We start from the raw sequence: 55,220 nt of genomic DNA, 5'->3' as shown, positions 1-55,220 counted from the left end.
CCGCCGTGCCGCCGCTCTGGCCAATATAAAATGGTTTCGTGCCCTGGCGTCGCGTGCCCTCCGGGAGGGCGGGCCACAGGCCGAACTCCGCGCGTCCAACGCACGGGCTGCAGCGCGCATCATCCTCCGTCAGGCGCGGCGGGAAGCCCTGGTCTCGCGCTTGGCGCGCGAAGCGCTCGACGGCCACATCTGAGCGGCACGGTTGAGTGGGGCGACCGGCGGTTTCCGTCGCCGCGCCACCTAGCGGTGCCGGACAGTCCCCGCCCAGTCTTCGGGCGGGGACGCATTCAGACGATCAGCGCTTGAACTTGCCGTCGTACTTGAACTCGGGCGCAGCCTTGAGCTGCTCCTTGGTGGCGCCGATGATCGCCTTCCACTTCTTGGCGTCGGCATCGTAGCCGAGGGCGATCGACGACGGCGAGACCGCGACGTAGTGCTCGCCCATCCCGAGGAAGCCGCCGACCGAGACGATGTAGCCGGTGAGCTTGTCGTGATCGATCACGAGGTCCTTGATCTCGCCGACCGTGCTGTTCTGCGCGTCGGTGATGTTGAGACCGATCAGGTTGTAGCTCAGGACCGCGTCCTGCGGGACCGACTCAAACTTCGGGGCGACGGTCTTGGGCGCCTCATTGGCGGCGAGGGCCGGGCCGGCCAAAGCTGCAACGGCGAGGGTGGCGAGGACGAAGCAGCGCATCGGTATCTCCAGAAGCCCAAATGGGTCGCTGGTAAGCCGCAGCGCCCGGTATCGTTCCGGCGCATCCCAGAAATGTTAATCTCGAAAACATGGAACGATCGGCGACCGTCGCCGATGCGCATGCGGCCTCGATAGCTCGGTTTCGCGCGGTGGCTGTGAACCGTACTGCTTGCAGACCAGGACAGATCGACCGCACGACGCGGCATCGTCCCTGGCCGGATGGGTTCGGCGATGGCACCCCGCTGCGAAGGGGCGAGCGGGAGGGACGGGTGACGGGACGGGCGGTTCAAATGACGGCGGCGCAGCACGGCGCTGCGGGCGCATGGATCGATGGCCTCATCGGCGTCTCCATCTTCAGCGCATCGCTGGTGGCGACACGCCTCGCGCTCACCGGCATGGATGCGCTGTTCCTCAGCGCCGCCCGGGCAGCCCTGGCCGGCCTCACCGGCGCGATGGCCCTCGCGGCCTTCCGGGAAAAGCGTCCCCGCGGGCGGGACATCCCCGCACTGATGATCGTGGCGGCCGGCGTGGTGGTGGGCTTCCCCGTGCTCACGGCCCTGGCTCTGCGGACCGTGAGCGCGGCGCACGGCACGGTTTTCGTCGGTCTGCTACCGCTCGCCACGGCCTTGTTCGGGGCCCTTCGCTCCGGTGAGCGGCCGTCTCCCACGTTCTGGCTGCTCTCGATCTGCGGGGCTCTGATCACCGTCGGCTTCGCCGCGCGCGGCCTCGAGAGTCCGCCCGGACTCGGCGATGCCCTGATGTTCGCTGCGGTCCTGGTCTGCGGCCTGGGTTATGCCGAGGGCGGCGTCCTGGCGCGACGACTCGGTGGCTGGCAGGTGATCGCCTGGGCCACGGTGCTGTCGCTGCCGGTGAGCCTGCCGTTGGCGCTGATCCTGAGCCCGAGCGCGTTCGCGTCCATCCCCATGCCGGCCTGGGCGGGGCTCGCCTACGTGTCGCTGTTCAGCATGCTGATCGGCTTCGTGTTCTGGTACCGGGCGCTCGCCCGGGGTGGGATCGCCGCGATCGGACAGCTTCAGCTGCTGCAGCCGTTCCTGGGGCTCGGCGTCGCCGCCCTCGTGTTGGGCGAGCGGATCGAACCTGCGATGATCGGTGCGGCGGCGGCGGTCGCGCTCTGCGTGGCCCTGGCCCGGCGGTTTACATGAGGCACGCCGCCGGAGGCATCAGCCAGACTTGGCCACCACCTCGATGTCGCGGTCGAGCCCGCTCTCGACCTTGAACTCGCGGGTATAGACCTGCCCGTCGTGACGGGCGATCAGCACGTAGTCGCCCTCCGCGAGCGTCACCTGCGGGAAGGCCCCGATGGCTTCCCGAATCGTGTCGCCGCCGGGCGTGAGCACCGAGAACGCGGTGCCGGCGAACGCTTCCGCACCCGGTGCCGCCACGAGCTTCAGGGTCACGGTCGCGGCCCGGTGGTTGAGGGTCGCTTCCGTCACCTTGCCGTTCTCCACGCGGAGGTCGGCGCGCTGGATCGCGTTCGACTCACCGTAGATCGACACCACATGGTAGGTGCCCTCCGGCAGCCGGAGCAACTCGCCGGTCTTGATGCCGCCGCGCACCAGCCGCCCCTCGGAATTGGTCCCGACCGGTACGAAGACCGAGAACGACACTTCGCCGGGGGGAATCTTCTGGTCGCCGACCGCGCCCGAGAGCTTCAGCGCGCCGGCCGCGACGCGCAGCGTCTCGGTGATCGGCTGGCCCGCCATCACGATCCGCTTGGACGCGCTGGCAAAGCCGTACGCCACGGTCGCCGTGTAGGTGCCGGGAGCCAGCACGAAGCGCGGCTCGGCCTCGGTCGAACGGGCGACGATCGAGGGCCGGACACCGTCGTTGGCTTCCTCGTAGATCCGCCACGCGAGCCCCTGGCGCAGCGGAATTCCGGGGCCCGACAGCAGCGCCGACAGGGAAAGGGGGGCGTCCGGCTCGGCGGAGGGGAGGGCGGGCGGCAGATTCGGCGTCGTGATCGACGGCGAGGGCAGGGGACCGCCAAGGCGATTCTGAAGCGGATCCTGCTGGGCGCGGGCGGGCACGAGCGCTGATCCCGTGACGAGAATCGCCAACGCCATCGCGGCCAGCCTCGTGCGCATCGATCGGATCCCTTGCCTCCGCCCGGCGGATGGCCCCCGCCTCTGCATCGGGACCATGGCGACGGCAAGGCCGCACTTCCCGGCGCGACCCGCGCATGCCACATCCCGTCGGCATCGCGAACCTGGGACGACGCGCATGACCGCCACCCTCGAACTCTTGAAGACCCGTCGCTCGGTGCCGCCGCTGCTGCTGGACGAGCCCGGACCCGATCGGGCCCAGCTCGAAACGATCCTGACGGCGGCGTCCCGCGTGCCGGACCACGGCAAGCTCGCACCCTGGCGCTTCATCGTCATCGCAGGGGCAGCGCGGGACCGGGTCGGCGAGACCATCGCGGCGACCTTCGCGGCGGACAATCCGGACGCGACGCCGGAACGCCTCGCGCAGGAGCGCGCCCGCCTGACGCATGCCCCCGTCGCGGTCGCGGTGGTGTCGCGGGCGGGTCCGCACGTGAAGATTCCCGAATGGGAGCAGGTGCTCTCCGTCGGCGCCGCCACCATGAACCTCGTGATCGCCGCGAACGCGGCCGGGTTCGCGACATCCTGGCTGACGGAATGGTTCGCCTACGACCGCCGCGTCCTGGATGCCCTGGGTCTGGCGCCCTCGGAGAAGCTGGCGGGTTTCGTCCATATCGGCCGCGCCCGCGAAGTCCCCTCCGACCGGCCGCGGCCGGCGCTCGACGAGATCGTGACGTATCTCTGAGGGGCCGGTCGGGCAGTCGGCCTGTCCGCTCTCAACCGTCATCGCGCGCGCAGCGAAGCGCGCTCGGGCCCCTCATCGTCGGGCATCGGCTCCGGAATCTGTCTAAGGGGGCGTCTTCCGCCCGCTCCGATGCGTTATGGACCAGTCTACGCCGCTGCCCGGGCCCCGCCGGTCAGCGCTTCGGAGGTCCCCCGTGCATTACGATCTCGACGTTCCCCGCGAGGCGCGCGCGCTTCCGCACAATCCGCTTAAGGCGATCGTGGCGCCGCGTCCGATCGGCTGGATCAGTTCCATGAGCCGCGACGGCAAACTGAACCTCGCGCCCTACTCGTTCTTCAACGCGGTGGCCGACAACATGGTCGCCTTCTCGTCCTCGGGCCGGAAGGACGCGATGACCTTCGCGGAGGAGGGCGCGGAGTTCGTGTGCAGCCTTGCTACCTGGGACCTGCGTGACGGGATGAACGATTCCTCGGCGCCGCTGCCACGCGGCGAGAGCGAGTTCGCCTTCGCCGGGCTCGCCACCGCGCCCTCGCAGAAGGTGCGTCCGCCGCGGGTCGCGGCCTCGCCGGCGGCCCTCGAATGCCGGTGGCTGCAGACCGTACCACTGACCCCGCTCGACGGCACCGAGGCCGAGAACTTTCTCGTCATCGGCCAGGTGGTTTCGATCTACGTCGACGAGGCTTATGTGAAGGACGGGATGGTCGATACCGGGGCGATGCACCCGATCATGCGTGGTGGATACTTCGATTATTTCCAAGTAACGCAGGACACGCGCTTCCAGATGCGCCGGCCGAAGGGCGCGGGCGAGTTCTCACCGTCCTGAAAACGGACCGGGTCTTCGTGATCCGATTGAGAACTTGTTTACCATGGCGAGCGCAGATTCCGGGGGTCTTCAGCCCCCGTGCGCGCCCGGATGTTCCTGTTCACCACGCCATCCAGCCCACCTGACAGCCCGCCGCCCCCGGCACGGGCGATGCCGGGCACGGCCGTCTCCGGACCGGTGGTCCAGGCGATCCGCGATGGCGCGATGGCGAGCGGCGTCGGGTTCGACTACCTGCTCGCGACGGCCCGGCGGGAATCCGCCCTCGATCCCGCCGCCAAGGCCGGGACCTCGTCGGCCACGGGGCTGTTCCAGTTCATCGAGCAGACGTGGCTCGGCGTCATGAAGAATGCCGGGCCGCGGCTCGGGCTTCAGGCCGAGGCCGACGCCATCACCCGGCAGGCGGACGGCAGCTACGCGGTGGCGGATGCCGGGCAGAGGCAGGCCATCCTCGACCTGCGCCGGGATCCGAAAGTCTCGGCGACGCTCGCCGGTGCCCTGACGCAGCAGAACGCCGATGCGCTTTCGGGAGCGCTCGGCCGCGAACCGACCGCGGGTGATCTCTACGTGGCGCATGTGCTCGGCGCCAAGGGCGCGGCCGCGCTGATTGCGACCGCGCGCGCCTTCCCCGCCCGCGCCGCCGCCCTCGACCTACCGGAAGCCGCTTCCGCCAACCGGGCCTTGTTCTACGATCGCACGGGCCGCGCGCGGAGCGCCGCAGAACTGTATGCCAGCCTCGCGGCGGCCGCCCAGGGCGCTGCCGCCCAAGGCACTGCGGCCACCGACCTCACGAGCCTGCGCCAGGGAGAGGCGGCGGTACCGCAGGCAGTCTCGGCCTATGCGAGCGCCGCGACGGCCTTCGGCGGCACCAGCGATCTGCGCAGCCTGTTCCAGACGGATCCGCGCGTGACCGCTTCAGATGCTGCCGCGCGGAACCTGCAGGCGCGCAGCCAGGCGCAGCCGGCTGCCTACGCTGCGCCGACCTACTTCCCGCGGACCGGTTCCGATCCGTTCACGGGGGCGCCGAAGCCGGATCCGGACGTGACCGGTGCGCTCGCCGCGCCCGCTGCGCCGCCGCCCGGCAGCGCACTGGCCAACCCGCCCCTGCCGCCGCGGCGCCCGGCTGAGCTCGCCGCGGCGGGTTCCACGGCCACCGTCAGGAACAGCCTGTTCGCACCCCGGAGGGGTCCATGATCATCCGCGAGTTCCTGACCCGGACGCAGAATGCCTCTGCGTCCCGACGCGCCGAGGCGGCCGCGGTCCTGGCGCGGGCCTATCTCTACGGCGACCTCGCCGCGGACGAGGCCTGGGAAGCCAAGACCGCCCTGCTGACCCTGCTGGACGATCCCTCGCCGGTGGTTCGGCGCGCCCTTGCGGAGACCTGTGCGGCCTCGGCGCGGACGCCGCGTCCGCTGGTGGTCGCGCTCTCCTGCGACGTGCCCGAGGTGGCGCGCTTGATCCTGGCGCGATCGCCGGTCCTGACGGACGCCGACCTCGTGGACGCGGCCGCCCTCGGCGACGAGACGACGCGCGCCGTGATCGCCGCCCGCCATCATCTCTCGCACGCGGTCTCCGGGGCGCTGGCCGAGATCGGCGAACTCGAGACCCTGGTCGCGCTCGTCCGCAACCCGACGGCCAAGATCACCGCGGGCCGGATGCTGCGCATGATCGAGCGCCGGGGTGCGGAGGCCGATCTGCGCGAGGCCCTGCTGGGCCGGGCCGACCTCCCGCCGGAGGTGCGCCACGCGCTCGGCCTCGCGGTGGCGCAGGCGCTCTCCGGCTTCGTGATCGACCGGGGCTGGCTCGGAGGTGAGCGCTGCGAGCGGCTGCGCCGCGAGGTCGGCGAGCGCGTCGCCCTCGAAGTCTGCGAAGACAGCGGCGCCGCCGGCATCGCCCGTTTGGTCACTCATCTGCGATCAAGCCACCAACTGACCGCCGGACTGATCCTGCGCGCCGTGCTGTCCGGGCGGACCGAGTTCGCCCTCGCCGCCCTCGCCGACCTGTCCGGCCAGGACCATGCCGGCGTGGCCCGGGCCATGCGCGATCCGCGGAGCTTCGCCGACCTGCACCGGCGGGCCGGTCTCCCCGACGCGCTGCTGCCGGCGATGCAGGCCGCCCTGTCCGCTTGGCAGGATGTCGCCCGGCACGCGATGCCCGTCCGCGGCACCGGCCTGTCGCAGCGGATCATCGCCTGCGCGATCGATGCCTGCGGCAGCCTGCCAGGTGCCGAGATGCAACCGGTCCTCGTGCTCCTCAATCGCTACGAGGCCGAGGCCGCCCGCGACGAGGCCCGGGAAGCCGCCCGTGCCATCGCGGCGGAGGCCGTCGCGCGGGAAACCACGCGCCGCGAGGCCGAGGCGCTGGACGCGACTTGGCGCGCCGCCCTGGAGGATCAGCGCCGGACCGCCTTCGCCGTGGCGTCCGAGGCCACGCCGATCATCGTTTCCGAAGCCGCGATTGCCAGCGTGGCGATCCCGTCGGCCGCAGAACCCAACAACCCAGTCGGGGCGATCCTGGACGCGCTGCCGGACCAGATCCTCGCGTGGTACCGCACCGAGGCGCCGGTTGCGGATCCGAAAGCCGAGGCGGCAACGGAAGCCGTGTTGAACGGCCTGGAAGACAGCCTGCTCGACCAGTTCCGCGCGAGCCGCATTTCCGTGCCGCCCGCATTCGTAGTGGGTGAGTCCGATAAGGCAGCCCGGATCGCTGCCTAACGGCGGTCTAAAGAGGGCGGCCCTTTTTCAGCCGGCGCTTCTCACTCGGCCGCCCGCCGCGCCTGCGCATCGGCCGCGTCCGCGAGGCCGTAGCGGGCGATGGTGTCCTCAAGGCGCAGCGCTGCGTTGATCAGCGCCATGTGCGAAAACCCCTGCGGCGTGTTCCCGCGCTGCGCGCCGGTCGCCGGATCGATCTCCTCGGCGAACAGCCCGAGATCGTTGCCCCGGGCGATCAGCCGCTCGAAAGCGGCTTTGGCCTCAGCGGTGCGGCCGTCGAGGGCGAGGCAGCCGACGCGCCAGAACGCGCAGGCCGTGAAGGTGCCCTCATCGCCTTCGAGCCCGTCCTCCATGCGATAGCGGTAGATCAGGTCGCCAGCGCCGAGTTCCCGCTCCACTGCGGCCAGGGTCGCACGCGTGCGCGGATCCCGCGGATCGAGGGCTCCGAACAGGACGACACGCAGCACCGCCGCGTCGAGGTGATGCGAATCGTAGGCGCCGACATAGGCCTGCTTCTCCTCGCTCCAGCCCCGGTCCAGATACTCAGCCCGGACCTCGGCGGCGATGCGCTCCCACTCAGCGATCTTCGCCTCCGGGATGCCCTTGATGTTCCGGGCAATCCGGGCCGCGTCGGTCAGCGCCACCCAGATCATCGCCTTGGTGTGGACCTGATGGCGCGGCCCCGTCCGCAACTCCCAGATCCCGCTGTCCGGATCGTGCCGGTGGCGGATCGCCCGCGCCGTCAGGTTGTCAAGCACCTCCGGCAGGCGGTCGTTGACCTTCTCGGGCGGGTCGTAGTCGACCGCTTCGAGGAAGATGCACAGGGCCCGCAGCAATTCGCCGTAGATGTCGTGCTGGTCCTGACCCTCGGCGAGATTGCCGATGACCACGGGCCGCACGCCGCTCCAACCGGCGAGATGACTGAGTTCCTCCTCGGGCGGCATGCCGTCGGCAATGCCGTACATCAGGCGCGTGTCGCGGCCGTAGGAGCCATCCCGCTCACGCAGGAAGCGGAGGAATTCGGAGGCCTCGCGCACGTAGCCAAGCATCACGAAAGCCGTCACCGTGAAGGAGGCATCGCGCATCCAGGTGAAGCGGTAGTCGTAGTTGCGGTTGCCCGGCACGGCCTCGGGCAGACCAGCGGTCGCGGCGGCCAGGATGCCGCCGGAGGGCGAATACGTCAGCAGCTTCAGGCAGAGGGCCGAGCGCATCACGGCCTCCCGATAGGCCCCGCGATAGGTGCTGCGGGCGCACCAGCGATGCCAGTACTCGACGGTGCTCTTCAGGCGGCGCTGCGCGCCTTCGAAGTCGTCGATCGAGGCATCCTGCTGGTCCTCTCCGTGGGTGAGGACCAGATACGCGGTCTCGCCAGCGGCCAGGGTGAACCGGATCTCGGCGCGTCCCTCGACCACCGCGGGCTGCGGATGCGCGTTGACCCGCAGGCGCCAGTCGCCGGCCTCGAACAGCACGGAGGCACCCTCGACGATGGGCGTGCAGGGGCGGCGCGCGTAATCGAAGGTCGGGCAAACCCGGAACAGTCCCGTGACGCTGCCCGTCTCGCAGGTGAGCATGCGGATCAGCCGGCTTTCGCCCTCGCCGTCCGGCCCTTCGTCGGGCTCGGGGCTCGGGGGATTGACCGGCATCACGTCGATCAGGCGCGCGCGCCCAGTTCGTGTCGTAAAAGTCGTCTCAAGGATGTTGGTGTCGGGCAGATAGCGCCGCTCCGTCCCATCGAGGCCGTCGAACGCCACGCTGCAGGCGCCGCCTTTCTCGTCGTCGAGGAGCTTCACGAACAGGGCGGGCGAATCGTGGCGCGGCCAACACAACCAGTCGATCGAGCCATCGCGGGCGATCAGCGCGCAGGAATGGGTGTCGCCGATGAGGGCGTAGTCGCTGATGGGCTTCGACACGAAGATGTCCGGCTGGCGGCTTCACCCGTCAAGCTGGGCGAACGCTGAACCGGGGAGGTAGCCGGGGTCCGCAGCGTTGGGAGTCCGGCTCGACGATTCGCCGCAGGACCGGGGCGCGATCGGGCTCAGGACGTCGGGGCTCATCCGAATATCGGGATCGGATTCTGAAGAGACGTCTCCGAAGCTTTGTCGGAAACGTTTCGGCCAGGCCAGAGAAACACGCGCTTACAAATTGGTTCCGCCACCCATCTTCGAATAATCGCTGGTTCGGGGCATGATGGGCCCATGATGCAGGCTGAACCGCACACAGACTCCGTCGCGATGACGGCACCGGCGACCCCCCATATCCTCGTTGTCGAGGACGATCGGGAGATTTCCAGCCTGATCGCACGCTACCTGCGCGGGAACGATTGCCGGGTCACGCTTGCCGGTGACGGGACCGACATGGACCGGGCGCTCGCGGAGTCACGCATTGATCTGATCGTGCTGGACCTGATGTTGCCGGGCGAGGACGGCTTGAGCCTGTGCCGCCGCTTGCGCGAATCCTCGCAGATCCCGATCCTGATCCTGACCGCGAAGTCGGAGGATGTGGACCGGATTCTCGGCCTGGAACTCGGCGCCGACGATTATCTCGCCAAGCCGTTCAATCCGCGCGAACTCCTCGCCCGCGTCCGCGCGATCCTGCGCCGGGTCGCCGCCGAGGCGCCCGATACGGACGATCGCCGACGTCTGCATTTCTCGGGCTGGACGCTCGACGTCTCCCTGCGGCAGGTGCTCTCGCCCGAGGGCGCCCGCATCGCGATCACGGGTGCGGAGTTCGACCTGCTGCTCGCCCTGTGCCTGCGGCCCGGACGGGTCCTGTCGCGTGACCAGCTGCTCGATCTGACGCAAGGGCGCGCCGCCGGCCCGTTCGAGCGCAGCATCGACGTGTTGATCTCGCGCATCCGCCAGAAAATCGAACGCGATACCCGTAACCCAGAATTCATCCGGACGATCCGTTCCGGGGGCTACCTGTTCACGCCGGAGGTCACGCGCTCATGAGCGTGCTGCGGCGGCTGCGCGCCCGACTGCGGCCGACGACCATCGCGGGCCAGATCGCGCTCCTCGTGGTGGCGGGAATCGCGGTGGCCCATATGGTTGCCACCACCGCGTTCCTGCTGCTGCACGAACCGCAGAACCCCGACGCGTTGCCCGGTGTCGCGGCAAGCCGCCTCGGCATGCTGTCGCGGCTGCTCGATTCCGTCGATCCGTCGGCCCGGCCGGCGCTCTTGGCCAGCGGGCGCAGCCTGCCGCTGATCCAGGTCGAAGCCTGGGACGGCAAGGCTCCGCCCGGAGCCGAGCCAGTCCGGGATCTTCCCGTCATCCGCCGGCTTCGGAACGGCGCCGGGCGCCCGGTGACGATCATCGACCTATCCGCCGACGATTCGGAGCAGGAGCGCTCCGCCAAACGCCTCCATATCGGAATCGTGACGGCCAATGGCGCGACACTTCAGGCGACGCTACCGAACGATCCGCTCCGCCCCCCCAGGCAGGGCGCCCTGATCTTCACCGTGGTGTTCCTCGCGCTGACGCTGGCGCTGCTCTGCGTCTGGGCGACCCGCGCGCTGACCGCACCGCTGAAGCGGCTCGCGGGCGCCGCGGAGGCGTTCGGAGCCCGGGACGACCACGTCGCCCTTCCGGAAGCGGGGCCACGCGAAGTGCTCGCGGTCTCGCGGGCGCTCGACCGGATGCGATCGCGCGTACGCCGCCTGATCGACGACCGCACGCAGATGCTTGCCGCGATCAGCCATGACCTGCGCACGCCGATCACCCGCCTGCGCCTGCGCGCGGAATTCATCGAAGACGACAACGCCCGGGCCGCCACCCTGCGCGATCTCGACCAGATGAACGGGCTCGTGGAGGCCGCCCTGTCCTTCGTGCGCGACGGTCAGGTCCGCGACGCGAGCAGTTTCACCCTCGTCGATCTCGCATCCGTGGTGCAGACGGTGTGCGACGACTTCTCGGATATCGGCGCGCCCGTGAGCGTCGGTCGCAGCCGCCACGTCCTCGTGCGCGGCCGACCCGAGGAATTACAGCGGGCGGTGACGAATCTCGTCGACAATGCCGTGAAATACGGCAGCCGGGCGGAGGTCCACATGGAGGCTTCGGAACATGGGGTCCGGGTCTGCGTGCGCGATGCCGGTCCCGGCATCCCGGAGGCGGAGCGCGAGGCGATGCTGCAGCCCTTCGTCCGCGGCGACCGGGCCCGCAATCTCAACGAGGCGCGCGGCTTTGGCCTTGGCCTGTCGATCGTGCAGGCCATCGTGGAGGCGCATGACGGCCGGCTGATCCTCGAAAACGGTCGCGCGGGCGGTCTCGCGGCCACGATCGAACTGCCGCTCGCGGCACAGGTTTTCGCCGGGCAGGCGGAGCGGAAGCCGGCGCCAGTCCCGGCCGAGGCGGCGTAGAGGTTTGCTGCTACGCCGGCTGCGCCGAATGCGGCGCGGGTCGCCGCCCCCGTGGAAGCGAACTCTGCGTGCGCAGGAAGCGAAGCGAGCGATCAGATCCGTCCGCGTGTGGCGCGGTGCCGGCGTGCTCGATCCTAAGAGTTTTTATCGCTCCCTCTAGCACCCTTCAGCACGGGCTTACCGGTGTCACATTTTGGGTCAGGCGGCACAGGTTCAGGGTCGAGCGCAGGCCCCCTCTCCGCACGGGAGAGGGGGCCTGTCGCGCATTTAACGGACCGCGATTCCGATTGCTTTCAGGCTGCCCGGATGTGGCCCAGGAACTGGGTGACCTGGGCACGCAGTTGCTCCGCCCGCGCCGCCAGCGTGTCCGACGCCCGTGCCACCGATGCGGCAGCGTGGCCGGCACCGTCGGCAACCCGGGCGACCTCGGCGATGTCGGTCGTCATCATGCCGGTTCCAGCCGAGGCCTGACTCATGCTGCGGACGATATCCTGGGTGGTGACGCCCTGCTGGTCCACGGCGGCGGCGATGCCGGTCGACACTTCGTTCATGGCCTCGATCTGCGATGCGACCCCGCGGATGGCCGAGACGGCATCTCCGGTGACGGTCTGGATCGCGGCGACCTGCCGGCCGATCTCGTCGGTGGCGCGGCTGGTTTGGGTGGCGAGTTCCTTGACCTCGGCGGCAACCACCGCGAAGCCGCGTCCCGCTTCACCGGCCCGGGCCGCCTCGATCGTGGCGTTGAGCGCCAGCAGATTGGTCTGACCGGCGATGGTCGAGACGATCCCGACGACATCGCCGATCCGTGTTGCCGCCGTGGCGAGATCGGTCATGGTCTGCTCGGCGCGCCGGGCCTCGCCGACGGCCGCGGCCGACAGGCCGGTCGCCTGCTCGACCTGACGGCCGATCTCCCGCACCGTGGCCCCGAGTTCCTCGGCCGCGGCCGCGACGGAATCCACATTGTCGGACGTCTGCCGCGCCGCAGCGGCGACGCTGGTCGAACGTTCGGAGGTGCCGGCAACCGCCACGCGCATGGCACCGGATGCATCCTGAAGCGCCGACACGGCCTCGGTCAGGTCACCGGCGATCCCGCCGACCGACTGTTCGAACCCGTCGGCAAGGTCCTGCAGCATGGCCCGCCGGTTCTGCTCCTCCCGCAGGCGCCCGGCCTCGCGGGTCTGCAATTGCTGTGCGGCATCCTCCAACGACATCTCGTGGATCGTCACGACAGCGCGGGCGATGTCGCCGATCTCGTCCCGCCGCTTGCTACCGGGCACATCGTCGAGCGCCTGACGGTCGGCGAGCGCCTTCAGCGCACGGGTCAGGGCACCGAGCGGCGCCACGATCGAACGGGCCAGCAGGAGCCCCAGTACGGCCGTCGCCGCTAGGATGCAGAGGCCGATCACGACCAGGGTGAACGAGAGGGCGCGAACCGCCGCGGTCGCTTCGGCCTCCGCCTGCTCCGCCACCACCGTCCAGGGGGCGCCCAGCACGGTGAGCGACGAAGCCGCCGCAAGATGAGATCCATCCGCGGCCGTATAAGCGAGGGTGCCGCCGGCCTTCACGCGATCGGCGGCGAGGCCGAGCTGCGCGAGGCTGCCGCCGGCCTTCAGCGCTGGGTTCAGCGGCGGATTGCTGCGCAGGAGGCCATCGGCGCCGGCCGCGAAGATCTGCCCCGTCTCGCCGAGCCCGTCGCGCTTGGCGAGCGTCTGGTCGAACAGAACCGGGGTAACACGCATGACGATGGCGCCGATCGGCTCCGCCGCCTGTGCGGTCCCCATGGCGACATTGGCGCGCTTGGTCATGGTGCGCCCGATGAAAGCGGCCGGAACACCGTCCACCGGGTAGGCGCCGAAATCCTCGAACAGGACCGTGCCCGGTTCGGCCGCCTTGAGCCGCGCGACGAGGCGCGCGAGGCCGGTTCCGGCCAGATCGGGATCCGCGATCGACTTGGCGAAATCGCCACCCTTCGTGGCCGTGTAGACGACCCGGCCGCCCTCATCGACGAAGATCAGATCCGCGTAACCCGGCTGAGCAACGAGCTTGCGCGCCACCTCCTGCACCTTGACGTGCCGACGTGCGTACATCGCGGGCATGCCGCTGCCGTCGAGCGCGACCCGTGCGTCGACCGTCTGCGGCGCCCGGAACGCCTCGACGAGCGCGGCGGTGTCCGGCTTCGCGAGATCGAGGGTTTCGATCAGGTCCGGGAAGTTGGACACGATCTGGGGATGGGCCGCGACAGCCAGCAGGTCCGCCTGCATCCGATCCGCCAGGAGTTCGATGCCGTCCCGGCGAGCTGCCGCCGCGAGTTGCAGACGCTCTTGGGCTGCACCAATCAGTCCTGACCGTGCCGTATACCAGCTGAAGCCCCCCATGACGGTCGCGCTGAGCAATGCCAAGCCGATGATCATCGCGGGAAGACGGACGCTGAGCCGAGATAACCACGTCATGTTCGTTAAAGATCTCATTTGGACACGATTCCCCCCGATATCGCATCAAATTTCTAATTTTCCGTGACGGAGATAACTCTTCGTGGTTTTCCGGCGGCATTACAGTTCCACAGCGGCGGGCCAGTACGGCGAAGGATAGTGCCGATCACATTTTTACTCGTGTGGAACACAAGGTCACCGATGAAATATTGAATGTGCCGCTTCGCGCGGCCCTAATACTGTTCTCGAACGCAGGCACACCCCGTTTTGGACCAGCCCCATGTCCGACCGCTTCGCCGTCGCACCCGCGATGCGTCATCGAAGAGCGGCCCGACGCCTGCTAGAGCGAAGGGGTGCAGAGACCTGAAGGAGATGGGATGACGAGCGAGGCCAGCTCCGGCGGGGACCGCATTGCGCTGATCGGCGCGCCGATCGAGGTTGGGACCAGCGAGGCTGGCGCACTGATGGGACCGGCGGCTCTACGCACTGCCGGCCTCGTCCGCGCCCTGTCCGATCTCGGCTGTTCGGTCACCGATCACGGCGATATCGCCCCCGACGGGCCGGCGGGAGGGCGTGGGCTCGCCGCCGTGGCCGCCTGGACGCGTGCCCTGTCGCGTGCGGTCGAGGACGCGCTCGATCAGGGCGCGGTGCCCCTGACAGCCGGTGGCGACCACAGCCTCTCCCTCGGATCGATCGACGGCGTCATGCGCCACTGCGCCCGAAGGGGCCGCCCGCTCTTCGTGCTTTGGCTCGATGCCCATGCCGACTTCAACACGCCGGAGACCTCACCCTCCGGCAACGTCCACGGTATGCCGCTCGCGGCTTTATGCGGCGAGGCGGGCTTCCCGCTCCTGTTCACCGAACCGGCCCCGCCCGCGCTCAGCCCCAGCAACGTCCACCTGTTCGGCCTGCGGTCCATCGATGCCGGCGAGCGAGCCCTGGTCACGGCCCGGCGCGTTGGGGTCACCGACATGCGCACGATCGACGAGTTCGGCGTCGTCGCGCCCTTGCGAAAAATCCTCGCGCAGGTCGCAGAACAGGGCGCGCACCTCCACGTCAGCTTCGATATCGATTTCCTCGATCCCGCCATCGCCCCAGGGGTCGGCACGACGGTTCCGGGTGGCGCTACGTTCCGCGAAGCCCACCTGATCATGGAGATGCTGCACGATTCCGGCCTCGTGCGCTCACTGGACATCGTGGAGCTCAACCCGTTCCTCGACGAGCGCGGCCGCAGCGCCAAGGTGCTGGTCGAGTTGGCGGCGAGCCTGTTCGGGCGCCGCATCCTCGATCGCCCGACCGTGCCGATAGAGGCGGTGCCGAGCGACCCGGCTGAGCGGACGTGATGCATAGTCCTCTCCTGGATGCGGGCCGGGCTGTCGGGACGGCGCCGGCACGCCAGCGCTCGAACGGCCGCGTCCACCTCCGGGCCGGACCGGCAAGCGCGGGTGGGGCGACGCGAATCCTCGACCTGTCGGAGGCGGGCCCCTCGCGCCTGCGATTCCCGCGGGGGGAAGGGGCCCTGGAAGCCGTGCTCGTGAACACGGCCGGGGGTGTGGCGTGCGGCGATACCTTCTCGATCGGGCTCGACCTCGAACCAGAGGCCGATCTCGTGCTCACCACGACGGCGGCCGAGAAAATCTACCGCTCGGACGGGCCGGTGAGCCATATCGAGAACCGCTTGGGCCTGGGGGCAGGGGCTCGGCTGGCTTGGCTGCCGCAAGAGACGATCCTGTTCGATCAGGCCAGGATCCGTCGGTCTTTCGAGGCTGATCTCGACCTCGGAGCGTCCCTGCTCGCCGTGGAGATCGTCGTCTTCGGTCGCGCCGCCCGGAATGAGCGGATCACCGCCGGTCTGTTCCACGATTCGTGGCGCGTGCGCCGGGCCGGCCGGCTCGTCTACGCCGACAACCTCCTGCTCGAGGGCCCGATCAGCGATCTCCTGGCCCGCCCGGCGATCGGCGGCGGCGCTTGCGCCTGCGCGACGCTGCTCGACGTCTCCGACGGGTCCGAAGCACGCCTCGATGAGGCGCGTGCGATCTTGGCAGACAGCGATCAATCCGGGATCGAGGCGGCGGCGAGCGCCTGGAACGGGCATCTCGTGGTACGCGCCCTCGCGCACCGCGTCGGTCCCCTGCGGACCCTGACGGCCCGCTTTCTCACCTTCTATCGCGGCCTACCGATGCCGCGGGTTTGGCAGAGTTGAAACGATCCTGCGATTCGATCGAGTCGAAGCCGTTGCCTGCGGCCGTCGACCTCTGCTAGAGACGCGCACCCGGAGCTGTCCGCCAAGCTCCGCACGGCGCCGATGCGTCGTTGGTACGGCCTCGTGGCGGAGTGGTTACGCAGAGGACTGCAAATCCTTGCACCCCGGTTCGATTCCGGGCGAGGCCTCCATTTTCTCACCTGACATCGATCCTCGCGGATGGCCTACGCTATCGCGGACCGTGCGGTTCTCGGCCTTGAGCCGGCCACCGCGACCGGCAGAGGGTTTTAGCCAACCTTTCGGATCGTCCTGAAAGCTCCTCGGGGCCGCGGCGTCAGGCGCCGTGGACCTGAAGCATGTAGGTCTCGATCGCCTGCTGCAGGCTGTGCGTGCCGGTGTTCACCCGTGCCGCGCTGCCGCGTACTTGGCCGGCCTGAACGTCGTTGGAGGCGGCGGCGGCCCGGACGCCGGCGACGCTCTCCGACACCTTTCGCGCGTCCGCGGCCGCGTTGAAGATGGCGCGCGCGATCTCCTGGCTGGCATTGCCCTGTTGATCGGTCGCTTCCGCGACCTCGGATGCGATCAGGCTCATGCGGGCGATCGTCTGCGCGATCGTCTCGATGGCGCTGGAGGTCCGGTCGGCGGCGCCCTGGATCGATCCGACTTGGCCGGTGATGCGGTCGGTGGCGAGTGCAGTCTGGCCGGCGAGCGCCTTGACCTCCGCGGCGACCACCGCGAAGCCGCGGCCGGCGGCACCCGCGCGGGCCGCCTCGATGGTGGCGTTGAGCGCCAACAGATTGGTCTGTTCGGCGACGTCACGGATCAGGGTCACGACCGCGCCGATCTCCTCCGCGGCCTGGGAGAGCGAGCGGACCGTCTCCTCCAGGCCCCGCGTATCGGCCAGCGCCGTCGATGCGATCTCGCTGGTGTTCCGGACCCGCCCCTCGATCTCGCGGGCCGAGGCCGAGAGCTCCTCGGCCGCGCTCGCGATGCTGTCGACGATGCCCGCCGTCTGGCTGGAGGTGTCCGCCACCACGGTCGCCCGGGCCGCCACGTCACCGGCGTTGCCCGAGAGCGTATCGGCCGCCGCCTGCATCGCCTCGACCGAACCCGCGAGATCGGCGACCGCACGCCGGGTCTCGACCTCGAAGTCGTGCGTTGCCGCCGCCAGCGTCTCGGCCCGGCTACGGTCGCGGTCGCGCCGAGTTTGAGCCTCGGCGTCGAGAGCGCTTTTTTCGATCAGGGCTCTCTGGAAGGCCGCGATCGACCCGGCCATCTCGCCGATCTCGTCACGGCGATGCGTGAACGGAATCGCGTGCCCCAGGTCGTTGGCGGCGAGCGCCGTCATGCTGGCCTTCAGCCGGTGCAGGGGATGCCGAACCTGCGTGACGATGATCCCGATCGCGGCGAGCAGCCCCATGGCGAGGGCCAGGGCCGGCACGGTGATCAGCGTGATCCGCGCCTGCCGTCGGTCTGCGGCATCCGCGGCGCGGCGGGCGTTGAGGCGGTTCAGCACCTCGCGCCCCACCAGGCCGATTTCGGCGACCATGTGCTCGCGGTTCTTCACCGTCGCTTCGTCGGTCGCCTGGATCAGGGCGGCCTTCGGCGAGACGGTGAGGCCCAGCTCGGCGGTGTCGTTCTGATAGGCGATGAATTCCTTGACGAACAGATCGAAGCGGCGGCGGCGATCCTCCGGAAGCTGATCTTCCATCGCCGCAAGGAACGGCACGCGCACCTGCTCGACGGTGGCGAGGGCCTCATGCAGCGCGGACAGGCGCGTCCGGGCCTCCGTCACGTCCTCCGACGTGAAGAGCGCCGTCGCCTGAACCACGGCATGCTCGATTGCCTGCCCGAGGGCACCGGCCTGGAGCCCGGCATTCCAGATCTTGTCGGTGGCGGCGGCACGCTCTTGCTCCAAAGCGGACTGGCGCAGGGCGAATAGCGCGATCCCGACGCCAACGACGGCCAGGAGGCCGACGACGACCGAGAGCTTGAGGCCGAGGGATATGCGCATCAAGGCGAGGCCGCTTCCGCTTGAGGGCTGGATCACGGCAGCCATAGCGTAGTTCCGACGGGAGCACAGTTGAACGTAGCCGGCAAAGGCAGAAAAAACGATCGTTTGTGATATTCAGTTACCATTTTGCCTTAAGTATTGATACTAAGTACGTTTAAGCCAGGTAAAGTATTTTGTTGCGCGTCTAAATTACAGCGATCGCTTCGATATCTTGTAGCCCGACTTTGCTCGGTGCCACGATCCGGCCGTGGATGCGTGCGGCAGCTTTCGGTGCGCAAACGATCGGCTCGGCTTGGGAAACCTCGAAACCATACCGCGGCGCCTTTGTGCTGCGTGGCTTTCGTCGTGAGTTGGATCGGCTGCGTACCATCCGCACATGCAGGACTGCGCGGCGTGAACGCCCGAGGGACAGTCCGGCCGCGCGACGCTGCAAAGATGTCTCCACGCACGCACCGATCGCCATCAAACCCCTTGCGTCCGACAGCCGCGATGTGTACGAACGCGACCGTGATCCCCGATAGCTCAGTTGGTAGAGCAGGCGACTGTTAATCGCCTTGTCGCAGGTTCGAGTCCTGCTCGGGGAGCCATCCACTTTACAACATCTTGTGTCTGCTGGCTTTTCTGCTCTCGCTCCCGCACCGGGTGCTGGCAAAGCGGCCTTGTGTCTCCTCTATCGCCCTAAAGCCCCCCGGCTCAGCCGCGCGGGGCTTCTTCATCCGCTCAAGCGCTGCTGTAGGAACGCCAGAAGGTTGGCCTGCATTGCTCTGTCACACGCAGTCCGAGGGCCCCTGCAATGCTGAAGGTCACCTACATCGACTTCCACGAGAAACCCGACAGCGCTGTGCACAGCGGCTGGTACATTACCGATGCGAACGGTGCGATGATCGGCGGCGCGCATCGTTACGAGGATCAGGCCAGCGGCCTGCGCGCGCTGCTCGCACTGAGCTGATCCCCGCAGCTGACGATCTCAGCCCGCCCGGCTTCACCGCCGGGGCGGGCTTTTTCGTGCTTAGGCCCTGGGTGACGCCAGCAACCTCATTGGCTCCTCGGTGTGCTTGGGCCTTGGAGCCGGGGCTGCTGGGTCCTTGACGTAGCCGCTACGTCCTTCCGCAAAGCCGGTGTTCACGAAATGCACGAGCGGGTTGTGGCCGGCTGCATCCACATCTGGGTTCGCGGCCAGATAGCCGGAGGTGCTGAAACCCGCGCTCGGATCCCGCCCTTCCTTCCAACCCGCGAGGAGGTAGTGGCGCAAGGGGTCCAGGCCTGTCGCACGCACGTCCGAATACCAGAATAGGTAGTAGATCGGGTCGAACCCGGGGAGCGGGGTGCGAACGAGTCTTGAGCGCGTGTCGAACGGGTTGGTCAGGCGCAGCTTCATAAGGGGCTCGAGGTCATGAGATCCCGGCTCGATCCATCATTCAGAGCTGCGCCGCAAGCGCCCGATAGTCCACTGGTGCGAGTACTTCCACATCGTTCGCCGGTATATGAGTTGGGGCGTGGGGCTGTCCCTTTCGCCAGCAGGCCGCATCCTGTCGGCAGATCCGGGCGATGTCCCCCCTCAAAGCTCGGATCTGGAAAGCCCGCCCGGCTCGCCGCGGCGGGCTTTTTCGTGCGCACCCCGCAACGCCTGATTCATCTTCTTCAGCAAGCGTCACGGCACACAAAAGCCTGACCATATTGGAGATGCATGGACACGCCCGCGCACGGCACTGCGGACCACCCCATCCCTCCAAGCGATACGCTGGCCGCCATGCCCAGTGACGCCTTTATCGCAGCTTGGCGGACCCTCACCGGCGAACCGCCCGCCATCATGCTGAGCTCACGCGCCGCAATGATAGCCTTGCTGGTTTCCAGCATGCCGATCGCCCCGCTTCGGCCGGCAATCCCGGTCTGGAACGGTGACGGAGCTGGTGTCGGCACGACACGGTAACCGCCGCCCGCCATCCTGACATCGAGCCACGTCGCGTATCGGCTCGGCTCACGCTGGAGAGATCGGACGCTCCCCTGCCCCGTGATCAGATCGGGGCGGGGCCGCGCGCAATCTGCGGTGCGAGAAGCCTACTCCGACTTTCGGTGTCCGCGCCCGTGCTGCTCCTTTTCGGAGCCGGCCGCAGCTGCAGCCTCCTTCTCGGCCTTGCCCACCGTCGCTGAGCTCGTCGCCGCGTCGCTGGTTCCACCTGCCGGTGCATTCGATGCAGCCGACTTGGGATGCCCCTTCCCCTCGGTCGGTGTCTCAGCCTTCCCACCCTCGTGAACCTCGGGGTGGCCTGCGCCGGCCTTTGCGCTCCCGGCCTCTTGGACCTCGGCGGCCTTCTGTTCCTGAGCGCTCATCGTGCTGTGGCGCTGGCCGTCGCCGTGCTGCCCCTTGGCTGGGTTCGACATCGTGCTCTCCTCCATCGTGGTCATGCGGCAACTGCGTGCGCCGCTGACGGTTCGGAGGAAAAGACAGTGTGCGACGAAAAGCCGAGCGCTGACGAGCAGGGAAGCGGCAGCGGTACTCGCCAAGACGCATGCCCGTACGGCTGATCCGTACCTGAACGACCCGTCATCTCGGCGCCGGTCGAGCACCTGAACAGGGAGCGGCCAACGCCTCCGATCTCCGTCGCCTGTTAATGCCCTCGCGGTAGCCCAGCTGGGATGACCGATCGCCCAGCCCTGACCGACGTCTCGGCCACCGTCGCCTCTTGGCGCGACCAGATCGAGCGCCCATCCGAGCACGCATTCCCCTGACTGAAACAGAGAGGGCCCCGCAGCATCTCTGCCCGGGGCCTCATTGGTCTAGAACGTGGCGTCGAGGTTACGGGCAGCTATGCCGGCGGCCATCGTTGCCGAGGTAGGTGCCAGTGCGCTGATCGTATGAGCGGAAGCGTTGGATGCAGTAGCTGACGGAGCCTTCCGACGAAGTTGCGTCCGTGTCGGCGTCTGTTCCGTAGCCCGCTGGGGCGTAGCCAGATCCATAGCCGGCGGGCGCATAGCCATACCCTGCCGGTCCGTAATCGCCGCCATAGTAGTCGTCCCCGAAGGCCCCGTAGCCGTAGCCGAGACCCGCGCCCGCAAGCCCCAGGCCCACGCCAAGACCCAGGCCGCCGTAACCGTAGCCTCGGCCGTAACCGTAGCCGCGCTGAAAGCCCCGTCCGGCAAATCCGCGATTTCCGACGAGACCGGCGCCACGGAGGCCCGGGTTACTCAGGACACCGCGGTTGGCGAATCCAGCCCCGGTGGCACCAACGCCACCGAAGCGCGCACCACCAACGCCCAGGCCGCCACCGAATCCGCGGCCGGCCAGGCCGTTACCGACTCCGCCGCCGGCCAGAGCATTGCCGTTGACCGCGCCACCACGGAATCCCCCCCCTGCAAAACCACCGCTACGGACGCCGCCCCCGTGAAAACCGCCCCCAAATCCACCGCCCCGGAAGCCGCCCCCGCCGAAGCCTCGGGCATCGGCTGTGGCCGGGAGCAGGGCCAGAGCGCCAACGATCGTCGCAGCCGTCAGAATGGTACGGTTCATTGTGTCCCACCGATATCAAATGAGGAGCGTCTGACTGGACAACACGACGGTGACAAAGTTGGTCCCAGCGAAATCTGTCCGAATAGCCGCGGGTTACTCGCCGCTGAAGCCGCGGCCGGCACCTAATGCGGTCGTTGACTCGCGCTGCCACTCCGCCGCGTTCTCGGGCGCGGGCTGCTGCTTCGTAGCATTCAGCACAGCGCGCCAGGCGATGGCGGACTCATGCAGGTGCAATGCGGTCACGTGACCGGGGCGCTCGTCAGCCCCCCTGCAGGCTCTCCGCGAAATCCTCCGGGATCTCGCCCCACTGGCCGAGGATCGTGACGCCCTCCAGCTCGCCGGTCTCGTCGTCGGCCACCACCTTCAGCGCCGCCGCGCCGGGCATCCGCTTGGCCAGGTTTTCCGCCTTCTTCAGCGCGCCGCTCTCCGTCTGCGCCGGCTCCTGCCGGGCCGGCCGCAGCCGCTTCCGGTGCAGCTCGAACGGCTGCACCACGAACGCCGTCTTCATCACCATGCCGCCGCTCACGCCCGCTGGCCGTCCACCCGCACGGCGGTGAACGCGCGAAACAGCACCGGCCGGCCTGCGGCATCGCGTACGTCCACGGTCCACACGGTCCAGTCCTGGCAGCCGACCCCCGTCATCAGACCCAGCGCCACCCGGTCCGCGTGCTGCCGGACCTCGCGGATGCTCGACAGCCATCGCCCCTGCAGATCGAACACGGCGTCACCGCCACCCAGGCAGTGGAAGCGGTAAAGCCTCCGCGGCATTGGCGTTTTCCCGACCTCTCCACAGCCGCCCACCGCAATCGCCGCGCGATCCGAAACAGCCATTGAACCACGCCTCGCCGTCCGCTTTGTTCCCTATGTGTTCTAGTCGAGGTTGAGAGCCGGATGCACGCCCAACGGCACGATTCGCTTGTGGAGATCCACCCGTCCGAGGCCGAGGGCATCGCCGCGGCTTATCTCCGCGCCGCCGACGGCGATGCCCGGGCGGCGCTGGTTCAGGCGATCACGGATGCGCTCACCGATCTCGACGCGGCCGAGCTACGCCTCGTGAAGCAGCGCCGGCTGATTTCACGCGGGTACGCGTATTGTCTCACCGGGGCGGCCTGAGGCGCATGCCGACCCATCGCATCGACGAGTTGCTTGTCGGCAGCCACGACGCCGTCCGCGTGCCCCTGATTGGCCAAGCGCTCTGCGCCGGATTCCCGTCCCCTGCCGACGACTTCCTGGAGGGGGCCCTCGAACTGCCGCGCTGGCTCGTGCCGAACCCGCCGGCGACGTTCCTGTGGCGCATCTCCGGCACGTCGATGGAGGGCGCCGGCATCCACGACCGCGACCTCGCCTGCGTCGACCGCAGCCTCAAACCCGCCCATGGCAGCATCGTCGTGGCGGCGATCGACGGCCAGATGTCGTGCAAGCGCCTCGTGATCGCGGGCAACGTCGCCCGGCTCGCCTTCTGCAACCCGGATCTGCCGGCCTTCGCGGTCGAGGAACTCGGCGAGGGCGTGATCTGGGGCGTGGTGCGTTTCTCGATCCGCTGGCACGTCGCCCGCGGGCAGATGTCGTGAGCACGCCCGACGCCCGCCGGCGCGACCGGATCGGCGGCGGCCGCGCCGTGGCGCTGCCGCCCCGTCGCCGGATATGCGACGATGCCAATGGGCTGGTCGGTAGATTACACCAGCAAATTGGACTGTATTATCGTGTCATATGATATAGATCGTAGGGCTCACATTATAAACACTTATCCCCGAAGCGGGAGCGTCGCACGTTGTTATTTCCAGGTTTCTACCGCTTGTGCCTGGCCCTTGTGGTCGTCGTACAGCATTTCAGTCGGCTCAGCCTCGGCGACGCTGCCGTATGCTTGTTCTTTGTACTGAGCGGCTATTGGATTTACGTGATGTGGGAAAAACAGTACTCCCATACACGAAATAGATATTTCACATTCCTGACATCAAGATTCTTGCGTATCGTACCGACCTTCCTGCTGTGTTCGGCCATCACGTTCGCGCTGTATCCCCGTCTGATTCCCACCGAATTCGCAGCGATCGCATCCAGTCTGTTTGTGGTCGGGTACAGAAATCTGCCGCAACTGCCGATCGTTCCGGCCTGGTCGCTCGACATCGAACTTCAATTTTATATTCTGTTCCCGCTTCTCTATCTGCTCTTCCACAAAGTCGATCGCCGCGTGGCAGTCGGCGCTCTCATTTGCTGGTCGGCGATCTCGGTCGCAATTCTATATTTTAGGAGCGGCGCCGTGATGACGGAACCGCTTCCGCAGATTCTGGTCCTGTTCATGATCGGCGCTGCTGCGGCCCGGTGGCGATGGGTGCCGCCACGGGCCCCGACCCTGGCTTCGGCCGGAATCACCGTCGCAATGCTGGGCCTGGGCCTGAGCGTTCCTGCGTTGCGCGATATGATGCTCGGTGGAAGCAATGCGGGCGTCAATTTTGTCTACAATCCAGTCTTCAACTTAGTTCTTGCCTTGGCGGCGGTTCCGCTCGCGCTATCCACAGTCCACGTAAAGTCGGGCAGGCTGGACAGGGCGCTCGGTGATTTGTCCTACATCGTGTATCTGATGCACTGGCCGGCATTCATCTTCGTCCACAACAACTTCGGCGAACTTCCGCCGCTGCAGCGGCTACCCTACGCCCTCCTGGCGCTCGGCGTGGTCTTCATCGTCAGCGTCGCCGTCTGGATGCTGTGGGACCGGCCGATCAACCGGGCGCGTCACGCCTGGGTTCGCGGCCGCATGAGGCTGGGCCCCGTGAATCGGGGGATCGAACAGCCGGCGGCGTGAGGAGAACGCCGTAGCGGGTCGAAGATGTGAGCCGATCCGCTGGCGATGACCGCTTCAATCTTTGCGGTAGAAGCGCGATGAACAGGCGATGTCACGCCGATTCGGTTATGATTCCGAAACAGACACCCTGTTCATCGCCCTCGTGGATGAGCTCGCGACGGGTCGGTTTCCGGCTGCGATCATGGCGGCGACTTACTGCGGTGTTGCGAGCTTCGTCGCGTTCAGAGTCCAGTCTTCAGTCTTGTGGGTCATCGCCGGAACCGGCACGCTGATCGGCGCGTCGAAGTGTCTGCTCAAACGTCGTCATCAGTGCGCCCTGCAGGACCGCCCGTGGGACCGCCAGCGCGCCGCCTGGTGGGAGGGGGCGAACGCCGTGTTCACCTGGGGGTTCGCGGTGTTGATCGGCTGCGTCGCAGCGTGCGGTTTCCTCGCCGTCGACCCCGCCCTCCCTGTCCTCGTGACCGGGCTCGTGTTCGGCTACTGTTCGGGGACGGTGACACGCATTGCGTTCAGGCCCCGCATCGCGGGGATCGCCATCTGCATCGCGACCGTGCCCGCCATCCTGGCACTGGCTTCCCGGGGCGATTCGAACAGCATCCCGATCACGACGGTATTCACCGTCTTCCTGTGCGGTGGGCTCGAAACGATCCGGTACCTTTATCTGAACACGCGGCGCCAGATTATCCTGCGTTACGATATGGCGACGCTGGCGAAGAACGACCCGCTGACGCGTCTGCTGAACCGCCTGGGCCTGCGCGAGGCGTACCGTGGCGTGCTTGCCGAGGCACGCGGGAACGCGATCGCCGTGCATTGCCTGGATCTGGATGGCCTCAAGCCGGTCAACGACCAGTACGGACAGGCGGCCGGCGATGAGCTGCTCCAGGTGATCGCGGATCGGCTGCGGGCCGTCGCGCATGGCAAGGCGGCGGTCGCCCGGGTCGGCCGCGACGAGTTCGTGATCGTTCAGGGGCCGATCCTGAAGCCGGATGAAGCCGCGCATCTCGCCGAGCGCATCGACCACACGATCGCGGAACCGTACCAGATCCAGGGACGGGAGGTCCGCGTCGAAACCAGCATTGGTTTTGCAACCGCACCGCCGGGCTCGCTCGAACTCGATCCGCTCATGGCTGCAGCCGATACCGCGCCGTACCGCGCCAAGGCGAGCAAGCGCGACGCGACGATTCGGCGAGCGGCCTTACCGGGGGGCCTCGTCCTTCCGGGCATGAGCGCGAAGCCAGCAACCTGAGCCGGCCCTGCACGGGTCGTGCGACGGCACCGCCCCTGGATCACGCCTCGCCGGCTTACAGCATGAGACCGCGGAAAAGCGATTGGATGATGCGCCTCGACCAGAAGCTGGGGCCGATGCGCAACCTGCTTGGCGTTGTCAGCAAGCGCCGATTTTAGCGCTCTGCTGCTTCTTCAGGCCGCTCTGTGCGGCCGACTCATCGAGCTTGGCATTCGCACGGCCGCTGGTGTTTCTGTCCGCTTCTGGAGGGGTTTCGGCCTCGGTTCGCCCACCTGCCATTGTTCGCCGGCTCGCGCGCGGCGGGCGCGACCGTGTTCGATCGATGCCGGTTGGGTCCTCGAGGCCGGCAGGATTTGCCGCGCTGCCAATTCTGCCGCCCTGATGGTCGGATACAAGCTTGAAAGTAAAAGCAAATTTTTGGAACGCCATATGCCTGACTGAATCGCAGCAACGGTTCGAGGGCTGAGCATGTCGGTGAACGCGGTATCGGGAACGTCTCTGAGGCACGACCTCGTCAGCGCCCTGCGGCAAGCGCGTGCGGCCGGCATCCAGCCGATCGACGCGAGCGGCTACAGCACGGCAAGTCAGGACACCGGCAGCACACAGGGTACCGGCTCCGGCACCACCGCGCCGACGAGCAGCGCCGCCACGAGCCCGGCTCTGTCCAGCGACCTGATGGCGTCGCTCCTCCAGCTGCAATCCGACTTTAGCCAGATGGGCTTGCAGACCGGCGTGACGGCAGGGTCGGACGCGGACAACGCGACGTCGGCATCCGGCGCCACGGATGTGGGCGAGGCCGCGACGAGCTCGGTCCCGGTCCATCATCATCACGGACACCATGCCTCTGCGCCCGAGCCGAACGCCGCCGGGCAGGCCGGATCGTCGACCACCCCGACGGACCTGTCTGCGGACACCCCTGCTGCCGCGGGCGGATCCTCGACCGCCGGCGACACGGGTGACGGGCTGCAATCGCTCCTGCAGCACGTCACGAAGGCGATCGCCGCCTACGCCATGGGCGGCCCCGTCGGCATCGCGGCTGCTGCACTGACGAGCTCGAAGGCTTGAAACATTTTTTTGGGTTGAAGCAGCCTGGAGGGACGCGCCCGTCCCTGGCATGATCGGCGCGATCGGAGGCCGTCATGTCGCTTACTGTGCCCGTTATCCTCGGCAGCGTTCGCAGCGATCGCATTGGCATCCGGGCGGCGCGTTACTTGATCGCACAGCTCGAAGCGCGCGGTCATGAAGCCCCCTTTGTCGATCCGGCCGAGCTGAAGCTTCCGCTCCTCGACCGGATGTACAAGGAATACCCACCCGGTACCGCACCGGATGAGCTGGAACGACTCGCCACACTTTACCGGCGATCGGACGCCTTCTTGGTGGTGACGGCCGAGTACAACCACGGTGTACCGCCGGCACTCTCGAACACGCTCGATCACTTCCTCGAGGAGTATTACTGGCGGCCGTCGGCAATCTGCTGCTACTCTGCCGGGGCGTTCGGCGGCGTCCGCGCAGCCATGCCGCTGCGGGCCATGCTGGCCGAGATGGGCATGCCGAGCATCCCCTCCCTGCTGCCCATTCCCCGGTTGCAGAATGCCATCACGGAGGCGGGGACCCCCACCGAACCGCGGCTCGAAGCCTCAGCAGGGCGCTTTCTCGACGAGCTGACCTGGTACGCGGAGGCGCTCGGCGCACAGCGCCAGCGCGGAACGCCGTATTGACGACGCGCACGTCGGCACCGCCCGCGCGACACGCTGCTCCGGTCAACGGCTCATCGAATCGCGGCGGGTGCAGCCTCGAAGACACCGCGCGACGCCAAGTTATGCTCCAACGACCGAGCCGGTTTCGCTGTTGCAAAAAGGTGGCTGCATGGGCAGCCAAGGTATGACAACTTAACCGTGCTCCCGGAACCCGGATAGACTCCGATGAAGATCGATGAACGGGCGCTCCTGCAGGAGCGCGTGCGGACGCTTGTCTTGCGTCATGCCCTTCAAGCTGTCCTCGAACGCCTTGCTGCTGCGACACGCGGGGCTGGGCAGGACGTGGAAGCCGAGTTGCTGAACCTGGAACAATCCCTGGTCGCGACCGCACGCGGCCTCGCCGATCGCGCCAGTGCGCAGAAGCTGGCGGTTCTCGTCGCCGTCGAGGATGCCACGGCGACGATCCGGGCCGCCTTCGACACCGCGCACGACCGTTTGGACCTGCTCGCCCCGCCCACGCTCGCCCTGGTGGAGACGCCGGCTGCGGTCGCTGCCTAGAGCCGGGCGCGATCGCGATGCCATCCGGCCTCGCTCTCACCTTCGGCCGTAACATGCCGTCGTGCGCGCAACCGGCCCTCACGCGGACGGAGAGCGCCTGGGCTGGGTCAGTGGCCGTGCGATCGAGCTTCGGATATCGCCACCCCGGGACTCGCAGCCGGTTTGGATATCCGAAGCGTCGCGAGGCGTGCTGAGAGCCGAATCAACGCGGCGAGCCCCAGCATGAGGAACGCATCTCCGACCGTGAGGACGACGCGTTCGAGCCCATCCGTCTTTATGATGTGATCCGGCACCTCGACACACTGGACGAAAATCTCGGCGATGAGGCCGAGCACCAGCAACGATAGGCCGGCGTCGTGGCACACAGTATCGATGCCCGGATCGTGTGCGGATTCATTGTGCGTTCCGCCCCCGAGAAGCCGGCTCATGCCGTTGCGCTCTTCGAGCACCACGCCCCAGCCGATCAGGACGACGCCCAGCCTCTCGATCAGATGACCAGCTTCCTGGATCGCACCCTGAACGAGATATCCGGCACACCAGAGCAGCGATGCGATCTCCCAGATGGCCAATGTGAGCGGCAGCGCGATGATCGCATTGAATACAATGATCGACCAGCGATTGAGCAATAAGTGAGATAAAATAGTTAGATCTACGGATTATTTGCAGGTAGTGAATTAAAGCGCGCAGAAATTTTCAAGCAACATTAAGCGTTCAGCAAATGCAACGCAAGTTCATCTGCCATCTTCTGATCATACGAAAGCGTCTGGATCGGCATCGCCGATCAGCGCACCGCAGAAGTGCTGCGATCAATCAATCCAAGATCTTCACGCTCGAAGCAGAAGACATCTTGAGACCAGTACAGAATGCGAAGCCGTCTGCGCGTAGCCATTGAAGGCAACGGAGACTGCCCGACCCGAGGCAACACGGAGAACCGGGTTTCGGACGGAGCGAACAGGCTTGAAGACTGCGGCTCACCAACCGTCGCGGCACTGCGCGTTCCGGTCATGCCGACCTAACGCGCAGCGCAGATTGATGGGCGCGGCTCACTGCTTCGCGCGGTTGATGATTGTCCAGAGCGCCCGAGCCACCGGCTCGGTTACGGTGCGACGGTACTTGCGGTGAACCAGCTGGCCGTTGTGGAAGACGTCCTGCTCGACGTAGAGCCTCTCCCCATCCCAGCGGACGATATTGTCGGACTCGATCGTCTCTTCGACGCCGAGATCGCCTCGTACGATCGAACTACCGGCCTGGTTCAGCATACGCGCGTCCTCGTTCACGCAGTCGGTTCGCTGGAAAGCGCGTCGTTTCCGCCCGTGCCGCGTCCCATGCCGCATATGCGGACGGCTCCCCAGTCCGTCAGCATAGGAGGGCGCAGCCGCACACGCCAGGGATGCCGTCGACGCAAACGGTCAGCCGTAACAAAGACCTGACGTGTCGATGTCGCTGCGCGCCTCGCCGCCATCGATGTGCGCTATTGCACCGCGGACGCGAAGCGACCGTGCGATGTTCTCTCAGCACGCCGGAGCTGCATGCAGGACATGTCAGCGAGACCTCTCCCCGGGCCAGCGCGTGCGTCACGGAGGCGCTGATGTTGATCCGCCCGTTCCGCTTCGTTGCCCCGGTCCTTGCCGCCCTCGGTCTGATCGGACTGCGTCTGCTCAGCCCGATCATCGGACCGACGACACCTTCGTCACCCGACGCTGTCGAGGGCGGAGGCGTGGTGTTCCGCCACTATCTCTAACGATCAACCACGCCGGTTCAGGACGGCTCCGGGCACGGCACAGGCCGGCTGCGCCGAGGGCCCCAGGACGATATCGCCCTGCTGTGGATTGTTCACGGTGAAGGGTGCGGTACCCTGCAGGCCGATGAAACCGCGTCCCAGCTGCGGGACGAACAGATCACCACCGAACCTCACGAAGCAGCGGTCGAGCACCGCCTCGTAGTCGAAGGTCTGCTGTTCGACCGGCGCCCCACCGGCCTGCGGGATGCCGCAATAGGCCGCGAGATCGATCTGGCCGGGCCGCGCGAGCCGCATCGCCACGGATTGCCCCGGGAGAAGCACCGCGGGCGGGCCGCCATCCTGACGCGCCACCAGAACCAGGCTCGATCGGTTGTAGACCCGACGCAGGCAATCCGCCGAAGCGGATGAGGGAACCGCGGCTAAACCCGCGAGGGCGAACCCGATGCCGGCCCAGGCGCACCAAACACGCTTCGTCACCGCAAATCCTCCGCCGGACGACCATTCGACCCGTATTGGCCGCGTTCGATTTGAACCGCGGCCCACATGACCGCGCAAGACGAACGCCGCAACACCGCGAGCGTTCATCCGCGCAGCGTCGATATGATCGATGGCGGTGTAAAAACCGTACTCAGCGCCGCTCGTAGAGCAAACGGGCGCGAATCGTGCCCGGGATGGCCCGGATCTCCGTCAGCAACACCTCGGCATCCGCATCGGTGGCATCGGTCTCGAGGACCACGTAACCGACCTCGCCATCCGTCTGGTAGAACTGCGCCGCGATGTTGACGTGTCCGCGGGAGAACACGTCGTTCAGCCGGCCCAGCATGCCGGGCAGGTTGCGCTGGACGTGGATGAAGCGCGTGCCGGTCGGCCGGGCGGGAAGCTGCACCTGCGGGAAGTTCACGGCGCCGACCGTCGAACCGATATCCGAATAATCGATCAGCTTGCGCGCCACCTCGGAGCCGATGCGCTCCTGGGCTTCCTCGGTCGAGCCGCCGATATGCGGAGTCAGGATCACGTTCTCGATCCCCTGGAGCGGGCTCACGAACGCCTCGGCGTTGGACCCGGGCTCCACCGGGAAGACGTCGATCGCCGCACCCTTGAGATGACCGTCGCGCAGGGCCGCCGCGACCGCGTTGAGGTCGACCACGGTGCCGCGGGCGTTGTTGATCAGGATCGCGCCGGGCTTCATCGCCCGGATCTCGGCCTCGCCGATCATGTTGGCGGTGGCCTCGGTCTCCGGCACGTGCAGCGAGACCACGTCGCTCTGGGCGAGGAGGTCGTGAAGCGTCTTGGTCGGCTCGGTGTTGCCGTGGCGCAGCTTGTCGGTGTGGTCGTAGAACAGGACACGCATGCCCATGGCCTCGGCGAGCGTCGAGAGCTGCGTGCCGATGTTGCCGTAGCCGACGATGCCGAGGGTCTTGCCGCGGACCTCCAGGGAGCCGACCGCCGACTTGTCCCAACGGCCCGCATGAGCGCCGACCGAGCGCGGCACGATCCGACGGAGCAGCATCACGATCTCGCCGATCGTGAGTTCGGCCACCGAACGGGTGTTCGAGAAGGGCGCGTTGAACACCGGGACGCCGCGATGGCGCGCCGCGTCCAGATCCACCTGATTCGTGCCGACCGAGAAGCAGCCCACCGCCAGCAGCCGGTCCGCCGCCTCGAACGCCGCCGCGTCGAGCTGCGTACGTGAGCGGATGCCCAGCATGTGCACGCCCTGAAGCGCCTCGTGCAGGGCCTCGCGGTCCAACGCCTTCGGCAGCCGGATCAGATTGGTGTAGCCGGCAGCGCGCATGAGCGCGACGGCGCTGTCGTTGATACCTTCGAGCAGAAGGATCCGGATCTTGTCCTTGGGCAGGGAGAGCTTTTCGGGTGTCATCGCGATCGATCGTTCGGCAATGGGCGATGGCAACGGGACGGCCGCCAGCCCTGATGGCTGCTCCGCACGGATACGAGTCCGTCCAGTGCGATGCAACAAGCCCGGTAGCCAATCAGCAGTGCCGGAGCGGACCGTGTCAGTCCCCGACATGCCGAAGTCCTCGACCCGCTGCATCGGCGGCGTGCCGAACATTCCCGCAGTCCGGCGGCCGAAACAGCATGCCAGGGCGGAACCAGGCGAAGCCTCAAGCTTTCTAGAGCCTTATACTGTCTTATCCTGCCCTGCCCGGCGTCATGCCGACGTCCAATACGGTCTACGCGAATGCATATCCGCACCGGCTTCACGATCGGTTTCGACACGTTCGGCCCGACGCCGATGAACCTGCTCCTGCATGTGCATCCGGAGCGCCGCCCCGACCTGGTCACCCCGGAGGTGATCACCTTCGACCCGCCGGTGCCGGCCCACCAGCATGTCGACGCGTTCGGGAACGTGTCCACCCGGATCGTCGCCCCGGGCGGCCGGATCACGATGACGGCGGATTTCACGATCGCCGATACGGGCGAGCCGGATGTGGTGGAGCCTGAGGCGCGGCAGATCTTGGTACAGGACCTGCCGGACGCCGTGCTGATGTTCCTGCTGGGATCGCGCTACTGCGACACCGACAAGCTATTCCAGACCGCGTGGTCGCTGTTCGGCAACACGCCTGAGGGCTGGGCCCGCGTCCAGGCGATCGTCGACTACACCCACGAGCACCTGCGCTTTGATTACCAGCGCGCCGATGCCACCCGTACCGCCCATGACGGCTTCATGCAGCGCGAAGGCGTCTGCCGCGACTTCGCCCATCTGGCGATCACCCTGTGCCGGTGCATGAACATCCCGGCCCGCTATGCCACCGGCTATCTCGGCGACATCGGCGTGCCCATCGACCCCGCACCGATGGATTTCTCCGCGTGGTTCGAGGTCTATCTCGATGGGTCGTCCGGGCCGCGTTGGTACACGTTCGACGCCCGCCACAACCGCCCCCGCATCGGCCGCATCGTCATGGCCCGCGGGCGCGATGCGACTGACTGCGCCCTGACCACGAGCTTCGGTGCAGCGATCCTGGCCCGGTTCGACGTCCATACCGACGAGGTCCTCGCGACGCCGGAGTCCCTGGCCCAGGCAGCCTGAAGGCGCCTGGCGCTCCGCGTCAGACCAATTCGGCCGGCTCGCGTGCGGGCGTGCGATATCCGGTTTGGTGCAGGAACGTCGGGTCGAACTCGGCGACCACGGCCAACTCGTCCCAATCCTGGATCGTGAGGACGCCTCCGCTCAGGGTGACGAGACCGCGTGTGCGCAGCGTCCGCAGAACCCGGTTCAGGTGAACGCTGGTCAATCCGAGGGCATCAGCCAGCTCCGCCTGTTTGGGCGCCAGGGGACAGCTCAAGCCGCTCGTGAGCCCCATCGCTCGCTGGCGCAGGTACAGTTCGCAGAACAGGTGGGCCACGCGGCCGAGGGCCTGCCGCCGACCGAGGCTGGTAATCCGCTCCCGGTAGTGGGCGCCGTCGATCAGGGTGTCGCGCCAGAAGATACCGATGAGATTCGGATGGTGCCGGAAGACGCGATGGAGCTCGTCGTGGGTGACGAACGCGATCGTACAGGCTGTCAGTGTCGCCAGGTGGTGGTCCATCCGATGCAGGTGCAGGCTCTGCAAATCGGGCATGTCCCCGGCAATGTAGAACGAGAGGATCTGCCGTTCGCCCTCCGACAACGCGGCGTAGCGCGACACCCAGCCCTGGAGCACGAGACAGCACTGGCCCGGTCGCTCGCCGAAGCGGACGATGTCATGGCGCGCCGGCAGAGCCCGCACTGTGTGCGACAAGCCCAGGATTGCGGCGCGGTCCGAATCGGTCAGCTCAGCGCAGCTGTCGAGCTTTCGCGCCAGAAGCTCCATCGGCATCGTGTAGGTTATCGGCATCGGGCGGTCAGGCCTCGAACAGTTCGATTACGAGACGCCGCGCGGATCGACCTCCCGTAGAGGGCAGTGCGGGCCGGACATCGCCGACACTCCGAAGCATGCGCTGCCGCCTCCGTGTAGGCCGTTGTCCAAACGCAACCGGCAACGACCCGCCCGTGGCCGCCAATGAATTCGACACGGTTTTCCGTCGGCCGGCAGAGGTACCGCGGTCCCGTCCCGGCGGGCAAGCCTGGGACGCCGCTGCGGTCGCACCATGCCATCCAAGGCATCACCGGGTTCGGTTGTACTCTTGACGGTGTTGCTGTATGGCACGCGGGTCTTACCGGACCCGCTCTCGCGCGCTCGTCTTTTCGGCGCGCACGCCGAGCCGCCGGATAGACCGCCCTCGTCATCCGTATTGACGCGTCGGCAAGCCGATCCCTTTGGGACCGGTCGCCTCTCCCGGGAAATGCAGGGAGGGGCCGCGGCGGACAGGGGTGCGTGCAACGCGAGCCGCCGGCGCAACGGGCCTCCGAGGGAGGCCGTTCAGGAGATGGAATGACCGCAGGTACCGCTCTGGGGCATAGCCCGAGCCGCGACGATTTCGCCGCACTTCTCGAGGAGAGCTTCCTCGAACACGAGATCACCGAAGGGTCCGTCGTCAAGGGTCGCGTCGTCGCGATCGAGAAGGACGTGGCCGTCATCGACATCGGCGCCAAGACGGAAGGCCGTGTCGCTCTCAAGGAATTCACCGGCCCCGGCCGGGAAGGCGAGCTGAAGGTCGGCGACGAGGTCGAGGTCTACGTCGACCGGATCGAGAACGCGCTCGGCGAGGCCGTCATCTCGCGCGACAAGGCGCGCCGCGAGGAGAGCTGGGTCAAGCTCGAGAAGTCGTTCGAGAACAACGACCGCGTCACCGGCACGATCTTCAATCAGGTCAAGGGCGGCTACACGGTCGACCTCGACGGCGCCGTGGCGTTCCTGCCGCGCTCGCAGGTCGATATCCGCCCGGTCCGCGACGTCACCCCGCTGCTCGGCACCCCGCAGCCGTTCCAAATCCTCAAGATGGATCGCCGCCGCGGCAACATCGTCGTGTCGCGCCGGACCGTGCTCGAGGAGAGCCGCGCCGAGCAGCGCTCCGAGCTGGTGGCCAACCTTGAGGAAGGTCAGGTCATCGACGGCGTCGTCAAGAACATCACCGAGTACGGCGCCTTCGTCGATCTCGGCGGCATCGACGGCCTGCTGCACGTCACCGACATGGCGTGGCGCCGCGTGAACCACCCGTCCGAGGTCGTCACCATCGGCCAGACGGTCAAGGTCAAAATCATCAAGATCAACCACGAGACGCACCGCATCTCGCTCGGCATCAAGCAGCTGCTCGCCGATCCGTGGGAGGGCATCGCCGCCCGCTATCCGGAGGGCGCCAAGCTCAAGGGCCGCGTGACCAACATCACCGATTACGGCGCCTTCGTGGAGCTGGAGCCGGGGATCGAGGGCCTGATCCACGTCTCCGAGATGAGCTGGACCAAGAAGAACGTCCATCCGGGCAAGATCGTCTCCACCTCCCAGGAGGTCGAGGTCCAGATCCTGGAAGTCGATCCGGTCAAGCGCCGCATCTCGCTCGGCCTCAAGCAGACCCTGCAGAACCCCTGGGAGGGCTTCGCCGAGAAGCACCCGGTCGGCTCCGAGGTCGAGGGCGAGGTCAAGAACAAGACCGAGTTCGGCCTGTTCATCGGCCTCGAGGGCGATGTCGACGGCATGGTCCACCTGTCGGATCTCGACTGGAACCGTCCCGGCGAGCAGGTCATCGAGGAGTTCAAGAAGGGCGACATGGTCCGCGCCCAGGTCCTCGACGTCGACGTCGAGAAGGAGCGGATCTCGCTGGGCGTGAAGCAGCTCGGCGGTGACCCCTTCGCCGAGGCCGGCGAGATCAAGAAGGGTCAGATCGTCACCTGCGAAGTCACCGAGGTGAAGGATTCGGGCGTCGAGGCGAAGATCGTCGACACCGATATGACCACCTTCGTCCGCCGGGCCGAGCTCGCCCGCGATCGTGGCGATCAGCGCCCCGAGCGCTTCGCCACCGGCGAGAAGTTCGACGCCCGCGTCGTGCAGTTCGACCGGAAGGCTCGCCGCGTGCAGGTCTCGATCAAGGCCCTCGAGGTCGCCGAGGAGAAGGAGGCCATGGCCCAGTTCGGCTCCGCCGATTCGGGTGCCTCGCTCGGCGACATCCTCGGTGCCGCGTTCAACAAGAAGCGCACCGACGAGGATTGAGCAGCTAAAGCCTGCCGCCCGGCCTGTTCGGGCGGCAGATCCAAGATCTTGAACCCGCGTGGGACCGCGTCCTGCGCGGGTTTTTTGTGCGCGCCGGCGTATCGCGCCAGATTCTCTGCGATCTGTTTGCCGAGCGGCAACCGGTTGCGTCAGCCATGGCGACCCGTACCGAAACGCTATTCGGCACCGTCAGTCCCAGCTCGATCTTCAGCACCACTTCGACCTGCCGTCTGCGGGTGCAGATGGCCGAGTAACAGGTCGGTATCAGCACCTGCGAGGCAGCCTGCGACCGCTCCGCCTTCACGGTTGGCCAGTGGCACCGCAATTTCTTCGCGCGCCCCGTATCCATGCTCGCGGTAAATGCTTAGAACACCGGCCTCACCCGGTTTGGATCGGGTGAGGCGAACGAAACCAAGGACTTGCCCGGCGCGGGGCGTGGCTCCCGCACCCCGTCGAGGGGCCGGCCCGGGGGCTTCAGGGAAGGCACAGCATGGCAGCCGACGCCGAACTGCTGATTGACCGGCGGCGCCTTCGCCGCAGGTTGTCCCTCTGGCGTGTGCTCGGCATCGGCGGCCTGATCGTGGCGGTCGGCGCCCTCGGTTACCGCGTCCGTACCGGCGCTGAAGGAGGTTTCGCCGTCCAGCCCCAGATCGCCCGCATCTCGGTCTCCGGCTTCATCGCCGGCAGCGAGGCCACCGCCAAGCTGATGAAGCGGGTCGGCGACGCCGATGCGGTGAAGGCCGTCATCGTCTCGATCAATTCGCCCGGCGGCACGACGACGGGCTCGGAGGAGATCTTCCGCAACCTTCGGGCGCTCGCCGCCAAGAAGCCGATCGTCGCCTTCGTGGACGGCACAGCCGCGTCCGGCGCCTACATCACCGCCATCGCGGCCGACCACATCGTCGCGCGGGAGACCAGCCTCGTCGGTTCGATCGGCGTGCTGTTCCAGTACCCGGATGTGTCGGGCCTTCTCGACAAGGTCGGCGTCAAGGTCGAGTCGGTGAAGTCGTCGCCGCTCAAGGCCGAGCCGTCGGGTTTCACGCCGACATCGCCGGAGGCGCGCGCCGCCCTGGCGGCCGTGGTAGGTGATACCTACGCGTGGTTCAAAGGTCTCGTCGCCGAACGGCGGGGCATGGATGCCGATCAGGTGAAGACCGTCTCCGACGGTCGGGTGTTCAGTGGCCGCCAGAGCGTGCCCCTGAAGCTCGTGGACGAACTCGGCAGCGAGCGTCAGGCGGTCGCTTGGCTGGAGAGCGCCCGGGGCGTGACGAAGGATCTGCCGGTCAAGGATTGGAAGCCGAAATCGGAGAGCGACTTCTCGCTCTGGTCCGCGGCCGGGATCGGCGCGGATCTGCTCGGCTTCGAGGGCGTGGCGACCCATCTTCGCACGGTCGGCGCGGAGGCGCAGGCCGCCCGTGGCGGGTTGCTCGCCCTCTGGCGCCCCGAACCCTGACCGGTCGTCGACATAGCGCCCGCCCCGATCCCGCGAGAAGACTCAAACGCCATGATCAAGTCGGAGCTCGTCCTCAAGATCGCCGAGCAGAACCCGCATCTCTATCAGCGCGACGTGGAGATCCTGGTCAACGCGATCCTCGACACCATTTCGGATGCGCTGGCCCGCGGCGACCGGGTCGAGCTGCGTGGCTTCGGCGCCTTCTCGGTCAAGCGCCGCGAGGCGCGTCGGGGACGCAACCCACGCACGGGTGCGGCCGTTGCCGTGTCCGAGAAGGCGATCCCCGTGTTCAAGACCGGCAAGGAGATGCGCCAGCGCCTCAACGCGGCCGGTATCGGCGAGACCGCCTCGGCCGCAGAGTAGCAAGGAGCCCTGAGCGCGATGATCCGTTTCCTGAAGAGCCTCGTGCTGTTGCCGATCGCCGCCTTGGTGATCCTGCTGGCGGTGGCCAATCGCGTACCGGTCCGGCTTTCGTTCGATCCGTTCAACGTCGATGCGCCGGTCTTCAGCGTGGATCTGCCGCTCTACGCGATCCTGTTCGGCGCGGTGGCGCTGGGCATCATCGTCGGCGGCATCTTCACCTGGCTCGGCCAGGGCAAGACCCGGGCGCAGGCCCGCTATCACCGCCGGGAGGCCGTGCGCTACGAGCGTGAGGCGACGCGGCTACGCACTTACGCGCCGGAGAGCGAGACGCCGGGCCCCTACACGGTCCCGAATATCGGCCGGGCGGCGTTGCCGGCGCCCCGGTAAGCTCAGCGCGTTCCGCGCACGGCTGCGACGAAAGCGGCGATCCTCTCGGGATCCTTGATACCCAGCGCCGATTCGACGCCGGAGGAGATATCGACGGCGCCGAGCCGCGTCCGTGAGAGGGCTTCGGCGACGTTGTCGGCGTCCAGCCCCCCGGAGAGCATCGTGCCCTGTGGCAGGTCGCGGTCGGCCAGGATCGTCCAGTCGAAGCGCCGGCCGTTGCCGCCGGGCAGCGCCGCATCGGCGGGCGCCTTGGCGTCGAGGAGGATGCGATCGGCCACTTCCGCGTAGGCTGCAAGCGGCGCCAGATCCGCCGGCGTCGCGAGGCCGAGGGCCTTCATCACAGGACGGCGGGTCAGGGCGCGGATCGCCGCGACGCGCTCCGGGCTCTCCCGGCCGTGCAGCTGGATCAGGTCGGGGTCCATCGCCGCAATTGCGTCGGCCAACAGGGTATCGTCCGGATCGACCAGCAGGACCACGCGCTCGGCACGCCCCTTCGCGCGGGACGACAGGGCGGCGGCGCGGGCAAGATCCACGTGGCGCGGACTGCGTGGGAAATGCACGAGGCCGATCCAATCCACCCCGAGCGCCAGGGCGGCGTCGAGGGTGTCCTCGGTGCTGAGCCCGCAGATCTTGATGCGGGCTTGGGGAGCGGTCGCGGAAGCCATGGGCGCCTTATAGCCGATCCGGATGCCGGGAGAGCATGCGCGTGGCGCCGGAGCCCTCAGTACAAGGCAGGCAGGTAGACGTTCGGGATCGGGAAGCCGCTGAAGATGACCTTGCCGTCGACCAGCCGGATCGGCGGCAGATCCTTTAACGGTGCCGCATCGGCCGGCGCGTCCGGCTGGGGGCGACGGCTCAGTCCCAGAAGGCCTCCGACGAGCTGACCCACGAGGGCGCCGCGTTCCGAGCCGAAGCGCTGCCCGACGATGCTACCGACCAACGTATCGATCCCGGCCGCCCGGAGATCGATCTGTCCGGCCGGCCTATGAGCGGCGTCGAGGGCGAGGCTGCCCTTCGCTTGGATGCGCTGCTGGCCTTTGGCCAGGGACAGCCCCGTGATGTCCAGCGTTCCGCCGGCCTGACGCCAGCGTTCCAGTTCCCGCGGCACGGGCCCGGTCTGCAGGATCGTGGCCTGAGACACCGCTGCGTCCAACACGAGGTCGGCCGGATCCTGGGTTCCTGTGAGCGCGTCGAGTTGCGAGACCTCCGCCCGGGTCAGGCGCAGGCTGAGATCCACGGCGCCTTCGGATGTGAAGCGGCCGGGATCGGGCCGGGCGTGCAGTTCCAGATGCTGCCCCGAGACGTCGATCGGTCCGGTGGGCGTGCCCGTCACCGTGACCTTCGGGTCGTCCATAACAACCGAGGCTCGGGTGAATCCATCCGACGCGCCATGAAAGCTGCCCTGAAGGGACCGCCAGGACGCGTCACCCGTCAAGCTACCCTGTTCGACGTGGAACGGACCGGCACTCTCGAACACCACGAGGCGTGGCTGGTAGATCTGCGCCACCGCGGTCGTCGGCCCGAGGCGGAAGCGGCCGTCCGAGCGGTCCAGGGTTACGGTGCTGCAGCGCAGTTCGATGCGGAAGGGGTATCCGGTCAGGGTCCGGTCGGCGCAAGCCCAGTTCCGGCCCGCAGCCGCCTCTCGCGCCATCCAGCCGTCGATTTCGCCGGCTGCCCGTCCGCGGATCCAGAACCACCCGATCGACCAAACCACCACCACGAGGGTGAGGAGGATGTAGGGGAGGAACAGCCCGAGCCGTAAGCGACGCCTGTCGCCGCGCCGAGACGTCTGCGCCGCATGCTCCAGCTGTGTCCGATCCTGCACCATGCGTTCCGCTCCCGCCTCGATCCCCTACAGGGACGTCACGACCCCGCCATGAGGCCACGCAAGGGGCGAAACTGGGGCGACGGCGACCCGGGTCGACGGCGACGCGGATCGTACGGCCTGGAGGGACACATCAGCCCCCGCGATCAGACCTGAGCCGGCTCGACCGTATCCACCTTCAGATCGTCCGCAATCGCCATCCGTTCGGCCTCGCTATCGGCCAGGCGATGCACATGCATCTCGGTGGCGCCGCCGTGGCGGACGCGCTCCAGCCACGTCCGGCGGAGGTGATCCCGGGGGCTCTCCTTGGAGGTGGCGACCGACACCATCTTGGCGATGCCGGTATCGTCGCGGCGCACGGCGATCACCACGGCCTCCGCCATCTCGTCGACATCGAAGCCGCCGGCCGGATGAACCCCGACCACGTAGCGCCGGCCAGAGCGGCCCCGCCAAGCCGAGAGCGGCAGCGCAGGTGCGCCGCGCAGGCCTGCATTGGTCTTGAGGCGTTCTTCGCGCACATCCTGCCTCCGGGTGCGATCGTCCTTCAGGTCGCGAAGCGCGGCCGACCAGGACAGGGCTCTTCTGTTCGCCATTTGTTCCAACCTAGCGCGCGATATCCACAGCCGTCAAGGGCGACGTTCCTATGTCTGGAGATGGGGATGATGCCCGTTATCCACAAGCCGGGAGCACGTGTGGCGGGCGACGCGCAGACGGTTCAGCGGCGTGGCGGGAACGCTGTCGACCCGGCGTCCGGAACCGGATGCGCCGTCGCGTCGAGGCCGTGACGTGCTCCATCGGTCAGAGCGTTTGAGGCCGCCTCCAGGCGGTCCTGGATCAGGACCTGAAATTCCTGCCGGGGCAGTCCGGGGGGAATGGTCGGCAGGAACTCGATGATCGCGGTCCCGGGGCGGCGGACGAGGCTGTTGCGCGACCAGAACAAGCCAGTGTTCAGGGCGACCGGCAGGCAGGGAACCTGCAACGCGATGTAGAGGTGCGACAGGCCCTGCTTGTAGGCGGGCGGCGCCCCCACGGAACGGCGGGTGCCCTCCGGGAAGATGATCAGCCGGCGGCCCTGCCGGATGGCCTCGACGGCGGCGGCGTTCATCAGGCTCATGGCCCGCGTGCCCTTGGAGCGGTCGATCGCCACCATGCCGCTGCGCGACAGGTACCAGCCGATCAGCGGAATGAAGAGCAGCTCACGCTTCAGGATGTAGGCGAAGTTCGGCAGGACCGTGCAGAGCGCCAGGGTCTCGAGCGCCGACTGGTGCTTGGCCGCCACCAGCAGCGGCCCCGGGGGAATGTTGTCCAGTCCGCGGAACTCGACGCGGGTGCCGGCGACCGTCTGCAGCAGCCAGAGGGTGATCCGTCCCCAGAGATGGGCCAGCCGCATCACAGCCCGTCCGGAGACCAGGGTCGGCAAACCGACGACCGCCAGCACCGTGGTGAGTGTGTAGAAGCAGATGTTGAAGGTGAGGGAGCGCAGGGCGAGCATCGGAATCCGGGGCTGGGCGCCTTTCCTGTAGCGCGGTGGGATACCGGCGGCCAAGCGAGCTTGGTCGAGGGTGTCCCGCGACCACAGCTTCAGGCAGCCTCATTCGCTCGATCGTCCCGCACGAGGCCGGCCCGGCGACCCGCGATCAGCCAGTAGACGAGGCCGGCGCTCGCACCGACCACGAACAGGATCAGAGTCAGCCGCGCTTCGGCCGCGAGAAGACCTGGGTTGCGGCCGGCCTCATTCGAGCGGATCACGCCACGGGTGAGCCAGGGGAGGGCGGCGGTCAGCGCGCCGCAGCCTGCGCCGTACCAGAGAAGGCCGCGCCGACCGAGGACCTCCCCGCAGAGTCCCACGAAGGCCGGCGGCACGGCCAGCAGGACGAACAGCGCCTGGGCAAGGCCTGCGATGAATAGGACAAGTCCCTCCGGCGGCAGGCCGGCCGAAAGGTCGGACAGGGCCATATCGAGGCCGGCAAGCGCGCCGCCGGTCAGCCAAGCCTGCGCAGCCGGATCGACGACGAGCGCCATGACGAGGACGGCGAAGCCAACCGGAACGGCGAAAACGAGGGCGAGGGCGCCAAGGAACAGACGGCCGAGGGCGTGCATGCCGCCAGCCTCTACACCGGACACGTCCGCCCGTCGCGCGAAAGCCGCGCCCGATCCTCGCGGATCGGGCGCGGCTTCCAAAGGCCGGCGCGGCGCGTCAGCCGTGGGCCGGCGCAGCGTCCCCGTGATCGCCGTGCGTGTGCTTCTTCCGGAACCGGCCGAGCCAGAGCGAGAAGCGGCGGATCACCACGTAGAACACCGGCGTCAGGAACAGGCCGAAGAAGGTCGCGCCGATCATCCCGAAGAACACCGCCGTGCCGAGCGCCTGGCGCATTTCGGCGCCGGGGCCGGTGGCGATCACCAGCGGCAGCGTGCCGAGGATGAACGCGAAGGCGGTCATCAGGATCGGGCGCAGGCGCAGGCGGCAGGCTTCCACCGCCGCGTCGACCGGACTCAGATGCTCGCGCTGCTCGATATCATGCGCGAACTCCACGATCAGGATCGCGTTCTTGGCAGCCAAGCCGATGAGCACGATGAGACCGATCTGGGTCAGGATGTTGTTGTCCTGACCGCGGAACTGCACGCCTGCGAGCGCCGCGAGCACGCCGGTCGGCACCACCAGCAGAATCGCGAGCGGCAAGGCCCAGGATTCGTACTGCGCGGCGAGCACGAGGAAGACCAGCAACACGCCGAGGGCGAAGACCGCGCCCGCGGTCCCGCTCGCCGCCTTCTGCTGATAGGCGATCTCGGTCCAGTCGTAGGAGTAACCGTCGGGCAGGTTCTTCTTGGCGATCTCCTCCATGGCGTCGAGCGCCTGACCGGTGGAGATGCCGGGCTTGGCCACGCCCTGCACGGGAACCGAGTAGTACAGGTTGAACCGCTGCACGATCTGCGGTCCCGTCACGTCCCGCACCGAGGCGAGCGTGCCCATCGGCACCAGCGCGCCGGTCGACGAGCGCACCTTGATCTGGGAGATGTCCTGGATCGACGTGCGGAAGGCGGCGTCGCCCTGCAGGCGCACCTGATAGATGCGGCCCAGGGTGTTGAAGTCGTTGACGTAAGTGCCGCCGAGATCCGCCTGGACCGACGAGAACACGTTGGCCAGCGGCACGTTCAGCATCCGCGCGATGGTGCGGTCGATGTCGAGGAAGAGCTGCGGCGTCGAGTTGTCGAAGGTCGTGAAGACGCGCTGCACGTCGGAGCTCTGGTTCGCCTGACCGATCACTGCGCCGGCCGCGGCCATCAGCGGGCCGATTTCCGACGATTGCCGGCTCTCGATCTGCATCTTGAAGCCGCCGCCGCTGCCGAGGCCCCGGACGGGCGGCGGCGGGATCACGATCACCCGGGCCTCCTGGATGTCCGAGGTGGCCTTCAGCACGTCGCCGGTGATCGCCCCGGCGCTGCGTCCGGTCTCGGCACGCTCCTTCGCGCCCTTGAGCGTCAGGAACATCACGCCGGCATTGGTGGTGTTGGTGAAGGTCGCGCCGTCGAAGCCCGCGATGATCACCGCGTTGGCCACGCCGTCGACCGTGCGGGCCTGCTTGGCGGCACGCAGGATCACGTCCGTCGTGCGATCGAGGGAGGCACCGGACGGGAGCTGGACCACGCCGATCAGGTAGCCCTGGTCCTGGTCCGGGATGAAGCCCGTCGGCGTCGTCTGCGCAAGGTGCAGCGTGCCGGCGATCACCGCTGCATAGATCAGCAGCATCACGCCCAGGCCCACGATTCCGCCGGTCAGGACGCGAATGGTCCGCCCATAGGCATTCGAGGTCGCGTCGAACGCGCGGTTGAAGCCGTTCGCCAGCCAAGCCACGAACCGCGTCAGGAAGAACTTCGGCTCCTTGCGGGCATGGTGGGGCACCAGCAGCAGCTTGCACAGCGCCGGCGACAGGGTGAGCGAGTTGAACGCCGAGATCAGCGTCGAGGCCGCGATGGTCAGCGCGAACTGCTTGTAGAACTGACCCGAGATGCCCGGGATGAACGCGGTCGGTACGAACACCGCGGCCAGCACCAACGCGATGGCGATCACCGCGCCGCCGACCTCGTCCATGGTCTTGTGGGCGGCGTCTCCCGCGGAGAGCCCCTCGGCCATGTTGCGCTCGACGTTCTCCACCACCACGATCGCGTCGTCGACCACGATGCCGATGGCGAGCACCAGCCCGAACAGGGTCAGGTTGTTGAGGGAGAAGCCAAAGGCCGCCATCGCCGCGAAGGTGCCGATCAGCGACACGGGAATCGCGATCACCGGGATCAGTGCGGTCCGCCAGCTCTGGAGGAACACCAGCACCACGATCACCACGAGGCCGACCGCCTCGAACAGAGTCTTGTAGACCTCGTGAATCGATTCCTCGATGAACTCGGTCGGGTTGTAGGCGATGCGGTACTCGACGTCCGGCGGGAAGTTCTTCTTGACGGTCTCCATCACCTTCTTGACCGACGCCGCCGCGTCCAGCGCGTTGGTGCCCGGCCGCTGGAACGCGCCGATGCCCACCGCGGGCGTGTCGTTGAGGTAGGAGTTGGTGGTGTAGTCCTTCTGGCCCATCTCGACGCGGGCGATGTCCTTCACCCGGACCAGGCGCCCGTCCTGCGCCTTGATGATCACCTCGGCGAATTGCTCCGGCGTCTTGAAGCGAGCCTGCGACTGGACGACCAGCTGAAACGCCTCGCTCTTGGCCGCAGGCGGCCCGTTGAGCTGCCCGGCCGCAACCTGGACGTTCTGCTCCTGCAGGGCCGTGGTGACGTCGGTGACCGAGAGGCCGTAGGCGGCGAGCTTGTTGGGATCGACCCAGATCCGCTCGGCGTATTCGTTACCGCCGAAGATCGTGATGTCGCCGACGCCGTCGAGGCGCAGCAGCTCGTCGCGGATGTTCAGGTAGATGTAGTTGGCGAGGTAGTTCTGGTCGTAGGTCTTGTTCGGCGAGAGCAGGTGCACGACCAGCATCAGGTCGGGCGAGGCCTTGCGCACGGTCACGCCGAGGTTGCGCACGTCCGGCGGCAGGCGTGGCTGGGCCACCGAAAGCCGGTTCTGCACCAGCACGTTGGCGATATCGAGGTTGGTGCCGACCTTGAAGGTCACGGTCAGCAGCATGTTGCCGTCGTTGGTCGACAACGACGTCATGTAGAGCATGTTGTCGACGCCGTTGACCTCCTGCTCGATCGGGGTCGCGATCGTGGCGGCCACGGTCTCGGCGTTGGCGCCCGGGTACGAGGCACGCACCGTCACGGTCGGCGGCACGATCTCGGGGTATTGCGAGACCGGCAGGCTCTCGTAGGCCACGAAGCCGAGGATCAGGAACACGATCGACGTGACGGACGCGAAGATCGGTCTGTCGACGAAGAAATGGGCGAAACGCATCGGTCAAACCTCTGAGGCCCGCCGGTCTCCCGGACGGGGCCCTGCGTCGTCGGTGCGGGGCGCGCCGCTCGGCGCGCGCGAAGGCAGTCCTGGCGAGCCGGTCAGGCTCACGTCTTGCTCGGGGGCAGCTCGATCGTGTCGGGCGTGACCTTCACGCCCGGCCGCACCCGCGAGGTGCCGTTGACCACGACCAGCTCGTCGCCTTTCAACCCCGACTGGATCACCCGGTAGCCGTCGACCTTCGGCCCAAGCACCACGTCCCTTTGCTGGATCGCGTTGTCGGGCCCGAGGAGGTAGACGATCCGCTTGTCTTGGTTGGCGGCCACCGCCTCGTCGGGGATCATGACCCCCTCGAACGACTTCGTCGCCGGCATCGAGACGATGCCGAACAGGCCGGGCTTGATGAACAGGTCGGCGTTCGGGACGGTCGCCCGCAGCAGAATCGTGCCGGTGGCGTTGTCGACGCGGTTGTCGACGAAGTCGAGCGTACCCTTGCGGGTCGGCTTGGGCTCACCCGACAGCGCGATCAGGATCGGCACGCCCTTGCCCTGCTGGGTCTGGCCCATGCCGATGCCGAGGCTGCTCTGGTACTTCAGGAACGCCTTCTCATCGACCGTATAGCTGAAATAGATCGGGTCGAGCGACACGATCGTCGTCAGCATGGTCTGGTCGGCACTGACGATGTTGCCCTCGGTGACCAGACGCCGGCTGATCCGGCCGTTGATCGGCGCCTTCACCTCGCTGAAGTCGTAGTTCAGCTGGGCGTTGTTGAGGGCCGCCTGGGCGCTGTCGACGTCAGCCTGGGCGGTCTGCGAAGCCTGCCGGCGCTGGTCCGTGACCTGCTCCGAGATGTTGCCGCTGCGCGACAGGGTCTGCGCACGCTCCAGATCCGTCTGCGAGAAGGACTGGCGCGCCTTGGCGGAGGCCAAAGCCGCCTGGGCCTGCTCCAACGCCGCCTTGTAGGGGCGCCGGTCGATGACGAACAGAACGTCACCCTTCTTCACGGTCTGGCCGTCGACGAAGTTGATCTTCTCGAGGTAGCCGGTGACCCGGGCACGAACCTCGACGTAATCAATCGCCTCGAAGCGGCCGGTATACTGGTCCTGCTCGATAATCTGGCGCACCACGGGCTTCGCCACGGTAACCTTCGGCGGAGGGCCTCCCGGCGCCTGGGCGTAGGCTGGCGCCGAGAGCGGCCCCGCGGCGAGGCCGACGGCCAATCCGGAGAGCACGGTGAGAAGGCTGGGAAGCCGGCTGCGCATCGGGTCCTGCTGTCCATAGGCCGACCATCGGTCGCGCCGAGCTTGACGATAGTTCCGCCGCAAGCGCGCCGTAACCCGCAAGCAACGCTGTTGCTTGTGCGCCCGCGCACATGACGGCCCCGGGGGCCGGATTGATGCGGCGGGCTACTCGATGGTTTCGCCCGCGCCGTACCAATCCTTGAAGCCGCCCTTGTAGTGGCGAGTGATCTCGAGGCCCGCCTGCTGCGCCGCCATCAGCGCATGAACCGACCGGACGCCCGAGGCGCAGGAGAAGACGGGCTGCCGCCCATCCTCGGCCACCAGGGCGGCCACGGCCTGCGGATCGAAGCTGGAAAGCGGATGCGAAACCGCCCCGGGGATATGTCCGGCGCTGTATTCGTGCGGCTCTCGCACATCGATGACTAGCATCGAGCCGTCGTCAAGCCCGCGCTTGACCGCATCGCGATCGAGGTCGACCACCTGCATCGGCAGGATCTCCGTTCTGCCTGAGATTCGTCAGTCTGTCGGACTGATGCTTTTCCATATTCGTCAGGTCCGACCCGCGCAACTTGGCGCCCTGGGCTTGTCGAAGCGCGATCGACCTCAGAGTGCCGCGAGGGTCGGCCCCACAGCGTCGAAATGGGCGGCCCAGCTCGGCGGCCTGTATCCGTCGAGGCGGCCGGCGAGGTCGGACCGCAGCGGTGAGGCCGGTGTTGCCAGCGACTCGATCGCCTGGATCCAGCCCGGACCGTCGAGCGGATCGCGGAACAGCGCGAAGCCTTCGGCGATCTCCCGGTGGACCGGGATGTCGGAGGCGACCACCGGCAATCCGGAGGCGGCTGCCTCTACGAGCGGAATCCCGTAGCCCTCCGTGAAGGACGGCATCAAAAGCGCGGTGCAGCTGCGCATCAGCGCGGCGAGGCCGTGCGTGGACAGGCCGGTCGCCTCGATCGCGTGGGCGCGCACACCCGGGCACCGCTCCAGCATATCGATGGCACTCTCCGCCTCCCAGCCCCGGCGCCCGACCACGATCAGCCGGGGCGTATCCGCCCCATGCCGTTCGGCCAGATGCCGCCAGATCTGGAAGAGAAGCAGATGATTCTTGCGCGACTCGATGGTGCCGCAGACCAGGAAGGTCGGCCGGTCAGGGTGGAAGCGCGGGCCCTCGCGCCCGAAGGCTGGCTCGACGCCGAGATGGCCCACCGCCACGGGCGGCCGGCCGAACCCCTCGGCGGCGAGGTGATCCAGGGTGCGGTGTCCGGTATCGGCGGAGTTCACCAGAATGGCCGCGGCGTGCCGCCCGATCGTGCGCAGCCGCGCCCTGTGGCGTTCGACCTCGCCGGCGCGGCCGTATTCGGGGTGGGTGATCGGAATCAGGTCGTGAACGAAGAAGGCGCTGCGCACGTCCCGGCGGGTGTAAAGCCAGTCGAAGCGCCGGGGATTGTCCAGCCGCAGGTGCGAGGTGTGGAGATAGAGCGCGTCCCGCGGGAGCGCATCGACCGTTCGGCCGCGCAGCGCGATCTCGGCCGCCGTCCGGGCCTGGATCCGGCGGCGCGCCCCGGTGTCGGCCCGCGGAGCCTCGTTCACGGGCGCAATGGCGGACGCGCCGCAGCGCAGCGCCAACTGCCGATAGACCGGATCGTCAGGCGCCTCGCAATCCTCGACCCATCCGGCCGCCACGGCTTCAACGATCGCGCGCGCGCGATGCCGATCCAGGATCCGCGGCCCAGCCGCCGTCGAGACGACACCGACGCTGTCGCGACCCAGGTAGGCGCGGGCATAGGCCAGATCGACGCGATCAATTCCGGACGGGCTCGCATGGCGCAGGCGGGTGACCAGGCGCGTGAGATCGAAGGCAATCGGTCGGTCAATCATGAACCGTCAGTGCTGTCGGGGACGCGCGCACCCCGTAACGGCCGCGAGCCGGGAGCGCCAGCGCTTCCGGCCCCGGGCCGGACCGCGCGAAAGACTTGCACAGGCGCCGCGCGACGGCTAAGAGCGCCAAGCCCATGGGGCGTCGGAGTGTAGCGCAGCCCGGTAGCGCACCTGTCTGGGGGACAGGGGGTCGTCGGTTCGAGTCCGGCCACTCCGACCATTTCTCGCTGCGGGTTCGAAGGCAGCTCGTCACTCCGCTGACAACCTGTCTCGATCACCGCGGAACCGGGCTTCGCTCGGCGGATCGGATGCATCAGCCGAGCGCCACGTCTCGACCAGTCAATTTTAGAATCCTGCGCTCGAGCGGCCTCTACGGGTAAAAATCCGTGAGTCCGAGCCATCGCGGCGGCGCTGTACGGCGGCGCGGCGCGCGCCTGGACGTCAGCGTGGACGCTGGCGGACCGCGTCGGCGGCCGGCTACTCGTTAGCGAGAGTGGCAGTGTCCGCGCCGATTGCGGCAGCGGTCAGTGTGACTGCACCGGCCGCCTGCCGCAGTTCATATCGCGCGATGTCATCCGCAAGTTTGACGAGGCAAACGAGCAGGAGCCCGAGCAACAGGCAGCGGCGGAGGGTGAACGCGGGGATCAGCATGATGGGCGCCTCGAGGAGACGCCAGCACCGTATCTGAGCGGATGCGCGAGGGCTGCCACGGCGAAAGCACAACCGCCGGCAATGAGAACGGCCAAGCTGTGGCAAACGTTCGTCACGCTTAAGGCTGCGTGAGCGCAACCGAGCGAATACGACCCAATCGGGGCACTACGGCCCGGTATGAGCCCCCGCGGCGAACCGCGCGATGTCTTCCGCAGTCGTGGCCTGCACGCTGAACGGAAAACTCAACGACCGCACGATCTGGCCGTGGCCGAGACCCGGATAGATGTGCGTCTGCGGAGGCTCCTCGCTTGCTTGCAGCCGATCCGCGAGCGCGATGGTCCCGGTGGGTCGCACGTCCTGGTCCTCCGCGCCGCTCAGCAGCAGAAGCGCCGGGTGCCGGCCGGCGGCGGCGTGGTTGATCGGCTGCATCGCGGGGTCGGCCCCGGTGAAGACCTGCTTGTCCAGGGGATCGGTCAGTGCCGAGGTCGCGTAGGGTCCAGCCAGTCCGACGATCCCAGCGAGGTCTTCGGGACTGGACCCGGCCCGCTCCAGCCACGTCGCGTCAAGACCCAGCATGGCCGCCGCCCACGCGCCGGAGGAATGGCCCGCCACCACGACACGGTGCGGATCGCCGCCGAATTCGGAGGCGTGGCCGATCGCCCACGCGACCGCGGCGGCGTTGTCGGCCAAGATGTCCGACAGGCTCGCGGTCGGGAAATGGCGGTATTCCGGGATGACCACGACGAAGCCGCGCCGCGCGAAAGCCGCGCCGACATAGGCGACGTCCTCCTTCGAGCCGCTGCGCCATCCGCCGCCGTAGAGGAAGACCAGCACCGGGCTCGGCCCCGAGCCGTTCGGCCGGTAGATGTCCGCCTGATGCTCATTGCCGGGCGCATAGGCGCGGTCCGTGTCGACGTGGACCTCGACCGGAGCGAGCAGATTCAGGACCACCAGGGTTGCGCCGACGAGCTTGTCGAAGAGCGTGGCGAGCATCGGTCGATCCGTTGCGAGGGTGGTCACGACCAGCGCGGGACCGCGGGGGCAGCAAGTATCCGGGCTCGCATCCGTCGGCGGCCTGCGCCTTCCGCCCCGGACACCGTCAGTGATCCCGCTTCCCGATCCGTGTCATGTAGGACGGCGGTGCGGATAAATCTGTCCGTAGGGAGAGCCTACGTGATTTCCAGCACGCCGAGCCGGTCGGTCACCTGGACCGTCATGCGCCGCTCGGCGGAGAGCATGCTCACGCCGACCGATCCGTCATCCGCGAAGCGGTGCAGGCGCACGCTCCGAGGTTGCTGCGCGAGGAGGAGATCCACCGCTCTCGGCGGCGCATCGGGGCGGGCGGCGAGGCTGCGCCGGTCCCAGCCGTCGATGCCTTGCCAGAGTGGCACGAGCAGGGCCCCGTCCCGCCGGACGAATCGCGCCGAGACCAGATCTGACGTCGTGCCGGCTTGGGTGATTGCGAGGTCGCCCAGAAAGCGCGCGCCCGCAGTGCCGCCGCCGCTGAACAATCGGATAAGGTTGCGCACGGCCGTAAAGGCAGGCGTCGGCTGGCCGTCATAGGCCAGGAGGCCGAAGCGACTCTCGGGATCGCCATCGCCGTGGTCGAAGCTGGCGATCAGTTCGTACAGATAGGTCCGCCGCACGCCCTGCAGGTAGCTCCACAGGAGCAGGCGGGGGAGATAGCGCGCCCGCATGCCCTCGGATACCGGTAGGTGGGCGCTGCTGGTTGCGAGCGCCGTGTGATAGCCGTTCTCGGTGGCGATCACCGGCGCCGATCCGAACACCGGCCGGGCCGCCGCAACGAAGCGGGCGAGGCTGCCGCCGCCGCCGGTCTCCGGGTGCTCGGCGCCCGGATAGGCGTGGATGTTGCCGAGATCGACCAGCGTGGCGAGGTTCTGGGCCGCTGCGACGTTGCTCTGGATGTAGCTCGGTCCGGCGACCTGGACGGCGGGGTCGCGCGCGTCCGCCCGGACCGCCCGGAACAACGCCGCCTGATGGTCGGCCGACAGACGCGGAAGGTCGCGCTGCCCGGCGATCGGCGGCTCGTTGCCGCCCTCCGCGATGATGAGTCCGCCGCCGGCCCAGCGGGCGATGGCGGCGAATTTTTCCGGGGGCACGCGGGGCCCTGGCGTCAGACCGTCGTAGAAGACGAGGCTGAAGCGGTAGCCGCGGCCGGCGAGGGCGGCGATGCGCGCGAACTGACCGGCTGGCTCGCCGCCGGTGAGGACGATATCGTCGCGCAGGTGCCGAACGCCGAGGGTGTCGAGGGCGGCAGCGCAGGCCTCGAAGCGCTGGACGTAAGGTGTGCCACCATGGCCGAGATGGACGTTCACGCCGATCGAATCGATCAGATCTTCGCAACGATGCGGCGGCGCGGCGGCCTCTGCACGGTTGGCCACGAGGGCAACCGCGGCGAGCGCCAGGGCGGACCGGCGGGTGAGGGCGCTCATGCGCGGCCGGTCACGGTCTGGAGCCATCCGGAAACGGTCGGCGCCGGCCGGTTCGCCGTCGTCGCGGGACTGCGCCGGGCCGCGCGCAGGAGGTCGCGCAGAACCTGTTCGAGGGCGGCCTGGGCCTCCGCGGAGCCGAGGTTGTGGTCCGCCTCAGGCACGATCGACACCGGCGCCCCGAGGCGCCGCGCGACCCGGTCGGGGTTGCGGCCGATGTGACGGTGCAAGGCGGCCAAGCCAGGATCGCCCGCGCTGTAGAGCAGGCGGATCTCGGCACCGCGGCGCCGGATCGCGGCAAGGCGGCGCGCGACCGATCCGCCGGGGACCCGCGGACCGAACGCCCGGCGGATCCGCCGCAGCGCCGCGTCGACACCGCGGCGGGCCAGGACGCCGCCGATCGCCCGGACCCGGATCTGACCGCGGATCAGCCGGCGCCAGGTATCGCCCTGCTTCAGGAGCGTCGCGTAGGTCGAGGCGCTGCCGTAGGTCTGGCGAATGACGCTGTCGATGCTCTGCTCCGGATCCCAGTCGAAGCAGTAGGGATTGATCAGGAGCGCCCCGTCGATCCGCGGATCCCGGTACAGCGCGTGGAAGGCCGAAAGGGCGCCGCTGCACCCGCCGGCGAGCACGATCGGGCCACGTCCGGCAACCTGATCGACCGCCCGCAGGACATCCGCGAATCCATCCGGCGCAAAGAGGGGTCGGTTTCCGTCCGGCCGTTCGACACTGTCGCCGATGCCGGCGACGTCGAACCGGAACGAGGCGATGCCCTCGCCGGCGAGCCTTCGGGCGAGCCGGGTGGTCTGTCGTCCCCAGCCGGACCGCACGGTCATGCCGGTGGACACGAACAGGATAGTCGGCGCACCGGGGTCCGGCCGGTCCGGCGCGCAGGCGATGCCGAACAGGCCCTGCGCGAACCGAACCGGCTCCTCGGTCCAGCCCGGGCCGGCGAGACATGCCGAAGGCGGGGCTGTCGCGCCTACCGCCGCCGACGCAGCCCCCTCGGTTGCGAATGCGGTGATGCGGGCGAAATCCGCCTCCGGAACCTTCGCGAAGATTGGATCGCCCACGAGATGCGCAAGGCCCGCGAAGGGTCCCGTCTCCACGGCGAAGCCGATGGCGCCGAAGCGCGCAGCCAGCGCCCCCGGATCGGTACCGAGAATCAGAACGTGGGGCGCGGGCGGCGACGCGATCCGGGTGAGGTTCAGCCCGGAAAGCGCGGCCTGAAACGGCGCCTCCATGCGGAAGCCGCCGACGGTCAGGTTGTCCGGCTTCGCGGGTGGTACCGATCCATCGGGCAGCCGGCCGATCGTCTGCGCCCGGAGCCGCATCTCGCGCAGGTAGGCGCGACCCGTCGTGACCGGCGCCAGGAGGACGAGGCGGTCCGCGGGCTCAGCCTCAGCGGCGAGCGCCGCGAAGGTTGCGCCCAGGCGGAGGCCGACAAGCACGATTTCGGTGACACCGGCCGTCTCGCGCAGGTACCGGACGGCGTGGCGGATGGCGGCCACGCAGGCGTCCACACCGGTCGCGTCGGGATCCGCGGAATCGCCCTCGCCCGGATAGTCGAAACGCAGGGTCGGGCAGCACGCCTCGGCCAGTTGCTCGGCCAGCACCCGCCAGGGGCGATGGGCTGCCATCTGCTCGAATCCATACGCGCCGCAGAGGACCACGCCGCGCCGACCGGCCGCCGGATGGAACCAGCCGAACAGACCTTCGAAGGTCACCGGCGCCGGATCGTATCGAACCGGGGCGGGGACCGACAAGGGCTGGGCTCTAGACGTCATGGCCGAACTCCACGCTCTCGGTGCCGTTGATGGCCCGCACGGTTCCGCGGGGAAGCTGGGCACAATCCGGAAAGGCGATGATCCGCGACGTCCCGGGCGCCAGATGGAAACCGCTGTCGGTCGGTCGTGCGCCGGGGGCGCGGACTTGCACGCCGAAGGCGAGCCGCTCGGTGGCGACCCGCAGGGCCGGTCCCGCCTCCGTCATCACCGGCTCGGCGGTGAGGCCGATGGCGTCCTGCGTGATCGGGCGTGGCCCCGGAAAGTGAAACGCTTCGGCGATGGTGCACCCGTCCGCATCGGTCAGGCGCGCATGGGCGACATCGTGGACCCGGGGGCCGAACCGATAGCTGTCGGTGGCGTCGAAGAAGCGGCCCAGCAACTCGGCCGAACTGAGCGTCAGCGTCTCGCGGGCGCCGGCAGTCACAACCCGCTCGGCGCGGGCCGCAACGCGGCCGTTACGATCGGCAAACGTCAGCGTCACCGTCAGGCTGCGGGGCTGCGCGGTCTCGTTGAGGACGTGGAGGTGCAGGCCGTCCAGCCCTTCGTCGGTGATGACGATCTGCACGGGGCGGAAGGCGCGCTTCAGGGCGTACCACGCGGATTTGGGACGCCGCGTCCAGTCGATCACGCCCCAGCCGGCACCAGGCTGGAGGTCGCGCAGCATCAGGACGAGACCGCCGGTAGTCGGCGAATGCGGGCGACGCCACTCGGCGAAGGTCGCCTCCATCACCTCGGCCACGGCCACCCGGCCGAGATCGAGGTAGCGCTCCGGATTGTCGGTGCGCAGGGCGGCGGGATCGACGCCGAACAAGTGGCCGACATAATGGTCGCGCACGGTCTCGAAGTCCCAGTCCGCACCCCGATCTCGGGGAATACCGGCGGCCCAGCCCGGATCCGACGGACCCGCAGGCCCCGGCGTGCCGGGCTCCGGCGGGTTGGAGAAGGCGAGGCATTCGCTAGCGAAGCCGACCTCGGACCGGCGGGCATCGTCGAGCGGCCGGCAATAGGCGCCGACACCGAAATAATGGGTGCAGCCGCCGCGCGGCGCGAAGGGGAGGGCCCCACCGGAGGGCGAGTTCGGTACGACCACGATGTCGGGGCGCTGGGCTGCAGCGAGCGCGGGGAGTGTCGTCTCGCAGAAGGCGTCGGCCCAGATCGCGCGCGGCGCGCCCAGCATGGCGGCCTGCTGCCAGACCTCGCTGCCACCGCACAGCACGCAGAGCGACGGTGCCGTCTGGGTCCTGTCGAGGAACGCGGTGACCTCCCGGTGCAGCGCGGCGGAGAAGCCCGGATCGTCATGCGAATAATCGAAATTGGCGAGCATCAGGTCCTGCCAGACCAGGATCCCGAGTTCGTCGCAGAGGTCGAAGAAATCGGTCGCCGGATAGAGCGTCGTGCCCGGCACGCGCAGCATGTTCATGCCAGCCTCGCGGGCCAGCGTAAGCAGCGTCCGGGTGCCGTCCGGGCCGAGCCCGATGAGATCCGGCGGCATCCAGAGGGCACCCCGGCAGAAGACCGGCGGCCCGTTGACCGCGAGCGAAAGCCCCTCCGCGAAGGGCCGTGTCAGCGCCAGCGACCGGAAGCCCACCCGGCCGAGATCGACGGTCTTTCCATCGATGCGGGCGGAGACTGCGTGAAGGTTCGGCGTGCCGTGCGTGTGCGGCCACCAGGGCGCGATCCCCGGCAGCACAAGCTCGCCGGCGAACAGGCCGGTCTCCCTCTCGGTCAGCGTCGTCTCACGCCCGTCGCACCGGAGCGTGACCGCCTCGGCCCGCCCGTCGATGGTCAGCAGCACCGTCAGGCAGCCAGTCTCGCCGTCGAGGGTAGCCCGGAGATCGGCCGAAACGGCGCCGGGGCGCAGCGCCTCGATGGTGATCGGCCGATAGGGCCCGACATGGTCGATCTCCGGGGCCCAACCCGGCATGAAGCCGAGCGCGCTGGTGCGCACATGGCGCAGCGATCCCGGCGTGATCATCCGCGGCCGCCAGCGCCCGCGCTTGGCCGGACGGTCGAGTTCCGCGCGTAGCGACCGGAAACAGAGCGCGAGGTCGGATCGGGCGGCGAGATCGACCTCGACCGCGTAAGGCTCGTACATCGAGCGGGTGGTGAGGACCGGCACGCCGT

The 55,220-nt window shown here is 68.0% G+C and carries 53 protein-coding genes and 3 tRNA genes (2 of these 56 cut by a window edge); 27 read left to right on the top strand and 29 right to left on the bottom strand.

The window, feature by feature from the left end:
- Positions 1 to 193: the 3' portion of a hypothetical protein gene (locus OXS27_RS17865; RefSeq protein WP_243920884.1), read on the top strand. Its footprint begins 50 nt before the window's first position; only the last 193 of its 243 coding nucleotides appear in the window; its start codon lies off the left edge, out of view; it ends in the stop codon at positions 191 to 193.
- A gap of 102 nt (positions 194 to 295) precedes the next feature.
- Here OXS27_RS17865 and OXS27_RS17860 read toward each other — a convergent pair whose 3' ends face one another.
- Complete coding sequence (locus tag OXS27_RS17860) at positions 296 to 694, bottom strand: PRC-barrel domain-containing protein (protein WP_267357968.1); 399 nt, start codon at positions 692 to 694, stop codon at positions 296 to 298.
- 290 nt (positions 695 to 984) lie between these two features.
- Here OXS27_RS17860 and OXS27_RS17855 point away from each other — a divergent pair, with 290 nt between their 5' ends.
- Positions 985 to 1,857, top strand: a complete 873-nt coding sequence (locus OXS27_RS17855) for a DMT family transporter (RefSeq protein WP_267357966.1) — start codon at positions 985 to 987, stop codon at positions 1,855 to 1,857.
- An 18-nt stretch (positions 1,858 to 1,875) separates the two neighbouring features.
- On the opposite strand, the gene OXS27_RS17850 is transcribed toward OXS27_RS17855, so the two are convergent.
- Positions 1,876 to 2,799 (bottom strand): hypothetical protein, encoded by a 924-nt coding sequence (locus OXS27_RS17850; protein ID WP_267357964.1) that lies wholly within the window; start codon positions 2,797 to 2,799, stop codon positions 1,876 to 1,878.
- A gap of 136 nt (positions 2,800 to 2,935) precedes the next feature.
- Here OXS27_RS17850 and OXS27_RS17845 point away from each other — a divergent pair, with 136 nt between their 5' ends.
- From OXS27_RS17845 to OXS27_RS17830, 4 genes are all read left to right on the top strand, one after another.
- Positions 2,936 to 3,499, top strand: a complete 564-nt coding sequence (locus tag OXS27_RS17845) for a nitroreductase (RefSeq protein ID WP_243920877.1) — start codon at positions 2,936 to 2,938, stop codon at positions 3,497 to 3,499.
- Between the two features lie 193 nt (positions 3,500 to 3,692).
- The gene (locus OXS27_RS17840; RefSeq protein WP_243920875.1) at positions 3,693 to 4,322 is read left to right on the top strand and encodes a flavin reductase family protein; all 630 of its coding nucleotides are present in this window, start codon (positions 3,693 to 3,695) and stop codon (positions 4,320 to 4,322) included.
- A 90-nt stretch (positions 4,323 to 4,412) separates the two neighbouring features.
- On the top strand, positions 4,413 to 5,513 hold the full coding sequence (locus OXS27_RS17835; RefSeq protein WP_243921342.1) for a lytic transglycosylase domain-containing protein: 1,101 nt from the start codon (positions 4,413 to 4,415) through the stop codon (positions 5,511 to 5,513).
- A complete protein-coding gene (locus tag OXS27_RS17830) occupies positions 5,510 to 7,033 on the top strand; it encodes a DUF2336 domain-containing protein (protein ID WP_243920873.1) in 1,524 nt (507 codons plus the stop codon). The genes OXS27_RS17835 and OXS27_RS17830 overlap by 4 nt, the downstream gene beginning before the upstream one ends.
- A 41-nt stretch (positions 7,034 to 7,074) precedes the next feature.
- On the opposite strand, the gene OXS27_RS17825 is transcribed toward OXS27_RS17830, so the two are convergent.
- Positions 7,075 to 8,940 carry a glycoside hydrolase family 15 protein gene (locus tag OXS27_RS17825; RefSeq protein ID WP_243920871.1) on the bottom strand — a complete coding sequence of 622 codons (1,866 nt, stop codon included), beginning with the start codon at positions 8,938 to 8,940 and terminating at the stop codon, positions 7,075 to 7,077.
- A 285-nt stretch (positions 8,941 to 9,225) separates the two neighbouring features.
- Between OXS27_RS17825 and OXS27_RS17820 the strand changes: the two genes are divergently transcribed.
- Complete coding sequence (locus OXS27_RS17820) at positions 9,226 to 9,981, top strand: response regulator (RefSeq protein WP_243920869.1); 756 nt, start codon at positions 9,226 to 9,228, stop codon at positions 9,979 to 9,981.
- Complete coding sequence (locus OXS27_RS17815) at positions 9,978 to 11,387, top strand: ATP-binding protein (protein WP_267357960.1); 1,410 nt, start codon at positions 9,978 to 9,980, stop codon at positions 11,385 to 11,387. The genes OXS27_RS17820 and OXS27_RS17815 overlap by 4 nt, the downstream gene beginning before the upstream one ends.
- A 293-nt stretch (positions 11,388 to 11,680) precedes the next feature.
- Here the strand turns inward: OXS27_RS17815 and OXS27_RS17810 are convergent, their stop codons facing one another.
- Positions 11,681 to 13,837, bottom strand: coding sequence for a methyl-accepting chemotaxis protein (locus OXS27_RS17810; protein ID WP_267357958.1), 2,157 nt, complete (start codon positions 13,835 to 13,837; stop codon positions 11,681 to 11,683).
- A 356-nt stretch (positions 13,838 to 14,193) separates the two neighbouring features.
- Here OXS27_RS17810 and rocF point away from each other — a divergent pair, with 356 nt between their 5' ends.
- The 3 genes from rocF (at position 14,194) to OXS27_RS17795 (ending at position 16,210) form a co-directional block, all read left to right on the top strand.
- Positions 14,194 to 15,159: an arginase gene (gene rocF, locus OXS27_RS17805; protein WP_243920862.1), complete on the top strand. Its 966-nt coding sequence runs from the start codon at positions 14,194 to 14,196 to the stop codon at positions 15,157 to 15,159.
- Positions 15,159 to 16,019, top strand: a complete 861-nt coding sequence (locus OXS27_RS17800; RefSeq protein ID WP_267357956.1) for an urease accessory protein UreD — start codon at positions 15,159 to 15,161, stop codon at positions 16,017 to 16,019. The genes rocF and OXS27_RS17800 overlap by 1 nt, the downstream gene beginning before the upstream one ends.
- A 117-nt stretch (positions 16,020 to 16,136) precedes the next feature.
- Positions 16,137 to 16,210, top strand: a tRNA-Cys gene (locus OXS27_RS17795).
- 143 nt (positions 16,211 to 16,353) lie between these two features.
- Here OXS27_RS17795 and OXS27_RS17790 read toward each other — a convergent pair.
- Positions 16,354 to 18,033 (bottom strand): HAMP domain-containing methyl-accepting chemotaxis protein, encoded by a 1,680-nt coding sequence (locus tag OXS27_RS17790; RefSeq protein WP_346733026.1) that lies wholly within the window; start codon positions 18,031 to 18,033, stop codon positions 16,354 to 16,356.
- A 511-nt stretch (positions 18,034 to 18,544) separates the two neighbouring features.
- On the opposite strand from OXS27_RS17790, the gene OXS27_RS17785 reads away from it, so the two are divergent.
- Positions 18,545 to 18,620: transfer RNA gene (locus tag OXS27_RS17785), tRNA-Asn, on the top strand.
- A gap of 206 nt (positions 18,621 to 18,826) precedes the next feature.
- On the top strand, positions 18,827 to 18,982 hold the full coding sequence (locus tag OXS27_RS17780; RefSeq protein ID WP_243920847.1) for a hypothetical protein: 156 nt from the start codon (positions 18,827 to 18,829) through the stop codon (positions 18,980 to 18,982).
- A 60-nt stretch (positions 18,983 to 19,042) separates the two neighbouring features.
- Here OXS27_RS17780 and OXS27_RS17775 read toward each other — a convergent pair whose 3' ends face one another.
- From OXS27_RS17775 to OXS27_RS17755, 5 genes are all read right to left on the bottom strand, one after another.
- Positions 19,043 to 19,411 carry a hypothetical protein gene (locus tag OXS27_RS17775; RefSeq protein WP_267357952.1) on the bottom strand — a complete coding sequence of 123 codons (369 nt, stop codon included), beginning with the start codon at positions 19,409 to 19,411 and terminating at the stop codon, positions 19,043 to 19,045.
- 680 nt (positions 19,412 to 20,091) lie between these two features.
- Positions 20,092 to 20,439 (bottom strand): hypothetical protein, encoded by a 348-nt coding sequence (locus OXS27_RS17770; protein ID WP_267357950.1) that lies wholly within the window; start codon positions 20,437 to 20,439, stop codon positions 20,092 to 20,094.
- 391 nt (positions 20,440 to 20,830) lie between these two features.
- Positions 20,831 to 21,541 carry a BA14K family protein gene (locus OXS27_RS17765; RefSeq protein ID WP_267357948.1) on the bottom strand — a complete coding sequence of 237 codons (711 nt, stop codon included), beginning with the start codon at positions 21,539 to 21,541 and terminating at the stop codon, positions 20,831 to 20,833.
- Positions 21,542 to 21,800: 259 nt separating this feature from the next.
- A complete protein-coding gene (locus tag OXS27_RS17760; protein WP_244007914.1) occupies positions 21,801 to 22,055 on the bottom strand; it encodes a hypothetical protein in 255 nt (84 codons plus the stop codon).
- An 8-nt stretch (positions 22,056 to 22,063) separates the two neighbouring features.
- Entirely contained in the window at positions 22,064 to 22,372 is a 309-nt protein-coding gene (locus tag OXS27_RS17755; RefSeq protein WP_267357944.1) for a hypothetical protein, read from the bottom strand.
- Between the two features lie 60 nt (positions 22,373 to 22,432).
- Between OXS27_RS17755 and OXS27_RS17750 the strand changes: the two genes are divergently transcribed.
- The 7 genes from OXS27_RS17750 to OXS27_RS17720 all read left to right on the top strand — a co-directional run bounded on the left by OXS27_RS17750 (position 22,433) and on the right by OXS27_RS17720 (position 27,842).
- On the top strand, positions 22,433 to 22,654 hold the full coding sequence (locus OXS27_RS17750; RefSeq protein WP_267357942.1) for a hypothetical protein: 222 nt from the start codon (positions 22,433 to 22,435) through the stop codon (positions 22,652 to 22,654).
- 5 nt (positions 22,655 to 22,659) lie between these two features.
- Entirely contained in the window at positions 22,660 to 23,112 is a 453-nt protein-coding gene (umuD, locus tag OXS27_RS17745) for a translesion error-prone DNA polymerase V autoproteolytic subunit (RefSeq protein WP_267357940.1), read from the top strand.
- A 224-nt stretch (positions 23,113 to 23,336) separates the two neighbouring features.
- Positions 23,337 to 24,341, top strand: a complete 1,005-nt coding sequence (locus OXS27_RS17740; protein WP_267357938.1) for an acyltransferase — start codon at positions 23,337 to 23,339, stop codon at positions 24,339 to 24,341.
- Positions 24,342 to 24,429: 88 nt separating this feature from the next.
- Entirely contained in the window at positions 24,430 to 25,587 is a 1,158-nt protein-coding gene (locus OXS27_RS17735) for a GGDEF domain-containing protein (RefSeq protein ID WP_267357936.1), read from the top strand.
- A 468-nt stretch (positions 25,588 to 26,055) separates the two neighbouring features.
- Positions 26,056 to 26,652, top strand: a complete 597-nt coding sequence (locus OXS27_RS17730) for a cell wall anchor protein (RefSeq protein ID WP_267357934.1) — start codon at positions 26,056 to 26,058, stop codon at positions 26,650 to 26,652.
- A gap of 74 nt (positions 26,653 to 26,726) precedes the next feature.
- Positions 26,727 to 27,305, top strand: coding sequence for an NAD(P)H-dependent oxidoreductase (locus tag OXS27_RS17725; RefSeq protein WP_267357933.1), 579 nt, complete (start codon positions 26,727 to 26,729; stop codon positions 27,303 to 27,305).
- 204 nt (positions 27,306 to 27,509) lie between these two features.
- Positions 27,510 to 27,842: a hypothetical protein gene (locus OXS27_RS17720; RefSeq protein WP_267357931.1), complete on the top strand. Its 333-nt coding sequence runs from the start codon at positions 27,510 to 27,512 to the stop codon at positions 27,840 to 27,842.
- Positions 27,843 to 27,949: 107 nt separating this feature from the next.
- Here the strand turns inward: OXS27_RS17720 and OXS27_RS17715 are convergent, their stop codons facing one another.
- Complete coding sequence (locus OXS27_RS17715) at positions 27,950 to 28,468, bottom strand: hypothetical protein (RefSeq protein WP_267357929.1); 519 nt, start codon at positions 28,466 to 28,468, stop codon at positions 27,950 to 27,952.
- A 417-nt stretch (positions 28,469 to 28,885) separates the two neighbouring features.
- Positions 28,886 to 29,101, bottom strand: coding sequence for a hypothetical protein (locus tag OXS27_RS17710; protein ID WP_243921340.1), 216 nt, complete (start codon positions 29,099 to 29,101; stop codon positions 28,886 to 28,888).
- Between the two features lie 329 nt (positions 29,102 to 29,430).
- On the opposite strand from OXS27_RS17710, the gene OXS27_RS17705 reads away from it, so the two are divergent.
- Complete coding sequence (locus OXS27_RS17705; protein WP_243920819.1) at positions 29,431 to 29,583, top strand: hypothetical protein; 153 nt, start codon at positions 29,431 to 29,433, stop codon at positions 29,581 to 29,583.
- Between the two features lie 3 nt (positions 29,584 to 29,586).
- Here the strand turns inward: OXS27_RS17705 and OXS27_RS17700 are convergent, their stop codons facing one another.
- Together OXS27_RS17700 and serA are read right to left on the bottom strand one after the other, a co-directional pair.
- Positions 29,587 to 30,060, bottom strand: coding sequence for a hypothetical protein (locus OXS27_RS17700; protein ID WP_243920817.1), 474 nt, complete (start codon positions 30,058 to 30,060; stop codon positions 29,587 to 29,589).
- Between the two features lie 151 nt (positions 30,061 to 30,211).
- Positions 30,212 to 31,462: a phosphoglycerate dehydrogenase gene (gene serA / locus OXS27_RS17695; protein ID WP_267357927.1), complete on the bottom strand. Its 1,251-nt coding sequence runs from the start codon at positions 31,460 to 31,462 to the stop codon at positions 30,212 to 30,214.
- Between the two features lie 321 nt (positions 31,463 to 31,783).
- On the opposite strand from serA, the gene OXS27_RS17690 reads away from it, so the two are divergent.
- Positions 31,784 to 32,632, top strand: coding sequence for a transglutaminase family protein (locus tag OXS27_RS17690; RefSeq protein WP_267357925.1), 849 nt, complete (start codon positions 31,784 to 31,786; stop codon positions 32,630 to 32,632).
- Between the two features lie 19 nt (positions 32,633 to 32,651).
- Here OXS27_RS17690 and OXS27_RS17685 read toward each other — a convergent pair whose 3' ends face one another.
- Positions 32,652 to 33,419, bottom strand: a complete 768-nt coding sequence (locus tag OXS27_RS17685) for a Crp/Fnr family transcriptional regulator (RefSeq protein WP_243920812.1) — start codon at positions 33,417 to 33,419, stop codon at positions 32,652 to 32,654.
- A 537-nt stretch (positions 33,420 to 33,956) separates the two neighbouring features.
- Between OXS27_RS17685 and rpsA the strand changes: the two genes are divergently transcribed.
- The 4 genes from rpsA to OXS27_RS17665 all read left to right on the top strand — a co-directional run bounded on the left by rpsA (position 33,957) and on the right by OXS27_RS17665 (position 37,872).
- On the top strand, positions 33,957 to 35,669 hold the full coding sequence (gene rpsA, locus OXS27_RS17680; protein WP_243920810.1) for a 30S ribosomal protein S1: 1,713 nt from the start codon (positions 33,957 to 33,959) through the stop codon (positions 35,667 to 35,669).
- Positions 35,670 to 36,159: 490 nt separating this feature from the next.
- On the top strand, positions 36,160 to 37,122 hold the full coding sequence (sppA, locus tag OXS27_RS17675) for a signal peptide peptidase SppA (RefSeq protein WP_243920806.1): 963 nt from the start codon (positions 36,160 to 36,162) through the stop codon (positions 37,120 to 37,122).
- A gap of 51 nt (positions 37,123 to 37,173) precedes the next feature.
- The gene (locus OXS27_RS17670) at positions 37,174 to 37,485 is read left to right on the top strand and encodes an integration host factor subunit beta (protein WP_010683170.1); all 312 of its coding nucleotides are present in this window, start codon (positions 37,174 to 37,176) and stop codon (positions 37,483 to 37,485) included.
- Positions 37,486 to 37,503: 18 nt separating this feature from the next.
- The gene (locus OXS27_RS17665; protein WP_243920804.1) at positions 37,504 to 37,872 is read left to right on the top strand and encodes a LapA family protein; all 369 of its coding nucleotides are present in this window, start codon (positions 37,504 to 37,506) and stop codon (positions 37,870 to 37,872) included.
- Positions 37,873 to 37,874: 2 nt separating this feature from the next.
- Here OXS27_RS17665 and OXS27_RS17660 read toward each other — a convergent pair whose 3' ends face one another.
- The 9 genes from OXS27_RS17660 to OXS27_RS17620 all read right to left on the bottom strand — a co-directional run bounded on the left by OXS27_RS17660 (position 37,875) and on the right by OXS27_RS17620 (position 48,208).
- The gene (locus OXS27_RS17660; RefSeq protein ID WP_267357919.1) at positions 37,875 to 38,537 is read right to left on the bottom strand and encodes a phosphoribosylanthranilate isomerase; all 663 of its coding nucleotides are present in this window, start codon (positions 38,535 to 38,537) and stop codon (positions 37,875 to 37,877) included.
- Positions 38,538 to 38,593: 56 nt separating this feature from the next.
- A complete protein-coding gene (locus OXS27_RS17655; protein WP_267357917.1) occupies positions 38,594 to 39,700 on the bottom strand; it encodes a DUF2125 domain-containing protein in 1,107 nt (368 codons plus the stop codon).
- Between the two features lie 143 nt (positions 39,701 to 39,843).
- Positions 39,844 to 40,290, bottom strand: coding sequence for a hypothetical protein (locus tag OXS27_RS17650; protein WP_243920797.1), 447 nt, complete (start codon positions 40,288 to 40,290; stop codon positions 39,844 to 39,846).
- A 122-nt stretch (positions 40,291 to 40,412) separates the two neighbouring features.
- The gene (locus OXS27_RS17645) at positions 40,413 to 41,189 is read right to left on the bottom strand and encodes a lysophospholipid acyltransferase family protein (protein WP_243920795.1); all 777 of its coding nucleotides are present in this window, start codon (positions 41,187 to 41,189) and stop codon (positions 40,413 to 40,415) included.
- 89 nt (positions 41,190 to 41,278) lie between these two features.
- Positions 41,279 to 41,797, bottom strand: a complete 519-nt coding sequence (locus OXS27_RS17640) for a hypothetical protein (protein WP_243920793.1) — start codon at positions 41,795 to 41,797, stop codon at positions 41,279 to 41,281.
- Positions 41,798 to 41,894: 97 nt separating this feature from the next.
- Positions 41,895 to 45,092, bottom strand: a complete 3,198-nt coding sequence (locus tag OXS27_RS17635) for a multidrug efflux RND transporter permease subunit (protein WP_243920791.1) — start codon at positions 45,090 to 45,092, stop codon at positions 41,895 to 41,897.
- Between the two features lie 107 nt (positions 45,093 to 45,199).
- Positions 45,200 to 46,354, bottom strand: a complete 1,155-nt coding sequence (locus OXS27_RS17630) for an efflux RND transporter periplasmic adaptor subunit (protein ID WP_243920789.1) — start codon at positions 46,352 to 46,354, stop codon at positions 45,200 to 45,202.
- A gap of 144 nt (positions 46,355 to 46,498) precedes the next feature.
- Positions 46,499 to 46,819, bottom strand: coding sequence for a rhodanese-like domain-containing protein (locus OXS27_RS17625; RefSeq protein WP_243920787.1), 321 nt, complete (start codon positions 46,817 to 46,819; stop codon positions 46,499 to 46,501).
- Positions 46,820 to 46,936: 117 nt separating this feature from the next.
- A complete protein-coding gene (locus OXS27_RS17620; protein WP_243920784.1) occupies positions 46,937 to 48,208 on the bottom strand; it encodes a glycosyltransferase family 1 protein in 1,272 nt (423 codons plus the stop codon).
- Positions 48,209 to 48,351: 143 nt separating this feature from the next.
- Between OXS27_RS17620 and OXS27_RS17615 the strand changes: the two genes are divergently transcribed.
- Positions 48,352 to 48,428: transfer RNA gene (locus OXS27_RS17615), tRNA-Pro, on the top strand.
- Between the two features lie 257 nt (positions 48,429 to 48,685).
- Here the strand turns inward: OXS27_RS17615 and OXS27_RS17610 are convergent.
- The 5 genes from OXS27_RS17610 to OXS27_RS17590 form a co-directional block, all read right to left on the bottom strand.
- Complete coding sequence (locus OXS27_RS17610; protein ID WP_243920737.1) at positions 48,686 to 48,859, bottom strand: hypothetical protein; 174 nt, start codon at positions 48,857 to 48,859, stop codon at positions 48,686 to 48,688.
- A 165-nt stretch (positions 48,860 to 49,024) separates the two neighbouring features.
- A complete protein-coding gene (locus tag OXS27_RS17605; RefSeq protein WP_243920734.1) occupies positions 49,025 to 49,852 on the bottom strand; it encodes an alpha/beta hydrolase in 828 nt (275 codons plus the stop codon).
- Between the two features lie 176 nt (positions 49,853 to 50,028).
- Positions 50,029 to 51,312, bottom strand: a complete 1,284-nt coding sequence (locus tag OXS27_RS17600; protein WP_267357909.1) for a hypothetical protein — start codon at positions 51,310 to 51,312, stop codon at positions 50,029 to 50,031.
- The gene (locus OXS27_RS17595; protein WP_267357907.1) at positions 51,309 to 53,096 is read right to left on the bottom strand and encodes an alpha/beta fold hydrolase; all 1,788 of its coding nucleotides are present in this window, start codon (positions 53,094 to 53,096) and stop codon (positions 51,309 to 51,311) included. The genes OXS27_RS17600 and OXS27_RS17595 overlap by 4 nt, the downstream gene beginning before the upstream one ends.
- Positions 53,086 to 55,220, bottom strand: partial view of a glycoside hydrolase family 2 protein gene (locus OXS27_RS17590; RefSeq protein WP_267357905.1) — the 3' portion only. 301 nt of this gene lie beyond the right edge of the window; 2,135 of the gene's 2,436 nt are visible here — the last part of the coding sequence; its start codon lies beyond the right edge, outside the window; its stop codon occupies positions 53,086 to 53,088. Before OXS27_RS17590 ends, OXS27_RS17595 begins: the two co-directional genes overlap by 11 nt.

The sequence above is a fragment of the Methylobacterium sp. GC_Met_3 genome (assembly GCF_026540775.1).
Taxonomy (GTDB): Bacteria; Pseudomonadota; Alphaproteobacteria; order Rhizobiales; family Beijerinckiaceae; genus Methylobacterium.
The sequence above is the reverse complement of the archived record's forward strand: the minus strand, read 5'-3'. Positions and strand labels throughout refer to the sequence as shown.

Excerpts from the sequence above, each read along its gene's own strand:
- OXS27_RS17860 (WP_267357968.1), bottom strand. The coding sequence starts at position 694 with ATGCGCTGCTTCGTCCTCGCCACCCTCGCCGTTGCAGCTTTGGCCGGC.
- OXS27_RS17855 (WP_267357966.1), top strand. The coding sequence starts at position 985 with ATGACGGCGGCGCAGCACGGCGCTGCGGGCGCATGGATCGATGGCCTC.
- OXS27_RS17850 (WP_267357964.1), bottom strand. The coding sequence starts at position 2,799 with ATGCGCACGAGGCTGGCCGCGATGGCGTTGGCGATTCTCGTCACGGGA.
- OXS27_RS17845 (WP_243920877.1), top strand. The coding sequence starts at position 2,936 with ATGACCGCCACCCTCGAACTCTTGAAGACCCGTCGCTCGGTGCCGCCG.
- OXS27_RS17835 (WP_243921342.1), top strand. The coding sequence starts at position 4,413 with ATGTTCCTGTTCACCACGCCATCCAGCCCACCTGACAGCCCGCCGCCC.
- OXS27_RS17830 (WP_243920873.1), top strand. The coding sequence starts at position 5,510 with ATGATCATCCGCGAGTTCCTGACCCGGACGCAGAATGCCTCTGCGTCC.
- OXS27_RS17820 (WP_243920869.1), top strand. The coding sequence starts at position 9,226 with ATGATGCAGGCTGAACCGCACACAGACTCCGTCGCGATGACGGCACCG.
- OXS27_RS17815 (WP_267357960.1), top strand. The coding sequence starts at position 9,978 with ATGAGCGTGCTGCGGCGGCTGCGCGCCCGACTGCGGCCGACGACCATC.
- OXS27_RS17810 (WP_267357958.1), bottom strand. The coding sequence starts at position 13,837 with ATGACGTGGTTATCTCGGCTCAGCGTCCGTCTTCCCGCGATGATCATC.
- rocF (WP_243920862.1), top strand. The coding sequence starts at position 14,194 with ATGACGAGCGAGGCCAGCTCCGGCGGGGACCGCATTGCGCTGATCGGC.
- OXS27_RS17800 (WP_267357956.1), top strand. The coding sequence starts at position 15,159 with ATGCATAGTCCTCTCCTGGATGCGGGCCGGGCTGTCGGGACGGCGCCG.
- OXS27_RS17790 (WP_346733026.1), bottom strand. The coding sequence starts at position 18,033 with ATGCGCATATCCCTCGGCCTCAAGCTCTCGGTCGTCGTCGGCCTCCTG.
- OXS27_RS17780 (WP_243920847.1), top strand. The coding sequence starts at position 18,827 with ATGCTGAAGGTCACCTACATCGACTTCCACGAGAAACCCGACAGCGCT.
- OXS27_RS17775 (WP_267357952.1), bottom strand. The coding sequence starts at position 19,411 with ATGAAGCTGCGCCTGACCAACCCGTTCGACACGCGCTCAAGACTCGTT.
- OXS27_RS17770 (WP_267357950.1), bottom strand. The coding sequence starts at position 20,439 with ATGACCACGATGGAGGAGAGCACGATGTCGAACCCAGCCAAGGGGCAG.
- OXS27_RS17765 (WP_267357948.1), bottom strand. The coding sequence starts at position 21,541 with ATGAACCGTACCATTCTGACGGCTGCGACGATCGTTGGCGCTCTGGCC.
- OXS27_RS17760 (WP_244007914.1), bottom strand. The coding sequence starts at position 22,055 with ATGGTGATGAAGACGGCGTTCGTGGTGCAGCCGTTCGAGCTGCACCGG.
- OXS27_RS17755 (WP_267357944.1), bottom strand. The coding sequence starts at position 22,372 with ATGGCTGTTTCGGATCGCGCGGCGATTGCGGTGGGCGGCTGTGGAGAG.
- OXS27_RS17750 (WP_267357942.1), top strand. The coding sequence starts at position 22,433 with ATGCACGCCCAACGGCACGATTCGCTTGTGGAGATCCACCCGTCCGAG.
- umuD (WP_267357940.1), top strand. The coding sequence starts at position 22,660 with ATGCCGACCCATCGCATCGACGAGTTGCTTGTCGGCAGCCACGACGCC.
- OXS27_RS17735 (WP_267357936.1), top strand. The coding sequence starts at position 24,430 with ATGTCACGCCGATTCGGTTATGATTCCGAAACAGACACCCTGTTCATC.
- OXS27_RS17730 (WP_267357934.1), top strand. The coding sequence starts at position 26,056 with ATGTCGGTGAACGCGGTATCGGGAACGTCTCTGAGGCACGACCTCGTC.
- OXS27_RS17725 (WP_267357933.1), top strand. The coding sequence starts at position 26,727 with ATGTCGCTTACTGTGCCCGTTATCCTCGGCAGCGTTCGCAGCGATCGC.
- OXS27_RS17720 (WP_267357931.1), top strand. The coding sequence starts at position 27,510 with ATGAAGATCGATGAACGGGCGCTCCTGCAGGAGCGCGTGCGGACGCTT.
- OXS27_RS17710 (WP_243921340.1), bottom strand. The coding sequence starts at position 29,101 with ATGCTGAACCAGGCCGGTAGTTCGATCGTACGAGGCGATCTCGGCGTC.
- OXS27_RS17705 (WP_243920819.1), top strand. The coding sequence starts at position 29,431 with ATGTTGATCCGCCCGTTCCGCTTCGTTGCCCCGGTCCTTGCCGCCCTC.
- serA (WP_267357927.1), bottom strand. The coding sequence starts at position 31,462 with ATGACACCCGAAAAGCTCTCCCTGCCCAAGGACAAGATCCGGATCCTT.
- OXS27_RS17690 (WP_267357925.1), top strand. The coding sequence starts at position 31,784 with ATGCATATCCGCACCGGCTTCACGATCGGTTTCGACACGTTCGGCCCG.
- OXS27_RS17685 (WP_243920812.1), bottom strand. The coding sequence starts at position 33,419 with ATGCCGATAACCTACACGATGCCGATGGAGCTTCTGGCGCGAAAGCTC.
- rpsA (WP_243920810.1), top strand. The coding sequence starts at position 33,957 with ATGACCGCAGGTACCGCTCTGGGGCATAGCCCGAGCCGCGACGATTTC.
- sppA (WP_243920806.1), top strand. The coding sequence starts at position 36,160 with ATGGCAGCCGACGCCGAACTGCTGATTGACCGGCGGCGCCTTCGCCGC.
- OXS27_RS17670 (WP_010683170.1), top strand. The coding sequence starts at position 37,174 with ATGATCAAGTCGGAGCTCGTCCTCAAGATCGCCGAGCAGAACCCGCAT.
- OXS27_RS17665 (WP_243920804.1), top strand. The coding sequence starts at position 37,504 with ATGATCCGTTTCCTGAAGAGCCTCGTGCTGTTGCCGATCGCCGCCTTG.
- OXS27_RS17660 (WP_267357919.1), bottom strand. The coding sequence starts at position 38,537 with ATGGCTTCCGCGACCGCTCCCCAAGCCCGCATCAAGATCTGCGGGCTC.
- OXS27_RS17655 (WP_267357917.1), bottom strand. The coding sequence starts at position 39,700 with ATGGTGCAGGATCGGACACAGCTGGAGCATGCGGCGCAGACGTCTCGG.
- OXS27_RS17650 (WP_243920797.1), bottom strand. The coding sequence starts at position 40,290 with ATGGCGAACAGAAGAGCCCTGTCCTGGTCGGCCGCGCTTCGCGACCTG.
- OXS27_RS17645 (WP_243920795.1), bottom strand. The coding sequence starts at position 41,189 with ATGCTCGCCCTGCGCTCCCTCACCTTCAACATCTGCTTCTACACACTC.
- OXS27_RS17640 (WP_243920793.1), bottom strand. The coding sequence starts at position 41,797 with ATGCACGCCCTCGGCCGTCTGTTCCTTGGCGCCCTCGCCCTCGTTTTC.
- OXS27_RS17635 (WP_243920791.1), bottom strand. The coding sequence starts at position 45,092 with ATGCGTTTCGCCCATTTCTTCGTCGACAGACCGATCTTCGCGTCCGTC.
- OXS27_RS17630 (WP_243920789.1), bottom strand. The coding sequence starts at position 46,354 with ATGCGCAGCCGGCTTCCCAGCCTTCTCACCGTGCTCTCCGGATTGGCC.
- OXS27_RS17625 (WP_243920787.1), bottom strand. The coding sequence starts at position 46,819 with ATGCAGGTGGTCGACCTCGATCGCGATGCGGTCAAGCGCGGGCTTGAC.
- OXS27_RS17620 (WP_243920784.1), bottom strand. The coding sequence starts at position 48,208 with ATGATTGACCGACCGATTGCCTTCGATCTCACGCGCCTGGTCACCCGC.
- OXS27_RS17610 (WP_243920737.1), bottom strand. The coding sequence starts at position 48,859 with ATGCTGATCCCCGCGTTCACCCTCCGCCGCTGCCTGTTGCTCGGGCTC.
- OXS27_RS17605 (WP_243920734.1), bottom strand. The coding sequence starts at position 49,852 with ATGCTCGCCACGCTCTTCGACAAGCTCGTCGGCGCAACCCTGGTGGTC.
- OXS27_RS17600 (WP_267357909.1), bottom strand. The coding sequence starts at position 51,312 with ATGAGCGCCCTCACCCGCCGGTCCGCCCTGGCGCTCGCCGCGGTTGCC.
- OXS27_RS17595 (WP_267357907.1), bottom strand. The coding sequence starts at position 53,096 with ATGACGTCTAGAGCCCAGCCCTTGTCGGTCCCCGCCCCGGTTCGATAC.